Origin of the sequence: Clostridium sp. ZBS2, from assembly GCF_023845855.1 — a bacterium.
In the GTDB taxonomy this organism is placed as follows: domain Bacteria; phylum Bacillota; class Clostridia; order Clostridiales; family Clostridiaceae; genus Clostridium; species Clostridium aquiflavi.
This window is the reverse complement of sequence record NZ_JAMQIF010000004.1, coordinates 106,389-164,059: the sequence shown is the minus strand read 5'-3', so window position 1 is coordinate 164,059 and position 57,671 is coordinate 106,389. Positions and strand designations below refer to the sequence as shown.

The 57,671-nt window shown below is 27.5% G+C and carries 46 protein-coding genes, 7 tRNA genes and 1 other annotated feature (1 of these 54 only partly in view); of the genes, 4 read left to right on the top strand and 49 right to left on the bottom strand.

The features are described from left to right. From NG918_RS02040 to purR, 29 genes are all read right to left on the bottom strand, one after another. A protein-coding gene (locus NG918_RS02040) for a formate--tetrahydrofolate ligase (protein WP_252224260.1) crosses the window boundary here: on the bottom strand, positions 1-1,085 show its 5' portion. Its footprint begins 586 nt before the window's first position; the window shows 1,085 of its 1,671 coding nt (coding positions 1-1,085); its start codon is at positions 1,083-1,085; its stop codon lies beyond the left edge, outside the window. A 220-nt stretch (positions 1,086-1,305) separates the two neighbouring features. Beyond that, on the bottom strand, positions 1,306-3,111 hold the full coding sequence (gene ftsH / locus NG918_RS02035; RefSeq protein WP_252215900.1) for an ATP-dependent zinc metalloprotease FtsH: 1,806 nt from the start codon (positions 3,109-3,111) through the stop codon (positions 1,306-1,308). Positions 3,112-3,184: 73 nt separating this feature from the next. Further along, entirely contained in the window at positions 3,185-3,724 is a 540-nt protein-coding gene (gene hpt, locus NG918_RS02030) for a hypoxanthine phosphoribosyltransferase (protein ID WP_252215903.1), read from the bottom strand. A gap of 5 nt (positions 3,725-3,729) precedes the next feature. Next, positions 3,730-5,136: a tRNA lysidine(34) synthetase TilS gene (gene tilS / locus NG918_RS02025; protein WP_252215907.1), complete on the bottom strand. Its 1,407-nt coding sequence runs from the start codon at positions 5,134-5,136 to the stop codon at positions 3,730-3,732. Positions 5,137-5,274: 138 nt separating this feature from the next. Next, complete coding sequence (spoIIE, locus tag NG918_RS02020) at positions 5,275-7,656, bottom strand: stage II sporulation protein E (RefSeq protein ID WP_252224257.1); 2,382 nt, start codon at positions 7,654-7,656, stop codon at positions 5,275-5,277. Positions 7,657-8,116: 460 nt separating this feature from the next. Continuing rightward, positions 8,117-8,205: transfer RNA gene (locus NG918_RS02015), tRNA-Leu, on the bottom strand. 5 nt (positions 8,206-8,210) lie between these two features. Further along, a tRNA-Met gene (locus NG918_RS02010) sits at positions 8,211-8,287 on the bottom strand. 10 nt (positions 8,288-8,297) lie between these two features. Further along, positions 8,298-8,373 (bottom strand) — tRNA-Met (locus NG918_RS02005). Positions 8,374-8,394: 21 nt separating this feature from the next. After that, a tRNA-Leu gene (locus NG918_RS02000) sits at positions 8,395-8,483 on the bottom strand. Between the two features lie 5 nt (positions 8,484-8,488). Continuing rightward, a tRNA-Met gene (locus tag NG918_RS01995) sits at positions 8,489-8,565 on the bottom strand. 10 nt (positions 8,566-8,575) lie between these two features. Further along, positions 8,576-8,651: transfer RNA gene (locus NG918_RS01990), tRNA-Met, on the bottom strand. Between the two features lie 20 nt (positions 8,652-8,671). Beyond that, positions 8,672-8,760: transfer RNA gene (locus tag NG918_RS01985), tRNA-Leu, on the bottom strand. A gap of 421 nt (positions 8,761-9,181) precedes the next feature. Then, a complete protein-coding gene (locus tag NG918_RS01980; RefSeq protein WP_252215913.1) occupies positions 9,182-9,598 on the bottom strand; it encodes a S1 domain-containing RNA-binding protein in 417 nt (138 codons plus the stop codon). A gap of 56 nt (positions 9,599-9,654) precedes the next feature. Then, positions 9,655-9,948 (bottom strand): FtsB family cell division protein, encoded by a 294-nt coding sequence (locus tag NG918_RS01975; RefSeq protein ID WP_252215916.1) that lies wholly within the window; start codon positions 9,946-9,948, stop codon positions 9,655-9,657. 77 nt (positions 9,949-10,025) lie between these two features. Next, positions 10,026-10,418, bottom strand: coding sequence for a spore cortex biosynthesis protein YabQ (gene yabQ, locus NG918_RS01970; RefSeq protein WP_252215918.1), 393 nt, complete (start codon positions 10,416-10,418; stop codon positions 10,026-10,028). Between the two features lie 17 nt (positions 10,419-10,435). After that, positions 10,436-10,729 (bottom strand): sporulation protein YabP, encoded by a 294-nt coding sequence (yabP, locus tag NG918_RS01965; protein ID WP_252215920.1) that lies wholly within the window; start codon positions 10,727-10,729, stop codon positions 10,436-10,438. Between the two features lie 132 nt (positions 10,730-10,861). Continuing rightward, entirely contained in the window at positions 10,862-11,122 is a 261-nt protein-coding gene (locus tag NG918_RS01960; protein ID WP_252215921.1) for an RNA-binding S4 domain-containing protein, read from the bottom strand. A 50-nt stretch (positions 11,123-11,172) separates the two neighbouring features. Then, on the bottom strand, positions 11,173-11,451 hold the full coding sequence (hbs, locus tag NG918_RS01955) for a non-specific DNA-binding protein Hbs (RefSeq protein ID WP_003374604.1): 279 nt from the start codon (positions 11,449-11,451) through the stop codon (positions 11,173-11,175). Positions 11,452-11,653: 202 nt separating this feature from the next. Then, complete coding sequence (yabN, locus tag NG918_RS01950; protein ID WP_252215924.1) at positions 11,654-13,120, bottom strand: bifunctional methyltransferase/pyrophosphohydrolase YabN; 1,467 nt, start codon at positions 13,118-13,120, stop codon at positions 11,654-11,656. Positions 13,121-13,134: 14 nt separating this feature from the next. Further along, positions 13,135-14,670, bottom strand: a complete 1,536-nt coding sequence (locus NG918_RS01945) for a putative polysaccharide biosynthesis protein (protein WP_252224251.1) — start codon at positions 14,668-14,670, stop codon at positions 13,135-13,137. Between the two features lie 101 nt (positions 14,671-14,771). Next, a complete protein-coding gene (gene spoVT / locus NG918_RS01940; RefSeq protein WP_252224248.1) occupies positions 14,772-15,323 on the bottom strand; it encodes a stage V sporulation protein T in 552 nt (183 codons plus the stop codon). A gap of 290 nt (positions 15,324-15,613) precedes the next feature. Beyond that, on the bottom strand, positions 15,614-16,645 hold the full coding sequence (locus NG918_RS01935) for a peptidylprolyl isomerase (RefSeq protein ID WP_252215932.1): 1,032 nt from the start codon (positions 16,643-16,645) through the stop codon (positions 15,614-15,616). Between the two features lie 135 nt (positions 16,646-16,780). Beyond that, positions 16,781-20,284 carry a transcription-repair coupling factor gene (gene mfd / locus NG918_RS01930; protein ID WP_252224246.1) on the bottom strand — a complete coding sequence of 1,168 codons (3,504 nt, stop codon included), beginning with the start codon at positions 20,282-20,284 and terminating at the stop codon, positions 16,781-16,783. Positions 20,285-20,298: 14 nt separating this feature from the next. After that, positions 20,299-20,874 (bottom strand): aminoacyl-tRNA hydrolase, encoded by a 576-nt coding sequence (gene pth, locus NG918_RS01925; protein WP_252215936.1) that lies wholly within the window; start codon positions 20,872-20,874, stop codon positions 20,299-20,301. An 80-nt stretch (positions 20,875-20,954) separates the two neighbouring features. Continuing rightward, complete coding sequence (locus tag NG918_RS01920; protein ID WP_252215938.1) at positions 20,955-21,641, bottom strand: response regulator transcription factor; 687 nt, start codon at positions 21,639-21,641, stop codon at positions 20,955-20,957. 111 nt (positions 21,642-21,752) lie between these two features. Continuing rightward, on the bottom strand, positions 21,753-22,712 hold the full coding sequence (locus NG918_RS01915) for a ribose-phosphate diphosphokinase (RefSeq protein ID WP_003372561.1): 960 nt from the start codon (positions 22,710-22,712) through the stop codon (positions 21,753-21,755). Between the two features lie 46 nt (positions 22,713-22,758). Beyond that, entirely contained in the window at positions 22,759-24,126 is a 1,368-nt protein-coding gene (gene glmU / locus NG918_RS01910) for a bifunctional UDP-N-acetylglucosamine diphosphorylase/glucosamine-1-phosphate N-acetyltransferase GlmU (RefSeq protein ID WP_252224243.1), read from the bottom strand. A gap of 185 nt (positions 24,127-24,311) precedes the next feature. Continuing rightward, complete coding sequence (gene spoVG / locus NG918_RS01905) at positions 24,312-24,587, bottom strand: septation regulator SpoVG (RefSeq protein WP_252215951.1); 276 nt, start codon at positions 24,585-24,587, stop codon at positions 24,312-24,314. Positions 24,588-24,707: 120 nt separating this feature from the next. Continuing rightward, positions 24,708-25,523 (bottom strand): pur operon repressor, encoded by an 816-nt coding sequence (purR, locus tag NG918_RS01900; RefSeq protein WP_252215953.1) that lies wholly within the window; start codon positions 25,521-25,523, stop codon positions 24,708-24,710. Positions 25,524-25,813: 290 nt separating this feature from the next. On the opposite strand from purR, the gene murC reads away from it, so the two are divergent. Then, the gene (gene murC / locus NG918_RS01895; RefSeq protein WP_252215955.1) at positions 25,814-27,196 is read left to right on the top strand and encodes a UDP-N-acetylmuramate--L-alanine ligase; all 1,383 of its coding nucleotides are present in this window, start codon (positions 25,814-25,816) and stop codon (positions 27,194-27,196) included. Between the two features lie 61 nt (positions 27,197-27,257). On the opposite strand, the gene NG918_RS01890 is transcribed toward murC, so the two are convergent. Continuing rightward, entirely contained in the window at positions 27,258-28,334 is a 1,077-nt protein-coding gene (locus NG918_RS01890; protein ID WP_252224241.1) for a M24 family metallopeptidase, read from the bottom strand. 270 nt (positions 28,335-28,604) lie between these two features. Here NG918_RS01890 and NG918_RS01885 point away from each other — a divergent pair, with 270 nt between their 5' ends. Together NG918_RS01885 and asnS are read left to right on the top strand one after the other, a co-directional pair. Next, positions 28,605-29,303 carry a metallophosphoesterase family protein gene (locus NG918_RS01885; protein WP_252215958.1) on the top strand — a complete coding sequence of 233 codons (699 nt, stop codon included), beginning with the start codon at positions 28,605-28,607 and terminating at the stop codon, positions 29,301-29,303. 52 nt (positions 29,304-29,355) lie between these two features. After that, positions 29,356-29,591, top strand: a binding site (T-box leader). 121 nt (positions 29,592-29,712) lie between these two features. Next, on the top strand, positions 29,713-31,107 hold the full coding sequence (gene asnS, locus NG918_RS01880) for an asparagine--tRNA ligase (RefSeq protein ID WP_252215961.1): 1,395 nt from the start codon (positions 29,713-29,715) through the stop codon (positions 31,105-31,107). 165 nt (positions 31,108-31,272) lie between these two features. Here the strand turns inward: asnS and NG918_RS01875 are convergent, their stop codons facing one another. Both NG918_RS01875 and NG918_RS01870 read right to left on the bottom strand, forming a co-directional pair. Further along, a complete protein-coding gene (locus NG918_RS01875) occupies positions 31,273-33,750 on the bottom strand; it encodes an ABC transporter permease (RefSeq protein ID WP_252215976.1) in 2,478 nt (825 codons plus the stop codon). Next, complete coding sequence (locus tag NG918_RS01870; protein ID WP_252215979.1) at positions 33,743-34,498, bottom strand: ABC transporter ATP-binding protein; 756 nt, start codon at positions 34,496-34,498, stop codon at positions 33,743-33,745. Before NG918_RS01870 ends, NG918_RS01875 begins: the two co-directional genes overlap by 8 nt. Before the next feature lie 856 nt (positions 34,499-35,354). Here NG918_RS01870 and NG918_RS01865 point away from each other — a divergent pair. Next, positions 35,355-35,537 (top strand): hypothetical protein, encoded by a 183-nt coding sequence (locus NG918_RS01865; RefSeq protein ID WP_252215982.1) that lies wholly within the window; start codon positions 35,355-35,357, stop codon positions 35,535-35,537. A gap of 90 nt (positions 35,538-35,627) precedes the next feature. Here the strand turns inward: NG918_RS01865 and NG918_RS01860 are convergent, their stop codons facing one another. The 17 genes from NG918_RS01860 to nifV form a co-directional block, all read right to left on the bottom strand. After that, the gene (locus NG918_RS01860) at positions 35,628-36,497 is read right to left on the bottom strand and encodes a carbohydrate ABC transporter permease (protein ID WP_252215985.1); all 870 of its coding nucleotides are present in this window, start codon (positions 36,495-36,497) and stop codon (positions 35,628-35,630) included. Further along, positions 36,497-37,360 (bottom strand): carbohydrate ABC transporter permease, encoded by an 864-nt coding sequence (locus NG918_RS01855; protein ID WP_252215988.1) that lies wholly within the window; start codon positions 37,358-37,360, stop codon positions 36,497-36,499. The genes NG918_RS01860 and NG918_RS01855 overlap by 1 nt, the downstream gene beginning before the upstream one ends. Positions 37,361-37,384: 24 nt before the next feature. Then, on the bottom strand, positions 37,385-38,665 hold the full coding sequence (locus NG918_RS01850) for an ABC transporter substrate-binding protein (protein ID WP_252215991.1): 1,281 nt from the start codon (positions 38,663-38,665) through the stop codon (positions 37,385-37,387). A 91-nt stretch (positions 38,666-38,756) separates the two neighbouring features. Then, the gene (locus NG918_RS01845; protein ID WP_252224237.1) at positions 38,757-40,418 is read right to left on the bottom strand and encodes a glycoside hydrolase family 13 protein; all 1,662 of its coding nucleotides are present in this window, start codon (positions 40,416-40,418) and stop codon (positions 38,757-38,759) included. Positions 40,419-40,579: 161 nt separating this feature from the next. Further along, positions 40,580-41,584, bottom strand: coding sequence for a LacI family DNA-binding transcriptional regulator (locus NG918_RS01840; protein ID WP_252215996.1), 1,005 nt, complete (start codon positions 41,582-41,584; stop codon positions 40,580-40,582). A gap of 235 nt (positions 41,585-41,819) precedes the next feature. After that, the gene (locus NG918_RS01835) at positions 41,820-42,011 is read right to left on the bottom strand and encodes a hypothetical protein (protein ID WP_252215998.1); all 192 of its coding nucleotides are present in this window, start codon (positions 42,009-42,011) and stop codon (positions 41,820-41,822) included. Between the two features lie 61 nt (positions 42,012-42,072). Continuing rightward, positions 42,073-44,559 carry a GH39 family glycosyl hydrolase gene (locus NG918_RS17070; RefSeq protein WP_252216000.1) on the bottom strand — a complete coding sequence of 829 codons (2,487 nt, stop codon included), beginning with the start codon at positions 44,557-44,559 and terminating at the stop codon, positions 42,073-42,075. 121 nt (positions 44,560-44,680) lie between these two features. Continuing rightward, complete coding sequence (locus tag NG918_RS01825; RefSeq protein WP_252224234.1) at positions 44,681-44,794, bottom strand: TipAS antibiotic-recognition domain-containing protein; 114 nt, start codon at positions 44,792-44,794, stop codon at positions 44,681-44,683. Positions 44,795-44,865: 71 nt separating this feature from the next. Next, a complete protein-coding gene (gene pgmB / locus NG918_RS01820) occupies positions 44,866-45,513 on the bottom strand; it encodes a beta-phosphoglucomutase (RefSeq protein ID WP_252216004.1) in 648 nt (215 codons plus the stop codon). Then, complete coding sequence (locus tag NG918_RS01815; protein WP_252216007.1) at positions 45,507-47,165, bottom strand: glycoside hydrolase family 3 protein; 1,659 nt, start codon at positions 47,163-47,165, stop codon at positions 45,507-45,509. Before NG918_RS01815 ends, pgmB begins: the two co-directional genes overlap by 7 nt. Next, positions 47,159-48,550 carry an MFS transporter gene (locus NG918_RS01810; protein WP_252224230.1) on the bottom strand — a complete coding sequence of 464 codons (1,392 nt, stop codon included), beginning with the start codon at positions 48,548-48,550 and terminating at the stop codon, positions 47,159-47,161. Before NG918_RS01810 ends, NG918_RS01815 begins: the two co-directional genes overlap by 7 nt. A gap of 363 nt (positions 48,551-48,913) precedes the next feature. Further along, the gene (locus tag NG918_RS01805) at positions 48,914-49,198 is read right to left on the bottom strand and encodes a transposase (RefSeq protein ID WP_434062236.1); all 285 of its coding nucleotides are present in this window, start codon (positions 49,196-49,198) and stop codon (positions 48,914-48,916) included. A gap of 759 nt (positions 49,199-49,957) precedes the next feature. Further along, entirely contained in the window at positions 49,958-50,566 is a 609-nt protein-coding gene (locus NG918_RS01800) for a DNA-3-methyladenine glycosylase (RefSeq protein WP_252216019.1), read from the bottom strand. Positions 50,567-50,741: 175 nt separating this feature from the next. Then, positions 50,742-51,251, bottom strand: a complete 510-nt coding sequence (gene nrdG, locus NG918_RS01795) for an anaerobic ribonucleoside-triphosphate reductase activating protein (RefSeq protein ID WP_252216022.1) — start codon at positions 51,249-51,251, stop codon at positions 50,742-50,744. A gap of 265 nt (positions 51,252-51,516) precedes the next feature. Beyond that, entirely contained in the window at positions 51,517-53,769 is a 2,253-nt protein-coding gene (locus tag NG918_RS01790; protein ID WP_252216025.1) for a bifunctional diguanylate cyclase/phosphodiesterase, read from the bottom strand. 224 nt (positions 53,770-53,993) lie between these two features. Continuing rightward, entirely contained in the window at positions 53,994-55,916 is a 1,923-nt protein-coding gene (locus NG918_RS01785; protein ID WP_252224225.1) for an aconitate hydratase, read from the bottom strand. A gap of 62 nt (positions 55,917-55,978) precedes the next feature. After that, on the bottom strand, positions 55,979-57,133 hold the full coding sequence (nifV, locus tag NG918_RS01780; RefSeq protein WP_252216031.1) for a homocitrate synthase: 1,155 nt from the start codon (positions 57,131-57,133) through the stop codon (positions 55,979-55,981). Positions 57,134-57,671 lie beyond the last annotated feature (538 nt).

Below are 57,671 nucleotides of genomic sequence, written 5' to 3'. Positions count from 1 at the left end.
TTTTCTAAGTTAGCTATTCCTACTTTTAGTGCTTCAACACTTGGAATATTCAAATCTGCTTTAGATACTCCACCGTGATGCTTTAATGCTCTAATTGTAGCAACTATAACTACACAACAAGGTTTTAAGTTTCCATATCTACATTTTATATCAAAAAACTTTTCAGCGCCTAAATCTGCACCAAATCCTGCTTCTGTTACTACTATGTCTCCTAATTTAAGTGATAATTTAGTAGCCATTATAGAATTACATCCATGTGCTATATTGGCAAAAGGTCCACCATGTATCAATGCTGGAGTATTTTCTAATGTTTGAACTAAATTAGGTTTAATCGCATCTTTCATTAATAATGCCATAGCACCTTGAATTTCTAACTGTTTTGCATATACAGGATTTCCATCTAAATCATATGCTATTAGTATATCCCCCATTCTATGTTTTAAATCTTCTAAATCACTAGCTAAACAAAGTATAGCCATTATTTCTGAAGCTACAGTAATAGTGAATCCATCTTCTCTTACAAAACCATTGATTTTTCCACCCATACCAACAATGATTTTTCTTAATGCTCTATCATTCATATCCATAACTCTTTTGAATATTATTCTTCTTGAGTCTATCCTTAAATCATTACCTTGGTGTATATGATTATCTATGGCTGCTGATAATAAATTATTAGCAGATGTAATAGCATGCATATCACCTGTAAAATGAAGATTAATATCTTCCATGGGAACTACTTGTGCATATCCACCACCAGCAGCGCCTCCTTTTATTCCAAATACAGGTCCTAATGATGGCTCTCTTAATGCTATAATAGCATTTTTACCCATCTTATTAAGAGCGTCTCCTAAACCTACTGTAACAGTTGATTTTCCTTCTCCTGCCGGAGTTGGATTTATAGCTGTTACTAATACTAATTTTCCATCTCTATTATTTTTAGCTTTCTCATATACATCTAAAGAAACCTTACATTTATATTTACCATAGTACTCAATATCTTCTTCATCTAAGCCTAACTTTTCTGCAACATTTCTAATATGTAACATTTCTGCTTCTTGTGCAATTTCTATATCCGTCTTCATCAAAAACCCTCCAATACTTTATTACATTAATTTTTAGCTTACTATTAATTGTATTATAGCATTTTGTTATAGAAGTCAAAAGATTTTTTCGAATATTTAACATTTTATCAATTTTATCATTCGTATATATTAGAAATTTTATAAAATTATAATTTTGTATCATTTGTATTTATAATAAAAAGAGATTTTTAAAAGAATATCTTTTAAAAATCTCTTTACTTTAGTTATTTGCAAAAATTTCTTCAAACTCTTTACCTTCGATCTTTTCCTTTTCAAGTAAAGCCCCAGCTACTGCATGTAACTTATTTAAATTTTCATTCAATAATTTTTCAGCTTTAGAATATGCTTCATCTATAAAATCTTTTATTTCATGATCTATTTTAGAACTAATATCTTCACTAAAGTTTCTACCTTTTCCTAAGTTTCTTCCTAAAAAAACTTCGCTATCATCAGAACCATAAGATATAGTACCAATTTTATCACTCATACCATATTCCATAACCATGCTTCTTGCAATAGCACTTGCTCTATCTATATCATTCTTTGCGCCAGTACTTATATCTCCAAGTATTAAGTGCTCTGCAACTCTTCCACCAAGTAAACCTACCATATCATTTTTAAGCTTAGATTTTGATGTATAAGCTCTATCCTCATTAGGAAGTTGCATTGTATATCCTCCAGCTCTTCCTCTTGGAATTATACTGATTTCATGTACCTTATCTGAATTAGGAAGTAACTTCATAACAACAGCATGACCGGCTTCATGATAAGCCGTTAATTTTTTATCATGATCTGTTATAACTCTACTCTTCTTTTCAGGACCTGCTATAACTCTTGTTATAGCTTCTTCCATATCTTGCATTGATATTCTCTTCTTATCTCTTCTTACTGCAAGAAGAGCTGCTTCATTAGCTAAGTTTTCTAAATCCGCTCCTGAGAATCCCGGAGTTCTTTTTGCTAATACATTTAATTCAACACTTTCTTCAAGTGGTTTTTTTCTTGTATGAACTTTAAGAATCTCTTCTCTTCCTTTTACATCAGGTATTCCTACAAGAACTTGCCTATCAAATCTACCTGGTCTTAGTAGAGCTGGATCTAAGATATCTGGTCTGTTAGTTGCAGCTATCATTATTATTCCTTCATTAGCTCCAAATCCATCCATTTCAACTAAAAGTTGATTCAAAGTTTGCTCTCTTTCATCATGACCACCGCCTAAACCAGCACCTCTTTGTCTTCCTACAGCATCAATTTCATCTATAAATATTAAACAAGGAGCATTTTTTTTAGCATCCTCAAATAAACTTCTAACTCTTGATGCACCAACACCAACAAACATTTCAACGAAGTCAGATCCTGATATACTAAAGAAAGGTACTCCTGCTTCACCAGATATAGCTTTAGCTAATAAAGTTTTTCCAGTTCCTGGAGGTCCAACTAATAGTACACCTTTAGGTATTCTTGCACCTATCTCAATATATTTTGATGGAGTCTTTAAGAAATCAACAATTTCTTCTAATTCTGCTTTTTCTTCATCAGCTCCAGCAACATCTTTGAAAGTGACTTTTTGAGAATCAGGCATCGCCATTTTAGCTTTACTTTTACCAAAATTCATTACGCCTCTTCCGCCGCCACCACCTTGGGACTGTTGAGTAAATACAAATAAAAATACTAAGAAAATAACAACTAATAAAACGCTTGGTATTAATGTTGTAAGCCACATTCCACTATTAGATGGTTGTTCAAAGCTTATTCTTACATCTGATTTAGGAGTTTCTTTAATTAAAGAAGTTATTAAATCGTCTGGAACTACTGTAACAAAACTTTTATCATCCTTAGTCTTTCCTTCAACGGTCATTTTGTCTTGTTTTATAGTAATACTTTCAATTTGATCTTGATTCCATTTTTGTTGGAACGAACTATATATTATACTATCTGAGCCTTTTCCTGTTTCCCACATAGCAACCGATGCTAAAATAAGCATAATCGAAACTACTGTCCACAAAGCTGCACTTGAATATTTTTTCATTCAAGGCCCCCCTTTCTTATACATGATTTTAATTTTACCATAGCACTATTTCAATTACAATAAATTGTAAATTCTATTTTTCATATACTTCTGGTTTTAATACTCCTATAAATGGTAAATTTCTATATTTTTCTGCATAATCAATACCATACCCAACTATGAATGCATCAGGTACTTCAAAACCTATGTATTTTACATCAACTTTAGCTGTTCTTCTTGCAGATTTGTTTAATAAAGATACTATCTCTATAGTATGAGCTTTTCTTGCTTTTAAATACTTTAATAAATAACTAAGAGTAATTCCACTATCAACAATATCCTCTACTAATAAAATATCCTTACCTTCAATACTATAATCTAAATCTTTTAAAATTCTTACTACTCCTGATGTTTCTGTAGAATTTCCATAGCTTGATACAGCCATAAAATCTATTTCACATGGTATAGATATGTTTTTAATTAACTCTGCTGCAAATAACACAGATCCTTTAAGTATTCCTACTACAACTAATTCTCTTCCTTTATAATCTTCACTTATCTTTGCTGCTATCTCCTTTATTTTTTCATTTAAAGTTTCCTCATCAAATAATATCTCTTGTATATCTTCTTTCATAACTTCTATTCCTTTCTTTTAGCTACTATTTTTAATATATTTTTACTATTATTAGTTACTTTAAAGTTATCTGATATTTTTAATCCTACAATCCACGCTATATTATCATCAAAACAAATTAATGGTATTAAATCTCTATCTTCTTGAGGGATTTTCATATTTATAAATATATCTTTTAATTTCTTTTGACCTTTCATCCCTAAAGGTGTAATTTTATCCCCATTTTTTCTTGTTCTAAATAAAATGTTTTCTTCTATCTTATCCAAATCAAAATATTTCACTAAATTATTTTCTTTTAAATCTAGTAAATTATTAGATTTATTTTTTAAAATACTCATTACAAATTCATAATTATTAAAATATATGGTATCTTCACCTATGTTTTTCTTATCTAAAAAAGTTTCTGTTTTGTTACTTTTAATATTTTCTTTTACTTTGCTGCTTATTTTTATATCGCCATATATATTTTCTACATATATATTCTTAGGCAGATTTATACTTTTTCCTGTTTCTTTTTTAGATAATTCTAAAATATCATATATATGCTTCATTTCAAAATCATAATGAGATTTAGAATATTCAACAAGAGCGCTTCTTATAATTCGTGTTACTATAGCTTCATCTTCTCTAAACAATTTTTTATTTAATATAAAAAAATTATTGTCATTATCCTTTTTACAATATTCATTATAAACTTTAATACACAATCTCTCAATAAAAGCATTGTCTTTTTGTATTAATAATGACATTCTATTTAAAGTTTTAACTATATCTTCATTAAAATTATCCTGAATATATGGAATTATATCCAATCTTATTTTATTTCTATTATAAATTTTTTCAAAGTTAGTCTTGTCTATTCTAGGCTTTAGATTTTTCTTTTCTATATACTCTTCAACTTCTTTTCTAGTTAGACACAATATAGGTCTAATAATCTTATCCTCTCTACAAACTTTTATTCCACCTAACCCTTCAAGTCCAGTGCCTCTCATCATTCTAAAAATTATAGTTTCAGCCTGATCATTAGCATTATGAGCAGTAGCTATTTTATTAAATCCTTCTTTTTTTAATATCTCATCAAAAAAATCATATCTTACATTTCTTCCAGCCAGCTCAGAAGATAATCTATGTTCTTTTGAATACTTATTTATATCAACCCTTTTTACATAATAAGAAATATTCATTTTTTTACATGTATTAATCACAAATTCTTCATCTTTAAAAGCATCTTCGCCCCTTAATAGATGATTTAAGTGAGCTGCTCCAATTTCTATACCAAGTTCTCCTCTCAATTCTTTTAATATATTTAATAGGCATAAGGAGTCGGGTCCTCCTGAAAGAGCTACTAATATTTTATCTCCCGATTTTATAAGATTATTATCAATAATATAAGATAATATTTTTTTCTTCAAAATTAACACTTCCTATTTTTTTATACAACTTCTATTATAATACCTTATATTCATTTTAAATGTAAATATTTATAGTGGCAAAAGAAAGAATCTACCCAATAAAAACTGCTGCATTTTTAATATACAGCAGTTTTACAATTAAACAGCATATACTTTAGAAACTAATACAGTCATGTCATCTTTAAGCATATTATCACTTAATGTCATAGCTTTTTGTAAAATATTCTCTGATAATTCTCTTGGATCTGTACAACAATCTTTCAAATATTCCTTAAGCCAAATAAAGTTTCCACTATTTAATTTATCTATATCTAAAATCCCATCACTAACACTTATTAAAATGTCACCTGGCATTACTTCTTCTTTTATTACATCAAGCTCCATTTCATCAACAAGACCAAAGGGTAAGTTTTTAGAATCTACCACTAATATTTGATCTCCTCTTTTTATAAAGCTTGATGCTGCTCCTATCTTCACAAAATTAACTTCTCCACTATATAAGTCTATCTTACTTAAATCTAAAGTGGCATATTTTTCACTTTCTGAAAATTTCATTCCCATTATAGAGTTCACTGTATTAATTGTTACTTCTTCATCAAATCCAGCCTCCATAAATTTCTCCACTAAATCTACTGTAGATTTGCTTTCCTTTTCTGCATCAGGACCAGATCCCATACCATCACTTAATATTGTCATATATGATCCATCTGTAACTTTTCCAAAACTATAACTATCACCAGTATGTGTTTCTCCTTCCTTAGAAGCCATAGCTCCATAGGAAATAACATTATATTTAGGCATTTCTTCTATTAACAAAGTACATGTATTTGTATCTTTATTTATAAAATAACCATTATCTAAAATGCATAAAGGAATATGCATTATCTCATTAAGCAACGGAATTAATTTATTTTCATAATACTCGCAGTTTTCACACTCCTTCATTATCAATTTTATTTTTACCCTTCCATTTCTATCGGTATAACAGAAAACATCATTATATTCAACTGAATTTTTATTTAACCCCCTTTTTACTATTCTTTCTAAATCGCTACAAATTGTTACCTCCCTTTTAAATTCATCTAATACATTACTTAAACTATAAGATATATTGTTTATATGAGTTGATATAATTTGCCTCCCTTCACTAAATCTATCTTTAATATTTGAATTTACAATATGATTAGTCACTATATCCTGTGCACTTTTTAATAATGTAAAATGTTTTACGCATGAAGATTCTAGTGCCTTTGGCAATATTGGATTTTCTTCTTCAGCACTCTTTATAAGAGTTTGGAAAGAATTATAAGTATTATTAAAATCCCTTCTCCAGCAAGAATTTTTCTTTTCACAATCTATACACACTCTATCAGCTAAACTTTCTACAAATTCACAACTTTTATTTTTAATTAAAAGTCTATCATTATCATCCATGTCTTCTAATGTTTTAGATACCTGATTTAATACACAACTTAGATCCTTTAACTTTAACGTAAATTCCTCCTTTAATTCATTTAAGTGAATTTGGTTTATACTTTCTTGTTTCTTTTCAGTATTTATTTCAAGTTCTATATTGTTATATAAATTTTTAGGTATAAATAAAAATATTGCTAAGCTAGATCCTACTTCTATTATAAATTTAGAATTTATACTTTCCGAATAAAGTCCCAAAGCAAAATAAATTAATATTCCGGATAGAACTGAAAATATTTTACCAGTATCCTTAAATATACCTATAACTAAACCTCCTACACCATAAAACCCTACTGATGCCATCATATTATTAGATGAACATCCCAAAATTATTCCCATAGCAACGCCCATGGTCGCACCATAAGATGCACCACCAATGTATGCAATTGTTACTACCAATAATAAAGCTAGTACATTCCTTAGAGAACAATACTTTATACTTATATCTCCTATACCAGCAACAAATAAACAAAATAATATGGCCATACTTACTATCTCTTCAGATGTAAAAAAGTAATTGCTATTAACTTCATCAAGACAATTAAAAGAATACTTAATGATATAGTAAACAGGCAATACCACAAGTGCATTAATTAATGCCAATGTTATGTTAACGCCTAAATCATAGTTATTGGAAAATATTCCATAACCTATGAAGCTTAAAAAAACTATAAAGAAACTTGCAAACTCTTTTTTTCTTTTTTCAGATTTATTTAATACTTCATAATATAATGTCAATGCAGCTGCTGTAATTAAGTAAACCATTCCACCTGGTAACTTAGAGTTTATAGTTACATAACCTAACAGCACTCCAATTGAAGCCATGGCCGTTTTACTCCTATTACACTTTAATCCTATTACTATTAAATAGGCTATTCCTAATGGTGCTATACCATTACTTTCTGTTTGATTAAATAATAAAGTTACTCTTGATAACAATAATCCAGCTATTAATATAAATATCATTCTTGATAATTCCATTTTTAATAAAAAGCTTTTTTTAGCTTTTTTATTCTTATATGCATTAATATTCAATTCATATTGCATATATAGCCCTCCTCTTTTTCCAAATATTGTAATTTGATTATATCACTTAAGATTTAAGATTAATGTCATAAAATATACATTGGAAAATTTTTCGTTGGACAATATATTCTATATTTCTTTTTAATATTAATTGTAAAATTTTTACATAAAATAATGTGAACAAATTGATATATCTAAAGTAATAGTTATTTTTGTAATGACTAGTTTAATAAAAAGCAAACATGTTATTTTTATATTAATTTGTCGTTAAAATATGCTTTTTAAAAATTTATGAGGATTTATTTTTTCATAATATATTTTTTTGTGAATATATATAACTTTACATTTATTAATTCATAAATACTTTGTGCATATTTATCTTTTTGAATAAAAAAGCGATTACCGCCCTTAAAATAAGATTTTTTATTATATCTTTTATTTTTAAACATAAAAAAAGACTTAAGTTTATAACTTAAGTCTTTGGTGCCGAAGACCGGAATCGAACCGGTACGGTGTTTAACCACCGCAGGATTTTAAGTCCTGTGCGTCTGCCAGTTCCGCCACTTCGGCATATATGGTAGCGGAAATAGGACTTGAACCTACGACCCTTCGGGTATGAACCGAATGCTCTAGCCAGCTGAGCTATTCCGCCTTAGTTTTTATGGTTGCGGGGGCAGGACTTGAACCTACGACCTTCGGGTTATGAGCCCGACGAGCTACCAGCTGCTCCACCCCGCGATATTATATTTAGTTGAATTATGGTGCCGAAGACCGGAATCGAACCGGTACGGTGTTTAACCACCGCAGGATTTTAAGTCCTGTGCGTCTGCCAGTTCCGCCACTTCGGCACATTTGGTAGCGGAAATAGGACTTGAACCTACGACCCTTCGGGTATGAACCGAATGCTCTAGCCAGCTGAGCTATTCCGCCTTAATTCTTATGGTTGCGGGGGCAGGACTTGAACCTACGACCTTCGGGTTATGAGCCCGACGAGCTACCAGCTGCTCCACCCCGCGATATTATATTAATTTGTTTTTGGTGCCGAAGACCGGAATCGAACCGGTACGGTGTTTAACCACCGCAGGATTTTAAGTCCTGTGCGTCTGCCAGTTCCGCCACTTCGGCTTACCAGTTAGGTTATTTCCTAACGACAAAATTTATTATACTGTATAGTTTCTACACTGTCAACATATATTTGATATTTTTTTATCTTTTTTCAAAATTTTATCCTAATAACAGAACAAAATCGCCAAAGAAACTTTAGAGCCGTCGATTTTTTTAGCCCTGTCCCCTTTCCAAATGCAACGCAAGAATAATGGTGCGGCAATGATTATTTTTTATTCTTTAGATGTACTTATCATATCTTTAAAATACAGCATTCTATAAGTTGTCCTCAGATTGTTTAACAATATAAATTCCCAAAGAACAAAAAACGCCTTATAAATAGGCATTAAAACCTGTTTATAAGGACTTTATATAACATAATAAACTTAGATATAATAATTAATTTTGCATTAAATTATTATATATCTTTTAATTTACTTAATTATTTGGCTGGGAATTTCTTACCACCCTTACCTTTAAATTCTTGATGTTTTTTAACATCTTGCATTCTTTCTTCACTATCTTTTAAAAATCTAGACATTATGTCTTCAAAATTTCCTGAACCATTTTTCTTCTTTTCAGTATTTGAGTTCCAATCAATTTCAACTGGTTTTACTGATTTTTTTTGAATATTTGCTTGTTTTATTGAAAGACTAATCTTTCCATTGTCATCTATTGAGATAACTTTAACTTTAACTTTATCTTGTTCCTTAAGATGTTCTCTAATGTCTTTTACATAAGAATCCGCAACTTCTGAAATATGAACTAATCCAGTTTTGCCTTCAACTTCAATAAAAGCACCAAAATTTGTAATGTTTACTACTATACCTTCTAATATGTTTCCTGCCTCTAAGGTCATGTTTAAAAGTTTCCTCCTTAAAAATATAAAAATATATATTATAATATTATTAAAAACTATTTTTCAGAATTTGATGTTTGTTCAGAGCTGTTAACTACTTTTTCGCCTGGTTTTATCATTCCAAGTCTTTCTCTAGCTAGTTTTTCAAGATATTCACCTGAACCAGAGTCAATCTTTTCTACTTCATCTGAAAGCCTATTATTTCTTTTAGTTATTTCATCAAGTTGAAGTTGTTTTTCATTAAGTTGTTTTTCTATTCTATCAATTGCCAATCGTTGTCTAACATAACTAAAAACAAATATACTAAGTAATACCATTATTATTATGTTTCTAAATGTTAACTTTTTCATTTGCAGAACCTCTATTTCAAATTCTCTTATTTATATTGTAAACACTCTAAAGGTATTATTCAAGTAATTTTTTTGTGCTATTTACTTTTATCAATTACTTTGTAAAATACTATTTTTATTGGATATATAAGGTTCTTAAAAATTATTCTAAAAAAAGTATTTACTTTTTTTATTACTAATTGTTCTAATGAATAAAAATAACTACTTATAGCTTTCAAGTATATTAAAAGTGATATAATGATGAATATATAAACATATGGAGTTAAAAATGCATAATTAGTATACAATAAAAAAGTAAATATAATTAGAGCAGTAAGTACCCAAAAAAGAATGTCTTCGACAACTGTAATTATTTTTATTGAGTTTAACCCTCTTATGCCTCTATATATATCAAATAAAAAACCTGTTATAAGTCCTGCTATAACACTATACATAAGAAGATTAAACTGCATTGTCAAAGTTAACGGCATTTAGTATAACTCTCCAATTATTTAAACAACCTAGAAATTATACTTTCCTTGCTCTTCTTTACTTCTTTTCCATTGTAAACCATAGAATCAATGCTACCATTTATTATCACATCACCATTTTTAACATCTAGCTTATTCATCTTTAAATCTGAACCTTTAATACTTAGATTTCCCAAAACAGTTGTTAAATCTATTTTTTGACTATCAAAGCTTATAACCTCTATAACACCACTTAATATTAACTTCTGTCTATTTTCTAAAGATAAATTAGAATTTCTATCATTGAGCTTATTTTCATCTTTATTCTCCATAATAAATTCCCCCATATACTTTGTCTTATACAATATATGAAGATATATTTTAATTTATTCATTAGTAACCTTTTTATTTACCTTATAAGATTATAGATTTAAAGAGTAGCCTTTGATAAACACTTATCTAAGCTACTCTTTATCTTCTTGTCCTTCAATAATAACATACATTTCTTTTGCATCTTCTTTTCTTACATGTTCTTTAATATTAACTATTTTAGCTTTTAATATTCTATTTGCAAAAGTTATTTCTATTATGTCATCTTCTTTTATATCTGTAGATGGCTTTGCAACTTTTCCATTTATTGATACTCTTCCACTTTCACAAGCTTCTTTAGCTACAGTTCTTCTTTTTATTATTCTTGAAACCTTTAGATATTTATCTAATCTCATAATTGCTCCCTTGTTAAAAGAACCCGAGAAAACTCGGGTTCATATTTTTTCTATTTATTATTAACCTTATCTTTGAATTCTTTTCCTGGCTTAAATACTGGTACTGTTGTTGCTGGTATATTGATCACTTCTTTAGTTCTAGGATTTCTTCCTTCTCTAGCTGCTCTTTCTCTTGTTTCAAAAGTACCGAAGCCAACTAGTTGCACTTTTTCACCAGATTCTAATGCTTCTTCTACACTTTCAATAAAAGATTTTAAAGCTAATTCCGCATCTTTTTTAGTTAATTTACTTTTTTCAGCCATACTAGTTATTAATTCTGCTTTATTCACAATTACATCCTCCTCAAAATAAAGTTATAACATTTAATTGTCTAACTATTTCATATATGTACTAAATTACACCTCTTTATTATATAGCCAATGTGCCTAAACGTCTATATAAAAATAACTTATTAACACAGATACTGTTACTATAATAAATATTGTAATATAGTTCTTTTAATAATTATTCTTCAAAAACTAAATAAATCCTTTATTTTATTATACTTTTATTTAGTTTTTTTGCTTCTTCCCATAATATATCCATATCTTCTAAAGACATTTCATTTAGATTTAAATTTTTTTCCAATGCCTTGTTTTCAATATATGAGAATCTTGAAATGAATTTATTAATTGTTGAGTTTAATGCTTCTTCTCCATCTACCCCTAAAAATCTAGCTACATTTACACACGAAAATAATAAATCACCAATTTCATTTTCTATATTTTCCTCATTCTCACTAATATATGCATCTTTTACTTCTTTTAATTCTTCTTTTACTTTTTCAAACGCAAAACTAACATCATCCCAATCAAATCCCACTCTTTTAGCCTTTTTTTGAACCTTATAAGCCCTCAAAAGAGATGGAAGTGATTTTGCTATTCCATTCATTTCTTCTGTTAATGTTTCGTATCCTTTTTCTGATTTCTTAAGTTCATCCCATTTTTCAAGTACATCTTTAGATGAATTAACATTCTTTAAGTTCTTAAATACATGAGGATGTCTATAAATCATTTTATCACAAATAGCCTTAACGACATCATTTATATTAAAATAACCATCTTCTTGGCCTATTGATGAATGAAACACTACTTGAAATAAAACATCACCTAATTCTTCAATTAAAGAATCATCATCTTCATTATTTATTGCATCTACTACTTCATAGCTCTCTTCTATCAATGAATTTTTTATTGATTCATGAGTTTGTTCTTTATCCCAAGGACAACCATTTTCGCCTCTAAGAACTTCTACAGTCTCTAATAAATCATAAAAATCTTTTTTGTTATTTAAATCTTTTGGTATATATACTGAAGTTAAGTAATCTATATCTTCTTGCATATCTAATTCATACAGTGGAATTTTTCTAATACTTTCTTCTCCAATTATCCCTGCTGCTCTTACATATACTATTTCAGTTTCATCATCATATTGTTGCAATAATCTTAGCTTTACTTCAGAAGCTATAAGTGGATTATATACTTGAGTAATTATAGTTCCAATTCTTTTATCTAATATTTGATTGTTTATATCAAAGGCATCTATTACTTTTAAACCTTCTATTGGATCTATTGCTAAACTTTCCATCATAGCATCAATAAAACTAACAGCTGGAATGACTTTATAATCTATATTTTCTTTTTTACATAGCTCCATTAAATTAAACACTGACTTTTCAGCTACTAGTGGATGTCCTGGTACAGCATATACTAATTCACCAGATTGCTTATATTTATTTATAATATCATTTGCTATATTGAAATAAACTTCATCAAAACTTTCTTCAGTATCATAGATATAGTCATAAGTTTTAAATTCAATATTATTTTCTGTTAAATAATCTACTGTTGGATGTTTTTCTGTTCTTAAGAAAATATTTTTACAATTTTTTAATTCTTCTATACATCCTATTGTTAGAGCTTCTTTAGCTCCTGGTCCTAATCCTACTATCTTAATCATTGGGAATCTCCTTTTTAGTTTCTTCTAAATCTACTTTTTATTTCTTCTATTTTAAATACTTTAAGTAACATTATTAATATTATATACACTATAATACCTAAAAATATAGATATTAAGCAAGATATACCATTACTTGTTGTACTTTTATAAATAAAATTATAGCTTATTAATACTAATATCATCATTAAAGTTGATGCATATGCTGGCTTTATTAATATTTCATATACATTAAGTTTAATTTTTAACTTCCACCTCATTGCTATTAAATTTAATATAGAAGATACTAAGTAAGCAGTTACACTAGCAATAACTGCACCATAAATATTAAATGCTTTTATAGGCACTAAAATCCATGTTAAAATTCCCTTTATAAAGCAACCTATAAATAAATTAATTACTGGTAATACATAATTGTCTGTTCCTTGTAAAATAGATGTTGTAGTTTGAGTTAAAATTATAAAAGGAATTGATAAAGATAGATATTTTAATATTTCTGCTCCTGCAAATCTTCCTGGGAATATAAATCTCATAATAGGTTCAGCTAAAAAAAATATTCCAAACATACAGGGTATAGCTATTACAGCAGACATTTTTATAGACATATTTATTTTTCTTTTTACTTCAACATGATTCTTAAGAATAAAATTTTCTGCAATAATAGGTATTAAAGATGTGCATAATGCCATTGATAAAGTTAATGGCACATTAACTATTACAGATGCTTTTCCTGTCAATTGAGCATATAAAACAGTGCTTTGCATATTAGTTAATCCTGCCTCTAATAACTTTTGTGGCACTACAATTGAATCTATAAGTCCCATTATACTTCCAACGGTTGCACCTAATGATATTGGAATTGCTATTCTTAATATATCGCTTAAAACATCTGGATTGGTTTTTATTTTTTTTATTCCATATTCTTTTTTAACTTTTTTGTATTTACTAAATAGATATATTCCAGCCATTATAGCACCTGCTGTTGCTCCAAAAGCAGCTCCACCAGCTGAATACTCTATTCCTCTAGGCAATAATATTACTGCCAAGCCTACGCCAAATATAATTCTCCCAATTTGCTCTATAAGTTGTGATGTAGCTGATGGTGACATATTCTGAAACCCCTGAAAGAAACCCCTAAAAACAGTTATAAATGAAATTATAACAGGTGCAAAAGAGATTCCAATAAGAGAGTAATATGCCTTAGTATCCCATTTTAAAAAACTAATAATAGGTTTTGCAAAGAAAAATAGTGCAAAAGTTGTGCCTGTCCCTAAAATAGCCATTAATATTGCTGATTCTTTCATAACCTCAAAAATTCCATTTATATCATCTATTGCATTATTTTCAGAAATCATTTTTGATATTGCTATAGGAACTCCTGATGCCATTGCTACAAAAAACATATATAAAGGATATGACATTTGATAATAGCCTATTCCTTCATCTCCAATTAACATTATTAAAGGCCATCTAAAGAATAATCCTAAGAATCTTGTTAGGATTCCTGCCATTCCAAGAATTAAACTTCCTTTTATTAAGGATTGTTTTTTCATAAAATACCTCCAAACTTCAAGTTATACTAATAATTTTTATTGTAAATTTGAAGGTATTATGACTTTTATTTTTATCAAATAGAAAATTATTTATGTAATCTCTATTGTTCCATTTGTTTTCCTAAAAATGTTGCAGCTGTTTCTGCCAATTTTAATTCTACTTCTCCTAATGTTTCTCCATCTTCCTTAGATAAAATAATTACTGTACCTATTGCATCTCCTTCTGCTAATATTGGAGAAATAACTTGATTTACATATTTGCTTTCATCATCGTCATTATGTAATGGAATAACAACATTTTGACTTTTATCTAACAATACTGTTTTTCTTCCATCCATAATGTCTTCTAATTCTGAGCTTATTTTTCTTTCTATGTAATCTTTCTTAGGTGCTCCACTAGCTGAAATAAATGCATCTTTATCTGCTATTAACACTATATGACCTATAGCTTGTTGTAAGCTTTCAGCATATTCTCTTGAGAAGTCAGTTAATTCTCCTATTGGAGAATATTTCTTTAATATTACTCCGCCTTCTCTATCTGTGAATATTTCAAGTGGATCCCCTTCTCTTATTCTTAAAGTTCTTCTTATTTCCTTTGGAATTACTACTCTTCCTAAATCATCAATTCTTCTAACAATGCCTGTTGCCTTCATTGGTTATTTAACCTCCTTTAAAACTTCAATAATTCTAATTGCAATATTATTATTTGACTTCTTAGAAATTTTATACACTTATAGTCAATTTTTATATAAGATATTATTTTTAGTATTAATAAGGAACAATGTGGTTATAAAGTACTTTATTGATTGGTTCAATTACTCCGCTTACTTTGCTTATGCATATATCACCATTCTGCTAAAACAAAGTCTTTCTTAAAAATAAAAAAATGCTTTTACAAGCAATTTTATTACTTGTAAAAGCATTTATAACTTAAAGTTTAAGTTTATAATTTTTTATCATTTATCTTTACACCAACATCTTTTTTCCACTCTTCTATCTTTTCATTAAATACATTACTTTGTTTAGTTTGTAATAATTGACCTCTGATATCTTCTTTAACATCTTCTAACGGTGTTGCTGTACCTTCTCCCTTATTAGCTACTAATATGTGAGATACTTCTGCACCAGTATCAGTTACTCCTGTTACCTTAATTATATGGTAACCAAATTGACTCTTTATAGGTTCTGAAATTTCTCCATCTTTTAAGTCTTTAAATCCATCCATAAATTCTTTAACATATTTAGTTGATGAATATTCTATAAATCCTAAAGAACCACCATTGTCCTTAGTGCCAGGGTCTTGTGATTTTTCCTTAGCCACTTCTGCAAAATCCGCTCCACCATTTAATTGACTTTTTATTTCATTAGCTTCTTGTAAAGATTTATCAAAATCAATTTCTCCTGGAGTTGAGAATTGAGTATCTTTGTTCTCATCATAATATTTTTGTATATCATCATCATTAACTTCTACATCCTTAACCATGTCTTGATATACATATCTTACTATTGCTTGATTCTTTTGATATTCTTTAAATTCGTCTTCAGTAAATCCATTTTGTTCTAAGAAAGTATTGTATTGTTCTTCTGTTTGATAAGCAGTTTTATAATAGTTTACTGCCTCATCTACTTGCTTATTTAATTCTTCATCGCTAGGTTTTAAATTTAATTCTGCTGATTTAGTTAATATCAATTTTTCATTAACTATAGCATTTAGATATTGTTTTTTTAATTCTTTTAATTGATCTTTTATGTCAGCATTACTTTCATAGTTTTCTCCATATTTTTGTTTTAGAGATTCCGTAATTGATTTTAAGTCTCTATCTAAATCGCCTTGGGTTATTTTTTCTTTTCCTACTGTTGCAAGAACTGTATTTTTTATAGCTTCTGGTGTCTTTTCAATCATTTTACAACCAACAATTGAAAATGCAAGTGTAGCTACTACTACAGACGCAACAATTTTCTTTATTTTATTCAAAATTTTTCCCTCACTTTTTTGTAAATTTTAGCCTAAAAAAATTCTAATATTAGTATAACAATATTATTTTCACAATTCAAACCGTTTATATTACTTTTTTATTAAAATGTTAATTGATTGTATAAGTCTTTAAATTTAAGATTCTAATTTTTCTAAAATTTCCTTTAAAACTTCTAATTTATCCTCTTTTTTTATATTTTGTGTTTTAAATGAAAAATATGGTTCAGTTCCAAATTTAAGAATTATATTTTCTTTATAATTCTCCATAAGTATTTTAAATAACTTCTTATATTCATCTTCACCACTTGCAAATCTAAATCTTATTTCTTTTGGCATTTCTTTTATCTCTTCAATAAATAACTTTTTAGCTATGCTTTTTATATAAGCTATATCCATTAAATTATGCACTGGCTCAGGTATTTTAGAATATCTATCCTCTAACTCTTCTTTTATATCATTATAGTCTTCTATATCTTCTATAGCAGCTATTTTCTTATATATTTCTATTTTTTGAATTTCATCTTCAATATAATTTTCAGATATAAATGCATCAATTTTTATTTCTACAGTAGTTTCAATAGGTTCTTTAGATATATCACCTTTAATTAGCTTAATAGTATCTTCAAGCATTCTACAATATAAATCGTAACCTACAGATGCCATATGACCATGTTGAGATGATCCCATAATATTTCCAGCGCCTCTTATTTCTAAGTCTCTCATGGCTATTTTAAATCCTGAACCTAATTCAGTAAAATCTTTTAATGCTTTAAGTCTTTTTTCTGCAACTTCAGTTAATACTTTATCCTTAGTATATAATAAATATGCATATGCAATTCTATTTGATCTACCGACTCTTCCTCTTAATTGGTACAGTTGCGATAACCCCATCTTATCAGAGTTATAAACTATTATTGTATTTACATTAGGGATATCTATTCCAGTTTCTATTATTGTAGTACAAACTAAAACATTAGATTCTTGATCCATAAATGAAATCATTTCTTTTTCTAATTGTCTTTCTGTCATTTGTCCATGTGTAACTGAAACCTTGCTCTCTGGAACTAATTCTTGGACATATCTAGCCATTTCATTTATATCTTCTACTCTATTATAAACAAAATAGACTTGACCACTCCTACCAATTTCTCTTAATATTGCATCTCTTATAAGTTGGTCATTTTGCTCCACAACATATGTTTGAACAGGATATCTTTCTTCTGGTGGAGTTTCTATTACAGATATATCTCTGGCACCAGTTAACGACATATGAAGTGTTCTAGGAATAGGTGTTGCACTTAATGTTAAAACATCTACATTTTTCTTTATATTTTTAATTTTTTCCTTTTGAGATACTCCAAATCGTTGTTCTTCATCTACTATGAGCAATCCTAAATCCTTAAATTGTATATCCTTTGATACTAATTTATGAGTACCAACTAAAATATCTACATTTCCCTCTTTTAATCTTTGTATTGTAGCCTTTTGTTCTTTAGCTGTCCTAAACCTACTTACCATATCTATTTTAATTGGGAAATCAGAAAATCTCTTTTTCATATTTTTATAATGTTGTTCAGCCAAGATAGTTGTTGGTACTAATAAAGCAACCTGTTTTCCATCCATAACTGCTTTAAAAGCAGCTCTTAATGCTACTTCCGTTTTTCCATATCCAACATCACCACAAAGCAATCTATCCATAACTTTATCAGATTCCATATCTTTCTTTATTTCTTCTAATGAAGTTAATTGATCTGGTGTTTCTTCAAATGGAAATTCATCTTCAAATTGTCTTTGCCATTGAGTATCTTTACTAAATTTATGACCTTTTATTGTAGATCTAGTGGCATATAACTTCACTAAATCTTCTGCAATATCATTGATTGATTTTCTAACTTTTGCCTTAGCCTTTTGCCATTCAGCTCCACCAAGTTTTGTAATTTTAGGTGATTTACCCTCACTACCAATGTATTTTTGAATTAAATCAAGTTGTTCTACTGGAACATATAATTTATCACCTTTGTCATATACAATATCTAGATAGTCTCTCTTATGACCAGATACATCTATCTGTTTTATTCCTTTATAGACTCCTATTCCATGATTTACATGGACTACATAATCCCCTGGCTTCAATTCATTAAAGCTTTTTATTTTAGATATACCCTTTTTCTTTTTATTCTTTGGTTTTAATTTTCTCTTTGCTTCACCAAATACTTCTTTATCTGATATAATGCATAATTTATATTCTGGATATTCAAATCCCTTTAATTGATTACCACACGTTATTACAACTTCTCCAAATTGTATTTCCTTTATCTTATCTTTATAAGAACTTTCAACACCTCTATCTCTTAAGGTATCTACAAGTCTTTCCCCTCTGACTTTAGTACCAGATAATATTACTGTTTTATATCCCTTTAATTTTTTGTCTAAGATGTCTTCTATTAGTATATCTAATTGACCTTGATAATTGCTTAACGTTGTTTGCTTTAACTCTATACTCGTGAAAGGTCTTAAAAATTTTTCTGTATTATTTAAAGTTTCAAAGAAAAGTATATTTGATTTCTCAAATTTATCTAATGTATCATGTTCATTAATTAATAACTTTTCTTGACCTGGAAGTATATCTCCTCTTTCAAGAAATGAAGTGAAATTTTCAGCAAACTCTAAATAAGATGATTCTAATTTACCTTTACATCGTTTAACATCATTCATTATAAATAAATAATTTTTAAAATAATCAAAAAAGCTTTCTACTTCTTCATAAAAATAAGGTAAATAACTATCTATAGTTTCAAATGTTAAATTTTCTTCAAGTGATTCTATATTAGATTTAACTACCTTTTCTAATTTTTCTATTCTTTCTTTTTCTTTATTATGTGAAGAAATTTTCTTAAATTCATTTAAAATTGATTCTTTTGCTTTATTCATTGACTCTTGAGATACTAATATTTCTTTTGCCGGAAACACTTTAAAAGATTTAACTTTATCTATGCTTCTTTGAGATTCTGAATTAAAAGTTCTAATAGATTCTATTTCATCTCCAAAAAGTTCAACTCTATAAGGATAAGTTGAACATGTTGGGAATATATCTAATATTCCTCCTCTTACAGAAAATTGTCCCTTTGATTCAACTATTTCTACTCTCTCATACCCACTTTCAATTAATTTTGAAGACATTTCATTAAAATTAATCTCAGCACCTTGTTTTATAGTCATACTATATTTAATAAATAGTTTATGCGGAGCATATGTTGCCATAAAAGAATCTATAGATGTTATTACTATTTTTTTATTTTTATTATTTAATATCTCATTTATTACATTTAATCTTGCCCATCTTAAATCACCTGATACAGCATCTATATTATAAAAAACCGTCTCTTTTACAGGAAAATAATATACTTCATTAGTATATAAAATTAAGTCTTCATAAAGATTCTTAGCTTCCATATCATTTTGAGTAACAATAACAATAGATTTTTCAATATTTTCAAATATTCCATCTATCATATAAGATTTTCCTGAATCTGATAACCCATATATACCTACTGGATAAGTTTTTTCATTAATAGATTGCAATATTTTTTTTAACTCAATACCAGTTTCTAAGGGCTCTAATAACCCTTTTAATCTCATCTTATACACCATCCTTAAATACTTTTATCAGCCTTAAATCCATTAAATTTGTTCATAGCTGAATTTACATCTTGTTTTATTATTTCTTCTACCGAATTTGTTGCTGCTTCAATACTTTCTTTTAATACTTCTTTTTCTTCTTTTGAGAATTTTCCTAAAACATAATCAACTAAATTAATGTTAGGTTGTCCAACACCCACTTTAATCCTTGGGAAAACATCCGTTGATAAATTTGCTATTATGCTCTTTATACCATTATGCCCGCCTGCACTGCCTTTTTCTCTTATTCTTAGTCTTCCTATATCTAAACTTATATCATCATATATTACTATAATATTTTCATTACTTATTTTATAAAAATTAGCTACTTCTCTTACGCTGTCCCCACTTAAATTCATATATGTGGTTGGTTTTAATAAAATAACCTTATTATTAGCTATAAATCCTTCACCATATACACCTTTAAATTTTTGCCTATTTATATCAATATTATACTCATTTGAAATGTTATCAATAACTTCAAATCCAATATTATGTCTTGTATTATCATATTTACTTCCTGGGTTTCCAAGTCCAACTATTAAAAACATATTTTTCTCCTTTGCATATCTTTTAATTATACTAATTTATCTTCTATTATACTAAATAATAATATATTTCATATATTTAATTATTTTGTTTGAAATTTATAGCCTTTTCTCCAAAGTGTAACTATTTTATAATTTTCATCTGGTTCAAACTTCTCTCTTAATCTTTTAATATGAACATCTATAGTTCTACAATCACTCTTATAATCATTTCCCCATATTTCATCTAATAATTCTTTTCTTGTAAAAACCTTATTAGGATTATTTATAAGAAAAACTAATAATTCAAATTCCTTTGGTGGTAAATTAATTATATTTCCTTTAAAAATAACTTCATAGGTACTTAAATTTATTGATAAATCAGATATAGATATTATATCTGTTTTATTATTTTCTATGCTACATCTTCTTATAATAGCTTTCATCCTAGCAACTAACTCTTCTACTTTAAATGGCTTTAAAATATAATCATCTGCACCTATATCAAATGCTAAAACCTTATCAAAAAGACAATCATTACTTGTAACTACTATAATAGGAATATTACTTTGTTTTCTTATCCATTTTAAAAAATCCATACCATTAAGATTTTTTGTAAGTAAATCTAACAAAATTATATTAGGGGCATATTTCAAAAATACACTTTTAGCATCATTTCCATCTAGCACTATTTTAGTTTTATAACCTGATAATTTTAAATAATTATCCATTAAATCATTGCTATATATATCGTTATTTATAATTAAAACCTTTCCAAAAGATTTATCCATAAAAAAATTACTCCTTTTTAGATTACTTACAAACAATATGAAATCTTGTTTAACATGTTAATAAACCTCCCATGATATGCTCATAGGAGGTTTTATTATATGTATACAAGATTATACTTCAAATAATTTACTTATTGGTTCATCATCGTATATTCTTTTAATAGCTTCTGCAAATAGTGGAGCAACAGAAAGAGCAGTAATCTTCATATTTTCCATTTCTACATCTACTGGAATAGTATTTAATAATACTAGTTCTTCAATTGCAGATTTATCTAACCTTTCACATGCTGGTCCTGATAAAACTCCATGCGTACAGCATGCATAAACATTTTTAGCACCTAATTCTTTAAGGGCATTAGCTGCATTTGATATAGTTCCTGCTGTATCTATCATATCATCAATTAATATACATCTTTTTCCTTCAACTTCGCCAATAATATTCATAATTTCTGAAACATTCGCTTTAGGTCTTCTTTTATCTATTATAGCTATTGGTGCATGAAGATTATCTGCGAATTTTCTTGCTCTTGTTACACTTCCTAGGTCTGGTGATACTACAACCACATCATCTTGTTCCGCTAATCCCTTTGATATAAAGTGCTTAGCTAATATAGGTGCTCCTAATAAATGATCAACTGGTATATTGAAATATCCTTGAATTTGCGATGCATGTAAATCCATAGTCAAAACTCTATGTGCTCCTGCTGCTGTTACTAAATCAGCAACTAGTTTTGCCGTAATTGGATCTCTAGCCTTCGCTTTTCTGTCTTGTCTTGCATATCCATAGTAAGGAATAACTGCTGTTATTCTACCTGCTGATGCTCTTTTAAAAGCATCTATCATTATTAATAATTCCATTAAATTATCATTAACAGGAGAACATGTTGATTGTACGATGAATACATCAGTACCTCTTACAGTTTCATTAATATCGACAGATATTTCTCCATCACTAAAAGTTGATACCTTTGATTTTCCTACTGGCACACCTAATATATCTGCTATATCTTGTGCTAATTTACAGTTTGAATTTCCAGTAAAAACTTTTATATTTCTTTCATGGCTTATCATAATATAAGAAGACCTCCTTAAAATTTTGGCTGATTTATAATTAAAATTATTTTTTTAATCCTTTTTTAGCTACCCATCCTTTAATATTTCTTTGCTTAGCTCTTGCTACTGCAAGGTCACCTTCTTGTACTTCCGATGTAATAGTTGAGCCAGCTGCTATGTAGGTATTATCCCCTACTTCTACTGGTGAAACTAAGTTTGTATTACATCCTATAAAGCTGTGATCCCCAATAATAGTTTTATATTTTTTCTTACCATCATAATTTACTACTACTGTACCACAACCAAAATTACATTCTTTACCTACTTCAGCATCGCCTATATAAGTTAAATGAGATACCTTTGTTCCATCTCCAATAGTAGATTTCTTTATTTCTACAAAGTCACCTATTCTTGCTTTTTCCCCAATTTTACTTTCAGGTCTTATATATGCAAATGGTCCAACAGTGGTATTATTGCCAATACTGCTGTCTAAAATTACAGAAGATTGAATATCTACTTCATTTTTTATAATACTATCCTTTATCCTTGAGTTTTGATATATTATACATCTTTCCCCTATAATAGTATTACCTTCAAAAATATTATTAGGATATATTATAGTATCCTTTCCTATTTCTACATCAATACCTATATATGTTGTTTTAGGATCTATTAATGTAACTCCATTTTCCATATGTTTTAAGTTTATTCTATCTTTAAGTATTTCTTCAGCTTGAGCTAATTGAGCTCTAGAGTTAACCCCTATAGTTTCCTCAAAATCAGTTACAACTGCTCCTATATTATGTCCTGCAGATTTTAATATTTCTATAACATCTGTAAGATAATATTCACCTTGTTCATTATTATTTCTTAGTTTACTTAATGATTCATATAATAATTCTATATCAAAACAATATATAGCAGAGTTCATTTCATTAACTTTTAGTTCTTCTTCATTACAGTCTTTATGTTCTACAATTTTTAATACTTCATTACCACTTCTTATTATTCTTCCATAGCCTGTTGGATCATCAACAATGGCACTTAATATTGTAGCTGCATTTTTTTCTTCAATATGAGTATTAAATAAATTTTTAATAGTAGATTCCTTAATTAAGGGAGTATCTCCAGCAAAAACTGCAACTGTGCCTTTTTTACCTCTTAAAAATTCTGATGCACATTGTACAGCATGACCTGTTCCTAACTGCTCTAATTGAAGTGAATAAGTCACATCCTTTTCTGCAGTTCTTTCTTTAACAAGTTCTGCTCCTTTTCCTATGATTATATTGGCATCTTGTATTCCAGCTTTTCTTATTGTATCTATAACATGATTAACCATTTCTTTTCCACATACTTTATGTAAAACTTTAGGTAAATCTGATTTTATTCTTTTTCCTTGTCCAGCCGCTAAAACTAAGGCACATTTATACATTGTTATCCCACCTCATTTACAAACATACTCTTAACAAAATATATTAATAATATGCTTTAAATTCATACTAATTAATTATATTTGAAACGAATTTTTATTTCAAGTTTTATATAATGCATCTTAAATTTGTACAAAAAATAAAAGGAAGCATTTATCTTCCTCTCATTTTTCCCAATTATTAAACTTTATTCTTCCACTTCTTGTTCTTCAATAGCTTTTTCGTAAGCGCTTAGAATTTCGTTTTGTATCTTTTCCCTTGAATCCATAACTATTGGATGAGCGATGTCTTTAAATTCTCCAGTTGGAGTTTTTCTACTAGGCATAGCTATAAATAACCCATTTTGGCCTTCAATAACTTTAATATCATGTACTACGAATTCGTTATCAAAAGTTACAGAAACTATTGCCTTCATTTTTCCTTCTGAAGAAATTTTTCTAATTCTCACATCTGTGATTTGCATTTTCGTACACCTCCAAGTTGCATTTAAAAATACTTATACTTAACTAAGTTCTCCGAAAATGTTTAAATCCCTTCTAAAATCATCTAAATATTAAGAAATTTGTTTTATTTATACGAATTGTTACAAAAATCTTTTTGAAGGTTGAATTTCCAAAATGGCTTCTTTATCAACAGCTTTTAATTCTACTATGGAAACATATTCATCAACTAACTTTTTATTGATCTCTTTATTATCAACTAATACACCTATTCCTACTAGTTCACTCTCAAATTCTGTTAATAAATCTTTAATTCCAAGAGCTGTTCCTCCAGCCTTCATAAAGTCATCGATAAATATACACCTGCTCTTGGGTTTCATAGATTTTTTTGAAAGAGACATCTGTTGTAATCTTCCACTGCTTCCAGATACATAATTTATACTGACAGTAGTTCCTTCTGTAAATTGACTGTCTCTTCTTGCTATTACTAATTGTACTCCTAAATTTCTAGCTACTTCATAAGCTAAAGGAATTCCTTTTGTTTCAACAGTTATAACATAATCTACATTTTTTTCTTGAAAGCACGATGATAACATAACACCTGCAGTACTAATAATTTCTGGATTATACATCACATCAGTCATATATATTATGTTACCAGGTATTACTCTTCCATCATCCTTTAATTGATCACATAGCTTTAATGCAAAGTCTCTAGCTACATCATCTCCAATCATTGGAATATATTTAATTCCACCTGCAACTCCAGCAATTGTTTCTATTCTTCCCATTTTAAGTTTTTCTAAAAGTTCTCTCACTATAACTATATCTTCACTTATAGTGGATTTTGCTGCATTTAACAATTCTGAAAACTTATTTAAACCTATTATTTTATTTGAATTTTCTATTAAAATTTTTGTTATAGCAACCACTCGGTTGTTTCTGCTTAATTTTTCCATAAAAATCACCCACATCAATTATTCACGAATTATTTTTTGATTAATTATACTTAACATTCATATTTTATTCTAAATTTTACTCAATATCAATGGTTTTTAAATACAAAAGTTCTTAATTACAAAAATTCTTCACATATTTGAAAAAATAGCATAAAATATTTGAGTAATTGTTTTTTTTGTATTTCATTTATGGAAAAATGTATATAATTATAAATAAGTATCCAAATATCATTATAAAGTAATTTACGAGTATTGTTTAGGATATAATTAAATATAGAGGAGTTGATATTTTGTCTTTCGATTTTATAAAAGATAGAGATAAGAAAGTTCACTTTATTGGTATCGGTGGAATCAGTATGAGTGGTCTTGCTGCTGTTTTACTAAATAGTGGATATACAGTTTCAGGTTCAGATTTTAAGGAATCAGAAATACTAAAAAAATTAAGACTTTCTGGAGCTGATATTTACATAGGCCACAGTGAAAAAAACATAAAAGATGTTGATTTAGTAGTTTATACAGCTGCTATACCTGAAAATAATCCTGAACTTATTTATGCTAAAGAAAATAATATAGACTTAATGAATAGAGCAGAATTTTTAGGAAATATCATGAAGGGACATAAATATAATGTTGCTATTTCTGGTGCACATGGAAAAACAACTTGTACTTCTATGCTCTCTAATATAACTTTAAAAGCTAATTTAGATCCAACTATACTTGTTGGTGGAGAATTAGATGTTATTGGTGGTAATTTCAGAATAGGTAGTAGTGATTACTTTATAACAGAAGCTTGTGAATATAAACGTTCATTTTTAAGTTTTTTCCCTTATGTTGGAGTAATTTTAAATATAGATGCTGATCACTTAGACTACTATAAAGATATAGATGAAATCACTGAAACATTTGGACAATTTGCAGATTTAATTCCTAATGATGGTTATTTAATAGGCTATGTTGGTGACTCTAGGGTAAAAGAAATTTTATCTAAAGCTAAATGTAATACTTTAAGTTATGGATTTGAAAACGCTGATATAACTGCTAGAAATATAACTTTCAATGAAAAGGGTTGTGCTTCTTTTGATGTTTATAAACACAATGATAAATTATTTGATTTAACTTTAAGCAATCCTGGAGAACACAATATATTAAATGCACTTTCTTCAATTTGTGTATCACTTGTATTTAATCTTAATTATGATGATATAATATGTGGATTATCAGAATGTAAGGGTGCGCATAAGAGATTTGAATATAAGGGAGAAGTAAATGGTGTTACTGTTATAGATGATTATGCTCATCATCCAGTAGAAATAAAGGCAACTTTAAATACATCAAAGAAAATTCTTCATAACAAAACTTTCTGTGTATTCCAACCACATACTTATACAAGAACTAAAACATTGTTTGATGAATTCACAGATGCATTTTTTGATGCTGATGAAGTTGTTTTAATGGATATTTACGCTGCTCGTGAAAAAGATACTGGATTAGTTTCTTCAAATGATTTAGGAGAAGCTTTAAGAGCTAAAGGCGTTAAATGTACAAATGTCCATTCTCATGATGAAGCATTAAAGTATGTAAATGAAAATGCTAAACCTAATGATTTACTTCTTACAGTTGGTGCTGGTGATGTTGTCATCGTTGGTGAAAAATACCTTAATCAAGGGAAATAATAATATTCTAAAAAAATGATTGAAGTATAGTGAATACCTCAATCATTTTTTAATTAGTACTTTAAATTACTGTAAGTTCTTTTGTTACTGAATTTAGTATTTCTGCACCATCTTTTGTTACTAATACTAAATCCTCTATTCTAACTCCTATGTCATTTTTTAAATATATTCCAGGTTCAATAGAGAATATCATTCCAGCTTTAACCTCTTCATGATTTATTGAGCTTACATCTCCCTTATCATGAGTTTCTAAACCTATACTATGACCTGTTCTATGAGTAAAGAATTCACCATATCCTTTATCATCTATATAGCTTCTTGCAGCAGAATCTATTTCTGAAAATTTCACACCATCTTTTACTTTTTTAATAGCATTTAAGTTTGCTTCTTTAACTATTTCATATATTTCTTTTTTATGGTCATTAGGTTCTTCTCCAAAGAATACAGTCCTAGTCATGTCAGAGCAATAATAATTATATATTCCTCCTATATCTAAAACTATAGTGTCACCTTTCTTTAGCTTTGTACTTCCACATTCACTATGAGGATCTGCTCCATTAGTATCAAATGCTACTATTGGTGTAAATGAAAATCCACTTGCACCCTCTTCTTCATATATTTCAGCAAGTAATCTTTGATAATATTTTTCTGTCATGCCTTCCTTAAGCTCTGATTGAAGTTTTAACATAACTCTATCATTTATTTGTGATGATTTTTTCATAAGTTCAATCTCTTCTGAGTCTTTAATCATTCTTAAGCTATCAATTATTGGAGATGAATTTACAAAGCCTTTTACTACGTTAAGCTCCATTAATCTTATCAAAAATTTAGCACTCCAATCTTTATCTATACCTAAAACTTTATCCTTTTCTAAAACTTTGCTTAATACTTCAACTGAATCATCACTATCTGTATACCAAATAATATCTACACCTAAGTCTTCTTCTATTGGAAAAAGCTTATTAACTATAAATTTATGATTTCCAGAAGAATTTATGTAAAGTGCAATCATTCTTTCTCCTGGCGAAATTCTTTTACCTACAAGATAATAAATTGATGCTGGTGATGTAACTATTATTTGTGAAAGTCCTTGTGACTCCATTTCTTTTATTACTTTTAAAACTCTATGATTTTTCATAAAATCAACCCCTTAACTTAGTAATTATTTTAATAAATTTTGTTTCTGCTTTTAATCTATGTTTTAGTAAAATTTATATATAATTAATCAAAATTGTACATAATTCAATATATAATCAAATATTTAAAACATAGCTTTTCTATATATTATTTGTATATAATAAATTAAAATATTCTATAAAATTTATTATATAACTTTGCATCTAAAAATAATATTATAATGATATAATATATTTAACAATTTTATATTTAAACATAAGGGGAGTTAGTTATGAAAATAGCAATAATTTCAGATATACACGGAAATATTTATTCACTTATTAGAGCATTACAAGATATAGACAATGAAAAAGTGGATTCAATTGTTTGTTTAGGCGATTTAGTTGGATATGGACCACATCCTAATGAAGTTATAGCAATGATTAAAAGAAGAAATATTCTTTGCATTCAAGGAAATTATGATAAATCTGTTATAGATAATGATTATACTTTTATAAGAGAAACTGCAATAAATAGTTTTTCTCTTCCTTGGACATACAATGAGCTTAGAGCACAAAATAGATATTTTTTAAGTAATTTACCATCATCTATTAGTATTAATATTCAAGGCAAAAAAATAATATTTGTTCATGGTAGTCCAAGCATACTTAATCAATATTTATTTGAAGACGCTGAAGATACTAAAAATATAATAGAAACTATGGAAGAAGATATTTTGGTTTGTGCACATACCCATATTCCTTCTATTAAAAGTTTTGGAGAAAAAATGTATATAAATTGTGGTAGTATTGGAAAACCTAAAATAGGTAGACCTAATCTTACTTATTGTTTGTTAGATATAAATGAGATTAGCGGGATTAAAGCGCAGATAAAAGAATTAGAATATGAGTACCCAAGAATCGTAAAAGATATGACTTTATTAAACTTTCCTTCAAAATTAATTAAAAGTTTTGAAAAAGGTTTAGAATAACTCTGTTGCATTTGTAAAAGAAATACTGTAAAATTATACACAATGTAATATTGTAATTACTTTGATGAGAAGAGTACGTTTAGAATATAGTCTTAGCGAGTAAGGGATGGTGTGAGCCTTATACGAAGTCTATTCCGAAGAACATCTCTGAGTTTCTAACCGAAAGTTTTTAATAATTAGTAGGCTTAGACGGGGTCAACCTCGTTAATAATCTAAGAGAAGTCATATAATTTTATATGTTATATGGCAAATTGGGTGGTACCACGAAATAATACTTTCGTCCCATACGGGGACGGGAGTTTTTTTTATACTTTTTTATATTTTATAAAATAAATATTAACTCATTATTATATGTTAATCATATAGATAAATTAAATATTTAATGAATTAAATTATGGAGGTCATGTAAATGAAAAATACAGTTTTAATTAAAAAAATTTATAGAGAAACTGATCAATTTCTTTCAAAGGAAGTAATGATATCAGGTTGGATAAGAACTTTAAGAGCATCTAATGCTTTTGGTTTCATTGAAATAAATGATGGTTCTTTCTTTAAAAATATCCAAGTAGTTTTTGATGACAAATTAGGTAACTTTAAAGAAATTTCAAAATTACCAATAAGCTCTTCAATCTCAGTTGTTGGTACATTAGTTGCTACACCAGATGCTAAGCAACCATTTGAAATTCAAGCTAAAGAAATAGTTATTGAAGGAATGTCAAATTCTGATTACCCACTTCAAAAGAAAAGACATACTTTTGAATACTTAAGATCAATTGCACATTTAAGACCAAGAAGTAACGCATTCTCAGCAACATTTAGAGTACGTTCAGTTGCTGCCTTTGCAATACATAAATTCTTCCAAGAACAAGGTTTTGTATATACTCATACTCCAATAATTACAGGTAGTGACTGTGAAGGTGCTGGAGAAATGTTTAGAGTAACTACTCTTGACCCTAAAGCCCCTGAATTAACTAAAGAAGGAGATATTGATTATACTAAAGACTTCTTTGGTAAAGAAACTAACCTTACTGTTTCTGGTCAATTAAATGCTGAATGTTTTGCATTAGCATTCAGAAATATATATACATTTGGACCTACATTCAGAGCTGAAAATTCTAATACTACAAGACATGCAGCTGAATTCTGGATGATAGAACCTGAAATAGCATTTGCTGATTTACAAGATGATATGGAGCTTGCAGAAGCAATGCTTAAATACGTTATAAAATATGTTATGGATGAATGTCCAGAAGAATTACAATTCTTCAATTCATTTGTTGATAAAGGATTATTAGAAAGATTAAATCATGTTGTTTCATCAGATTTTGCTAAAGTTACATACACAGAAGCTGTTGAAATCTTAGAAAAATGTGATAAAGAATTCGATTATGACGTATCTTGGGGTATCGATTTACAAACTGAACATGAAAGATATCTTACAGAAGAACACTTTAAAAAGCCACTATTTGTAACAGATTATCCTAAAGAAATTAAAGCATTCTACATGAGAATGAATGAAGATAACAAAACTGTTGCTGCAACTGATCTTTTAGTACCAGGCATCGGAGAAATCATTGGTGGTAGCCAAAGAGAAGAAAGACTTGATAAATTAGAAGCTAGAATGGCTGAATTAGGTCTTAAGAAAGAAGATTACTGGTGGTACTTAGAATTAAGAAAATATGGAGAAACTAAACATGCTGGATTTGGTTTAGGATTTGAAAGATTAATCATGTACATCACTGGTATGACAAATATCAGAGACGTAATACCATTCCCTAGAACTCCTGGAACTTCTGAATTCTAGAATTTTAATAAGAAAAGCATTTGAAGTTAAATCTTCAAATGCTTTTTTTATTATTACACATATTAATTTTAAATTTTTCTAATCAAATAATTTTTTTAATTATTTCAATGCCTATTTATATCTCATACATTCATATTGAAACAATTTATATTTCCACAATTGAAATTATAGTTCCTCTTGATTTAACTCTACAATTAACTTTTCCTTTCCAATTTTACATACATCCGGAATAATACAAAACACTGTTAATATAATTGAGCCTATACAAATTAATATCAATGTAGTATAGTCTGGAACTATAAATGTAGTTCCTCCCTCAAATATTGATACTATAAACGATCCAATGGTTCCAATTGTTAATCCTAATATATCGCCAAGTAACAAGAAAACTATTGATTGAGTTATTATCATTTTGCTTAAGTCCTTTTGTTTAAATTTCATACATCTTAAAAGAGCATATTCTTTTCTATTAGAATTTATATTATTTTTAATTGAAGTAATTATTCCAAATATCATTGAGCAATAGAGAATTACTAAACTTAATTTAAAATATTTCCATCGTTCTTCTATAGCTTTATTAGTTTCTGTTAATACATTTTCTAAGGTAGCCCACTTTATTCCTTGATATTCTTGCCTTTTTTCATTTAATAATGTATCTATATTTTTATTAGTTGTATCTATATACATTTTATTTAGACTACCTGAAATATCATTAACTAACTTTGTATTTGACATGTCAATTAATACAGACTGGCGATTCATTAAATTATCATCTTCTATACTACTCACTTCTAAGTTATATTCATACACTTGATCTTTAGTACCTTCCTTAATAGTAATCATATTTTCATATTCATTTTTAAACGTAGGGTTAATAAATTTAAGTTTTTCGCCCACCACAATATTATTTTCTTTAGCATATTCTTCACTTACAACAACCTTATTTTTCCCATCACCATCAAATTTTTTTATTAACCCTTGTTTTTCCATTTCTTCTAAATTACCTAAAGAAAATGTAATGTTTCCTTTACTATCATTTCTTACAATAGCTGTTGTCCCGCCTTCTGTCATAACAGATGCCACTGTATCATCAATTTCATTTACATCATTTAGAAGCTTAAGAGTTGTCTCATAGTTAAGATTATCATCACATGTTAGTACAATATCAGTTAAATACTCTTTTCTATAATACTGTTCACTGTTCAATGTAATTAATTTTACAAAACTTCCTCCAATACTTGTTATGACTATCATTGTGGTTATAGCCAAGATTAATATAGAATTCTTCTTAACTTGAGGTATTAGCATCTTCATTGAAACTTCTCCACTTCTTCCAATGATCAACTTTAGTGGTTTAATTAATAAACTGAAAATTTTATTTATATATAACATTACAAATAAGAAAGAGCTTAAGTATATACATAAAAATCCTCCTATTGCATCTAATAAAGCTTTTGTGTCTGGTGTGATTATACACAATAAAATTATTAAGATTCCAGTAATCAAACTTCCTATCATGGTATATTTCATTAATTTTTTATGCTTAAATTCCACATTGTCATTTTTAGACATCGCTTTTAATGGTAATATTCTAGTAGTTTTAAATACAGGAATTAGTAAAACAATTTGAATTATTAAAAATCCAATTAAAGCAATCTTTAGTATTGGCAAAAAATAATATTCAAAGGTAGTTAAAAATAATTTACATGTTAAAAATGATAATATTGTTCCACTAAGGACTCCTGTAATATTAATCATCATTGTCTGCATTAATACTGTAATAAAAACTTGAAATGACGAACCTCCTATTGCCTTTATTACTGAAAAATCTTTAGTATATTTATATATATATCCTTGAAGATTAGATACTATAAATATTCCACACATGATAAATACTAAACTCCCTAAAAATCCAATGAAATATCGCATAGTATTAATATTCTCATTTAAGTTCTTATCTTCTTGAAATACTTCAACTCTCAAATCTTTATCTAAATTTATTAATTCCTTAGATACTTTAGATATATCATCATTATTTTGTACCTTAACCATCATATAATTAGCTTCTTCCAAAAAGCCTAATATTTCCTTCAATGATTTTCTATTCATGATTGCCATGTTTATAGAATTAGAACTATATGTTTTATCATTGAAAATTTCTATAACCTTATTTTCATTACCATTAACTAATACATTATCTCCCTCATTAACCTTTAAGCTATCAGCTAACTGTTTATTAATAATTATTGTATTTTCTTCAACATCACTATTATATTTATATTTACTTTTACTTAACTCATCATTTTCTACACCTACTGTGTAAGTATCAATTCCATTAATCTTAATCTTTACACCATCTACAATAACTGGTGATATTTTATCTATTCCTTCTAAAGAAGAAGTTTCCTCTAAAAAGTCTTTGGTAATTCTTTTTGAACTATCAATCTCATAACCGCATTGTATTTCAAAAGCTCCAAATTTTTCAAGAGTTTCTTTCTTTAAGTTATTTTCTGAATTTATTGAGAAATTCATAAGTGATGTTATTAATAGAATTGATAAAGCTATTGCAATTATAGATGAAATTGTAATAGCTTTATTAGATATAAAGAATCTTTTTGATAAATCTCTTAAATTCTTAATCATGCTTACTAATAACTCCTTTAAATTTCTCTAATATGATATCAATACTTTCCTTATTATTTTCTTTATTTTCATATTCATCTACAATTTGTCCATCATTAAAAAATAATACTATATCTGCATAACTTGCTACCATAGGATCATGGGTTACAATTATAATACTTTGATTTAACTTTTCTCTCATCATCTTAAATATATTAAGCACTTCTAACGAAGTATTATAATCAAGATTACCTGTAGGTTCATCTGCAAGTAATAGATTAGGTTCTGTAATCGTAGCCCTTGCCACGGCCACCCTTTGTTGCTGTCCTCCTGAAAGTGCTGAAGGTCTATGTTTTTTCCATCTGGTTAGACCAACTAAATCTAATTCTTGCTCAACTTTCTTTTTTATTTCTTTAGACTCTACGCCCTGTAAAATTAATGGCAGAGCTACATTTTCTTCAACACTTAAATCCCTCAATAAATTAAATGACTGAAAAATAAATCCTATATTTTCACTTCTATATTCAGTTGCAAAAGGTTCTATGTGATAGTCTTGTTGCAATTTTCCATTGATATACACCTTACCTGAATCTGGTGAATCTAGTGCTCCAAGTATATTTAGAAGTGTGCTTTTTCCTGATCCACTGCTCCCCATAATTGCAAGTAATTCCCCTTTATTTAGAGAAAAACTAACATCTTTTAAAGCCCATATTTTATTTATCTTTATCCCATACGATTTTGAAATCTTTTCAACTCTTAATACTTCCATACCATATCCCCTATCTATAATAACTCGCTTGAGCTTCATACATATTTTTATATTCACCATTATTATTTATTAATTCTTTATGTGAACCTTTTTCAATAATTTTCCCATCTTTCATTACTATAATTATATAAGTAGTAAACCAATAAAAAATTTAAAATAAGTCCTGACTTCATAAACTTAAATGTAAAATCATCAAGATAAATTATGTAATTATATCCATAATAACATATAATTGTTTTTTGATTTATGATACCATTTAATATTAAATAATACAATTATATGAAATAGTTAATATGCTAAAATTTATAATTATACATTTTTAGGGATCATATAATTTATTTTTCAATTGCAATTACAAATTTAAAATATAGAATTTAATTAGAGTTTGTATTAATCAGATAAAGAGAACAACAACAATGGATTTCAACCTATGATTAAGATTAAATTATTTACAATTCGAAGCCAATGCATTGGATGAAAATAAAGAAATGATTACTCGATTTGAAGAGCAACAAAATAAACATTTTAATTCTTATATAGATAAATTCTACAATGAAATTAAATCTATAAATAAAAAAGTAAATATTACAGTATTCTCATCTACAAAGTGCCAAGAGGCTACAACTAATACTCTTTTTTTATACTGTTTCTATATCAAATAATAAATATGTTACAAAAATCATCTAATACAATTATTAATTATAGTTAATACATAATTAACTTTATAAATACAAATTATATTAAATAATACAAAATATATAAAATAATCTAAAATATTATTTAATAAGTATTGTCAATTAATAATATTTGTTTTATAATAAAAATATGAAATACAGAGAGATAGGAGCGAAGTAATATGAGTAATAAAGAAAATTTAAACAAAAAAAATGAATGTAATTGTACAGATAAATATGAAGTAACTTTTGAAGAAGAAAAGGTTAAAGTAGATCCATCAAAGCCATGTGATTCAAGTAATCCAGATTATCCATGGGTTTCATGTGGTATAGATAAAAAAACTAAAGATAGTGAAGAAAAATAACTACTTTTTTTAAAATTTTTTATTTAAGAAAATAAAGATAAAAATGAACCTATATTAAACTATAGGTTCATTTTTTATATGTTTTAATAATTATTTTATAGCCCCTTTAGTAACTCCATCGATAATACCTTTTTGTGCTACTAAGTAGAATAATAATATAGGTATTAACGCTAATAAGTATGATGCAAATGCTAAATTATAGTCTGTTCCAAATTGTGATTGGAATATAAATTGAACTAAAGGAATAGTTGCAAAGTCCGGGTTACTTAATATTACAAGTGGTAACATAACATCATTCCAACACCATAATGCTGTTAAAATTGCTACTGTTGCATGTATTGGTTTTAACATTGGAAATATTATTTTAAAAAATACTTGCCAAGTACTTGCTCCATCTATCAATGCTGCTTCTTCTAATTCTATTGGTATAGATTTTAGAAAACCTACATATAAAAATACATTAGAAGATAGTCCATACACTGTATATAAAAGAAGTAATCCAATTATATTATCCATATTCCAAACACTAACTTGCTTTACAAGTGGAAGCATTATAATTGGAAATGGTACAAACATAGCACTTAAAAAATAATAGTACATCGCTTTATATGTTTTTTTATGCATATTTCTTGCTATTGCATAACCAACCATTGAATTAGTGATAAGTGTTAATATAACAGTTGTTATTGTAATAGTTAAACTGTTTTTTAATGCATTAAAGAAATTAGTCATTTCTATAGCTTTAGTAAAGTTTTCAAAATGAAACACTTTTGGTAATGAAAAGATTCCGTTCATCATATCTTGTGGTGATTTCAATGCTATAAGTACTGTTATTAATAATGGAAAAAGTACAGTTATAGTTCCTAAAATCATTAGTATTGTTACAAACCAATTTGTTTTCTCATCTTTATTTACTTTAGATTCTTTATTTTTTCTTGATTTATTAGCTACTGCGAACATTATAATTGCATCTCCCTTCTTTCAAGGATTCTTAGTTGTAATAATGATATTGCTACTACTACTATGAAATAAATAACTGAGTTTGCTGATTGGTATCCAAATTGACTACCATCAAAACCAGCTTTGTATATTAATACAGCTATAGATTCTGTTGATCCTGAAGGACCACCACCAGTAAGTGATATAATTTGATCGAATACATTTAAGAAATTTTTCATTGCAAGCACCATATTTATAGTGAAAAATGGAGCTAGTAAAGGAAACGTTATCTTTTTGAATTGTATCCATTTATTCGCACCATCAATTGCACTTGCTTCATATACATCTTCTGAAATAGTTTGAAGTCCAGAAATATATATTATTGTGTTAAATGCAATAGCTTGCCAAGATGCTACTATAACAACCCCAAGCCATGCCAAATTAGGATTTCCAAGTATGCTTTTACTTAAAACTTCGCTTCCTATCGCTTGCCCTGCACTTGTTAGTATAAATGTAAATATATAATTGAATATATATCCAACTATTAATCCACCTAAAATATTAGGAATAAAATAAATACCTCTTAAAGTACTTTTGAATTTTATTTTAGAATTTAATCCTACTGCTAAAATTAAGCTTATTACATTTACTATAATTGTTGAAAGTAAAGCAAATTTAAATGTAAACATATATGAATTAATTATTCTTTCATCTGAGAATATACTTATATAATTCTTTATACCTACAAATCTAAAAGTTCCAAATCCTCTCCAGTTTGTAAAACTATAAGATATACCCTTTAGTAAAGGTAATGTATGAAAAATAAAAAATAGAATTACTGCTGGTATTGACATTAATAAGAACACTCTTCTTTTCTCTTTCATGCTCGTTCACCCCTATAACTTATTTTATTGCTGTGATCTATTCCATCTGTCATCTAAACTATTTAAAAGCTTTTCTATATCCTTATCAAATAAATAAGCTTGAGCTAAATCTCCAACTTGCATTGATGCTGGATAATGGTGATCAGGAAAATCTAAAACCATTCCATTTTTAAAATATGGATTCAAATCTTCTACAGTTTTATCTTGTTGATATATATTATTAATTGCTGGAATTGCAAACTGCTCTTTTGCATATAGTTCTACATTCTCATTCTTAGTCATAAAATCTAAAAATTTAATTGCCGCTTCTTTATGCTTAGAATCCTTAGGTACTGCAAATAGTAAATCGATACCTGAAACAACATTGTTCTTGCTTGCATCATTATTTGTTGGCAATACAAACATTCCTAAATTCATATCTGGATTTATCTTTAATATTTCTGGAATAACCCAATTTCCTTGTATCATCATTGCTGCATTTCCTTGAGCAAAAGATACATTTCCATCATTGTATCCGATTCCAAAATTATCATTGTGACCATATTCCATTAACTTTTCCATCTTTTCAGCTATTGGTTTATATTCATCTCTAAATGTAACTTCATTTTTTCTACGTTCAATAAAAAAGTCTTCAGATTGAGTATTAGCTGTTATAGCATTCCAAGCTGGCATGGCAGTCCATGCATCCTTTAATGTAAAGTAAAATGGTGTAGTTCCTGCTTCTTTTATCTTTTCAGCAGTATCTATAAATTCATCCCATGTAGTTGGAACTTTTAATTTTAATTTTTCAAAAATATCTTTATTGTAAACTACTCCTCCAGCATTACATGCATAAGGTATTCCACATAAAGTGTCACTAGGTTCAAACTCTAAGCTTTTTAAAACATTAACGTAAGCAGGTTGTATTCTATCTATAATATTTTTTTGACTAGATAAATCTTCTAAAATGCCTGCATCTACAAAGTCTCCATAATTCATCTCCCCAGCTATTGTTAATATATCTGGAACATCATTCTTTACTAATCTTGTTTTTAATACTGTCATAGCTTGAGCTGGTGAACTAATAATTACATCTATATCAGGATTTTCTTTTTCAAATTTTTCTTCAAAATTTTTAAATGTATTTATTGCTTCTGCTTTACTTAAAAAAACTTCTACTTGTTCTTTTCCATCTGCATTTTTAATATCATTGCTTTTACAACCAGTTAAAAGTGATGTAGAAAAAATACAAATTGTTAAGCAACTAATAAGAATTTTTGTAATCTTCATTATGCCAACTACTTTTCTATAGTACTTAATACTCATAGAAAAATAGTATTCACCTCCTATTTTTTATAATCTTTGTTGACTATATATCTTGTTTCAGGAATCGTTCCCAAAACAAGATATATCATTATTAAATAAGATATGCTCTACATTCGTAAGGTCTTAAGCTTATATTCTCTAATGTTTCTTCTTTACATTCATCATAGTTTGCTATAAGAAGTTTTTTGTATTTTGATTTTATATTATTAGGTAATTTAAATTCTGAAGTATTGCTAGAGAAATTACATATTACTAATAATTGTTCTTCATTTAATGTTCTTACATATGCATATATCTCTTCACTATCATCTAAAATTAAATCGTAATTTCCATAAACAATAATTTCATTATCTTTTCTTATTTTTATAAGCTCTTTATAATAATTAAAAATAGAATCTTTATTATCTACCTGACTTTCAGCATTTATTTTATTGTAGTTAGAGTTAACCTTAATCCAAGGAATACCTGTTGTAAATCCTGCATTTATACTGCTATCCCATTGCATAGGTGTACGTGCATTATCTCTGCCTCTATCATGAATTCCTTCCATCATTTCATCATGCGATCTTCCTTTTTTAACAACTAGATCATTGTATGCATTTATAATTTCTATATCTTTATAATCATTTAAATCATCAAATGCAACATTAGTCATACCAATTTCTTCACCTTGATAAATATAAGGAGTTCCTTTCATCATATGAAGACATGTAGCTAACATCTTAGCTGATTCTTTCCAATATTTCTTATCATCCCCAAATCTTGAAACTACCCTTGGTTGATCGTGATTATTCCAATATAAGCTGTTCCAGCCTGAATCTTCTAACCCTTTTTGCCATTTAGTCATTATTTTCTTTAAATCTGTTAACTTAAATGAATTCTTATGCCATTTTCCATACTTTCCATTACCTAAGTCTGTATGTTCAAATTGAAATACCATATTAAGTTCGTTTCTGTCTTCCCCAGTATATAACTTAGCTTCTTCAATACTTACACCTGGCATTTCTCCAACTGTTATTAAATTTTTACCTCTTAAAACCTTTTCATTCATTTCTTCTAAAAACTCATGTATTCTTGGTCCATTCATTGAATACTTACTAAAATCTCCATTTACACCATCAGGGAACTCTTGATTTTTAGAAATAAAATTAATAACATCCATTCTAAATCCATCTATTCCCTTATCTAACCACCATTGCATCATAGAATAAACATCATTTCTTAATTCACTATTTTCCCAGTTTAAATCTGGTTGTTTTTTAGAGAATAAATGCAAGTAATACATATCTGTTTCTTCATCATATTGCCATGCTGGACCGCTAAAACAAGATGTCCAATTATTTGGTGGTTGACCATCTTTACCTTTTTTCCATACATAATAATCTCTATACTTGCTAGTTTCTGATTTTCTGCTTTCTACAAACCATTGATGTTCATCTGATGTATGATTTACAACTAAATCCATCATTATTTTAATTCCTTTTTCATGAGCTGATTTAAGTAACTCATCAAAGTCATTCATAGTACCAAATTCAGTCATTATATCTTTATAATCACTTATATCATATCCATTGTCATCATTAGGTGATTTATATACAGGTGAAAGCCAAATTACATCTATACCTAATTCTTTTAAGTAATCTAACTTTTCTATAATTCCTCTTATATCCCCAATTCCATCTCCATTACTATCCTTAAAACTTCTTGGATAAATTTGATATACTACACTTTCTCTCCACCAATTCTTTTTCATAAAAACTCCTCCTTTTTATTTTATAAATAAATACTATGTTTTAAATATATGTTTATATCTGTATTAGATAAAGTGACATATATAAACATTCTACTAAAACATGATCTAAATAAATTATGTATTAGGTTAACCGATTACGTAACCTTGAAAAATAAAATGGTTTATTTAAACCATTTTACAGTTTCCCTTTCGACAATATTATGATCCATAATTATTTGATTTTTAGAACCGTTTCCATTTAACATATTTAAAATTTCATTAAATGCCTTACAGCCCATTTCATATAATGGTTGTGATAATGTTGTTAATGGTGGTATTGACATTATAGCCACCTTGGTATTATCATATCCTACAATTGATAAATCATCTGGTACTCTGATATTTTTTCTATAGGCAACATTTAAAACGCCCACTGCCATATCATCACTAGCTACAAATATAGCTGTAAATTCTTTTTTTCTTTCTAATAAAGTATTCATACATTCAATTCCACTTTTATAAGAGAAATCTCCATATGTAACTAAGTCATTATCTATATTTATTCCATAATCTGAAAGTGCCTTCATATATCCTTGTACTCTAGGTAATCCTGCTATTGTATCTTCTTTAGTTCCACTTATCATAGCAATTTTCCTATGACCTCTATCTAATAGATACTTAGTTGCAGTATAAGCAGCTGATAAATCATCTACTTTTATATGAGGCATATCATATTTAGGTGATGTTGTAGATATAAGTATATATGGAATATTAATTTTTTTTAAAGCCTTGTAATATTCATCTTCTATTTTTATACTTACAATGATGACAGCATCTAATTGTCTTTCCTCTAAAATTCTTAAATACTCTAAAGTTCTAATTCCTTCTGAACCAGCATTACAAAGTATAACACTATAGTTATTATCATGTGCTGTATCCTCTATTCCTCCAATGATTTCACCATCAAAGCTTGTAGATACATCTGGTATAATTACGCCTATAGTTCTTGTTGTATTCGTTGATAATGATCTTGCAATGGCATTTCTTTTATAGCCAATTTCATCAACTACTTTAAGAACTCTAATTTTGGTCTCTTCAGAATATCCTCCTAGATTATTTAAAACTCTTGATACTGTAGCTACGGATACTTTAGATAAATTTGCTACATCTTTTATTGTTGATGCCATCTTAATCCCCTTTTTTTCCTTAAGTTAATCGATTACTCAAATATACAATACCATATTTTTATACATATATCAATAAAGTAAAATACAAAAAAAAATTTCTTTTTTATCTCCAGTCAGCAACTTTATTTTTTCCTTAATTTGTTCCTTTGTTAAGTGAGTAGTAGCTCTTTCCTTAAGCTTTGCAAGTTACATAGCTTGAACTTGTTGTTTTTTTAGTTCTTGTTCTTGTTGCTTTTCAATTTTTTTCTTGTTTCTTTAATTCTTTTACTTCTTGTTTTTTGGCTTTTTCTTGTTGTTTTATTACTTTTGCTTCTTGCTTTACTATCTTCTTTGGAGAATTTTTAACACCTTTTTCAGCAGCAAAAGCTGGAACAGAACTTACCATAGTCATTATAGCTAAAATAGCAATTATCTTTTTAGTTATCATAAGTAAAAAAATCTGTAACTAATTAGTTACAGATTTTTAATATGTACTTAATAAAAACTATTTATAAAATAGGAGTTAGTTTTAATATTGTAATTTCATGTACTTCTAAATCAACAGTAAGCGTCAATTCACCTTGGATAGTTCTTTCCCCAAAATCCATTTTAGGAATAGATATATTTTTTAAATATTTTTCATATTCTAATGTTAAATTTTCTCCCCCTGAATTAATCCAATTATCAAAAGCAGAGCCGAAGTTTCTATTAACTCTTTCTCTTACTATAGAGTATTTTCCAAAGATATTGTTAAGGACTATTTTAAAAAATTTACTTTTTTCATTTGTAAATACACTATATCTATTTTTTAAATTTATATGAGATGTATTAAAACTTTTATATAATTGATCGTATTCTTGAAAATTATGAATTAAAATTTGAAAATTTTCATGATTATCTTTTGTAATAATCATATTCTCATCTTTATAAAGAATAATAGACTCTAAATCATTTAAAAACTTAAAAGCATAGTAAGCTGGCTTTTTTATTCCTTCCACTGTTATCAATCCGAATCCACCATGAAAAGTATCAGAAGATAAGATATGTTCATCAAATATATCTGATAGTGTCCAATAACTCATAACATCTACGTATCCAATACAGTCAATTACATTTTTAACAATAAAAGATCCCATAAAAGCTGTATCATGCAATAAATCTCTTGGATCTGAAGACGAATTCCATTCAGTTATTATACAGTTACTCTTTTTAATGCATTTAGAATTTCTAACTGTTTCATGAATTTTCTCTACACTTTTTAAAATATAGCTAGATTCTGCATAACAATACCTTCCTTTTCTATCAGCATTCCAATGTTCAAAATAAGTTTCATCTATATTCCATTGAATAGGATATAGATGATATGTAAAATTATCAAGAATAATATTATTTTTTTCTAAGAAATCAAAGGCATTTTTTGTCCAATTAGTATCTAAAACGGACCAACTAGTGCCACTAAATCCACTAACCTTAAGATTTAAATTTACATTTTTTATAGAAATATATGTTGCTTTAAAAAATTCAAGATATTCTTCTTGTGATTTGTGCCAATAGTATCCATCTAAATGTGGTTCATTCCAGATTTCAAAATCCCAAGTTTCTACTTTCTTTTTACCATAACGATTAACAAGATGTTTAACAAATGATTCTACTAAATATGTCCAATGTTCTAAATTTTTAGGAGCAGATGTGTTTGCATTCCAATGATATATACTTTCACTACCAGAGGCTAAATCTTTAGGCATAAAACCAATTTCAATAAAAGGTATAATATCATTGGAAACAAAAAAATCAAAAATAAGATTAATATAACGGAAATTTAGCTGAGGATTTCCATCCTTTAATGAAAAAACCATTAGATTATCTGAAAATATTCCATGAAATCTTACACGATTAAATCCCACTTCACTTTTTGCAGCAATAAGTTGGTCCTGTATATTTACATTTAGAAAATCGCTAGCACGTCCAATTCCTATCATTTTTGTTAAATTTGATGGATATTGTCCATTTTCTTCGTCTGTATTTACTGTAATCATTTTACAATCTGAAGCTGGTATATTTTGAGGTATTTCTATTATATTTTCTTTATCATATTCAAAAAGTTGATTAAAAGGATTTGTTGAAATTAAGTTAATATAGTTAAATAAAGCAGATGAAACAACATTCTTTTCTAATAATACATCCTGCTTATTATTTTTACGAAAATCTTTAGGAGAAATTTCAAAGTATTTTTTAAAACGTTCATTAAATGTGCTAATAGAATTAAATCCTCTTTCAAAAGCTATATCACTAATTTTTTTATTAGTAAGAACAAGATCAGAACAGGCAAGTTGCAATCTATAAATAGTTACATATGTCATAATATTGATACCTGTTTCTTTCTTGAAAAGCTTAGATAAATATGCTGGACTCATATTAAACTCTTTTGCAATATCATTCAAAGAAAAACACTTAGAAATATTATCATTAATATATAGTATAAAATCTAAAGTTTTCCCTTGAGATGATAATACTTTCTTATCTTTATTATTTATAGAAAAACGTTGCTTTAATATATTTAATATTTCTAAAATTGTTATCTTTCTCAAAAGATCAATATTATCATTCTTTTTAATATCTAATAAAGCTAGCTTAGAAAGATACTTTTTAAGCAAAAACAGATCATTTGAATTAGTATTTTCTAAGACACTAAAAACCATCGTATCTAAATCTTTAATTTCACTTTTTAGCAAAGTTTCTTTTATTTGAAGAGTATAAACAATATTTTTTTCAGATATAGCCTTAGCAGAATGCCTATAAAAACTGTTTACAATGTAAATTTCATCTTTATGAAGTTCCACAATTTCATTTTCTACATTTAATTCAATAGATCCATCAAGAACTAAAATAATCTCTAAAAAATCATGCCAATGATAAGGGACTATTTTTAAATTGTGAATAAAAACTTTATATGGAATTTTGTGGTGTGTTGGTATGTCAATATTTTCATAAAACACTTAAAATCCCTCCTAAACAAATAAGTTTTTCAATATAACATAATATATATAAACCAATAATAGTGCAAAATATAAACTATCGCAACTTTAAGATAAATAAGAATACTTAACAAAGATATGATCATTTTGTGCAATAAATTGTACTTGCTTTTGAAATGAATTTTGCTGTTCCTTCTTCATTATAATCAATGTTTTCCTTAAAACGTTCATCTCCGATATGAATCAAATTTAGCATTGTACAATCTTATTTGTACAGTTATAAAACCTTTCATTTTTAAATTATATATATAACAAAATTTAAAAATGTTAAAGTATATTTTTTAAGTCAATTTCAATCAATGAATTTACATTGCAATTGGCCTCTTTTAAATAGTCAAAGTTTCCAACCCCTATAGAATACATGCCTGCATCATTAATAGCTTTAATTCCAGCTGATGAGTCTTCAATTCCAACACAATTTTTTGTCTGTAAATTTAGTTCTTTTGCTGCTAAAAGAAATATTCCAGGATCAGGCTTTCCTTTTGATACTAGTTCAGGATTTGCAATAATGTCAAAGAGAGATGTTAAATCTAATTTTTCTAATATAAGTGGTGCATTTTTACTTGCAGATGCTAATCCTATTTTTATATCTGCATTTTTAAGTTTTTTTAGAAGAACTACAACTCCAGGTAATATGTCCTCTTTAGATAAATTAGAAATCCAATTCAAATAATATTTATTTTTCTTATCTAGCAAATTAATTTTTTCATCGTTTGTATAATTAGAACTTTTATTATTTTGTTTTAAAATTAATTCTAAAGAATCTTCTCTCGATAAACCTTTAAGTCCTTCATTAAATTCTCTAGATATAGAAACACCTATTTCATCAGCAAGCTTTTTCCAAGCTTTATAATGACCTTCAGCTGTATCTGTAATTACTCCATCTAAATCAAAAATAACTCCTTTAATTAACATCTAGTATCAAACCTCCCACAAAATGGATCTATAGGACTGATTCCTTTAAATTCACTTTTACCTATAAGCTTTTTTACTACCAATTCAATATTTGCTTTTTGATTACTATACGCATTTATATAAGTTGGTATACGTGGCGCGTCACACAAGTGGAATGGATTACCTAGCGATATTATAACTACAGGAATTTCTTTAACAAACCATGGCATAAATTGAGCAAAAGGCATTCCCCATTCAATTCTATTTGAAGTTTGATTACTTTTAGTCTGATAATCGACTCCATATATTACAATATCATATTTATTTTTAAACTTTTCAATAGAACCAATGATTAACTCTAAGTCAAGTTTATTATTATCTAATACAGTAACTTTAAAACCTGATTTTTCAAGTTCTTCTGAAAAGATTGCTTTACTTTTGGTTTCGTTTCCTAAATGAATAAATAAAACTTTTTCATATTTTTCAGGAAGGATTGGTAAAATATTTTCATTATTCTTTACAAGAGTAATTGATTTATCAAAAATTTCTGTTGATAAATCTTTATAATCTTTAATTTCACCATTAGAAATTTTTTTTAAATTGTTGTAATATTCCTTAATTCCTAAAATACGAAGAACTGCTTCATTTAGTCTTTCTTCTGAAATTGCACCACTTAAAACACCTTCAAGGATAGCTGAAAAGTCTTCTTTCAAATCTTTAGTAAATAATATCATATCACAACCTGCATTAACACATTGGATTAAAGTTTCTTTTCTTGTAGCAAATGAATTAAAACCACCCATAAGTGTTGCATCAGTAATAATTAATCCATTAAATTTTAACTCTTTTCTTAATAAATCTTTAAGTAGATGTTTAGATAATGTAGCAGGTCTTAAGTCTTTATCTTCTATAGATTTATCTATACTTCTTTCAAAACAAGGAAGAAGTATATGACCTGCCATTATACAAAGAACACCAGAATCAATCAATTCTTTATAAATACTTCCATAAGTTTCATTCCATTTTTCTAAAGTCATATCATTTACTGAAGGTAACACATGATGATCTCTATCATCTTTACCATCTCCAGGAAAGTGTTTAATTACTGGAATAACCCCACCATCTTCTAATCCTTTGCAAAACTGCTTTGAAAAAGACTTAACACGAGAAGTATTATCACCAAAAGCTCTAGTCCCAGTAATAGGATTTAAATAATTAACATTTAAATCAACAACAGGCGAAAAAGTCATGTTTAAACCTAATTTAAAACTTTCTAATCCTATATAGTGTGACGCTTCATAACTAAGATTTAAATCATTAGTAGCTGAAATTTGCATAGCACTTCCAAAACTTTCACCTTCACTTAAAATACCATTAACACCATTTTCTAAATTAGCAGAAATAAAAGGCTTTATTTTGCTATTACTATTAATTATTTCTATAACTTCTTTTGCTAAATTTTTAGTTACAGGCCTTAACATGATTCCACCAGGTTGAATTTTTTGAATAGTTTCAATAAGTTGTTCTTCTGTAATTTCAATGTTATGCATTAGAAAAAACAATTGTCCTACTTTTTCTTTTAATGACATTTTATTTAATTTATCCTTAATACCTTCAATTTGATTTTTATCCAAATTAAATGGTTGTTTTTTTAATAATTCTAAATCTAACACGCTTGTTTACTCTCCTTATTTCTGATTTCTAAGTCTTTAACTATATTGTTATACATTTCTGAAGTAAGCTTGTATCTTGATAAAATAATAATTGCTATTCCATAACCTACAACAGGTATCCATACAATTGCATTATGAAGATTAGATAATGTTTCTACACTTTGAACCTTACCAGGTATATATCCTATTCCATTTAAAATCCATCCACTAATAGCAGCTGACATACCTGAGGTTAATTTAGAGCTAATAGTATTAGTAGAAAGAATTACGCTTTCAAGTCTTGTGTTTGTTTTCCATTCACCATACTCCACCGTAGAAACTACCATATTAGTAATAACTAATGAATACATACCTACAATAGCACTTGATAATCCATCAATTATGATATAGAAATAAGACACTTTAAAATTAATTATGTATATAAATGAAATTATTACACTAATACCTAAAAAATATGACATAACCTTTTTATTACCATATTTCTTTAATAGTTTAGGAGATATAGCTATTAAAATTAATGTGACAGGTAAAGCAATTAAATTTGAAAAAGAGCCAAGTTTATCATTTCCAAGAGAAAATTTATAAAAATAAATTAATAGATTTGTTTTTATGTATAATGCTGTGTATATGAATAATTTAGCTGAAATTACATTAATCAATGGAGAATTAGCTAAAAGAGCTTTTATCATATCTGATAGTTTAAGTTTATTATTTTTCTTGACTTTTTTATCTTTAATTTCAGAAGTTTTACTTAAACCCAAGTCCTTAAGAGATTCATTTGAAAATAATTCTTTAGATAACACAAGACCAAAAATTAAAAATAAACTTCCTAAAATTATACTTAAAAGAAAAAATCCTTTTAAATAACTTCCGTTACCTAATATATCAACTAATGGCATCTGAGCTATTCCAAATCCAAATATTGCAAAAACCGAAGCTATTTTGATGCTTTGTAGAAGTTTAAAGCGGAAATTTTCATTCTTAGTAATAGCTGGAATAATTGACCAAAAAGCAATATCAAAGAATGCGTAAGCAGTCCAAAAAAGTATCGTTACAACGTATACATAAATAATATGAGTTCCTGGACTTAAATTTGGTTTAAAAAATAGTGCAATAAGTAAAATACTTATAATAGGAGGCATAGAAATAATATATGGCTTATATTTCCCCCATTTAGTGTTTGTTTTTTCTATTATTACAGCTATAATTGGATCAACAATCAATCCATAAATACGAACTACAAATAAAAGTGTACCAATAGTAGCTGCTGATAAACCAACTCCTTCAGTAAAGAAAAATAAAAATGCCGACATTAGAGCATAAACTAAATTTTGCCCGAGACCTCCCATTGCAAAACAACGGTTAATTTTTTTAGAATTTAACATAAATACAACTCCTCTCATTAATACAAGACAATTATAAGTTTTTTTTTTGCGAAAATCTCTCAAGTTATCTACTTCTTAGCTATAGCTTTTTATCTATTTAAAAGTTTTCATTTTAAAAAAGTTTAATCTGTAGCTATTTTGTTACAGATTTTTGTTATTTCTTTAATTTGTAAAAATATTTATAAAATCTAAGTTAATTTTAAGATTGTAATTTATGTACTTATAAATCAACAGCGAGTGTTAATTTATCTTGGTTATTTTTATAAAGTTATAATTCTTAGCAATTTGTCTAACATAATTTTTTGGCTCTTCTAATTTCATAGTGGAAACAAATATTACCAATAGTATAAATGAAGGACTACATTAAAGTAGTCCTTCATTTATTGCTTGTGTTAGGTCTTTAAAATCAACACCATAATCTCTATCTTTTATAGTATATAATTCTTTAAGTTCCTCCTCGATAAATGATTGTGAGTAGAGCACAGCATCTGTTTTGAAACTTGTCTTAATTATCTTATGATTAATAAAGAATATGGTCTTTGCCCTTAGTATATCAAAGTCATATCCACGACCTTGTTTTTCAATTGCCCTAATAGTATTGTTAATACCTTCAATAAAAGCATTAGTAATGCCTACCATATGAAAAATAATTAAATATTTCTCTACCCCAGTTCTTAACTGTCATTGCAGTATCATTATAGATTGTTAAATCATCTGAGATAGCCACTAAAGAAATCTATTATAGTAGCCTTATTTCTATCTCTAAGCATATCTATAACAGTATGGTGTTCTATTACATATCAAAGTCCATGCCTGTTTACGGCTCTTACCTTCTCTCTGTATATGTATTTCATCTATACCAAGAATATTAAGAGTTTCAATTTCAAATAATTTAGGTATTTTCTTAGCTTCATCTAAAAATACATTTCCCTTCGGTTTTATTCCGTACAAATAAAGAGGGATATTTTTAAAAATAAAAAAGTTTTTTAATTTTTCTCTATTAATGTATAAAATTTTTTCGCTTGTCCATAATATAAATGTATCCACAAAATCATAATAATCATTAGTCCCCTTAAACTAGTATAATGTTTATTGTTATACTAATATGAATTATTTATTTACGAAGAAAACTCTCCATTATATAATAATGAAGAGTTTTCTTATTTATGGTTTACTTTTCAATTATATTTTAAATAATTATTTATGTTGTAGTATAATGGCGCAGTGGCATTGGAATTTACTTTTTAGAACTTCTTAATGTATATTTGTTGAATTAATTGCTTGTCACAATGTTCCATTGGGAACACGCATTAATTAGACTAATCTACATTTTTAGAATTCTTAAAGTAAATTCATCAGTCCACGAGCTTTATACTACAACATAAATTTACTTTTTAAAACATGTCATTATTTTTTAGATACATATTTATTATCTTTTATATAAAATCTCCATGGAAAATCTATTGCTTCCTCAGCATAATCTATTCCTATCCTAGTTGTCTGAACAATTTCATAATGATCATAACTATCTTCTATATATAAATCACCTTTTTCATAAAGCACTTTATAATTATCTTTTTTACCTATACCAAAAGCCATGCATAACTTTGAAGGTCCATTAGTTAATTCTTTCTTCTTAACGGTAGATAATTCTTCATACTTCTTATTAAACCTCTTTAAAGAAATATAATCAAAATTATCTAATGGTTCTAATGCTCTAATTAAAACTCCCTGCCCATCATCATCTTCTCCACTTATTACATTAAAGCAATGATAAAGTCCATATATAAAATATACATAAGTTATTCCGCCTTCTTTAAATAGCGGCTCTGTTCTTTCTGTTCTTCTTCCATTATAAGCATGTGATGCTTTATCAATTGACCCTATGTATGCTTCAGTTTCTACTATTTTTCCCCTTAAAATAACACCATCTATCTCTCTTACTAAAATTTTACCCAATAAATCTTTAGCTACTTCCAAAGCATCTCTTTTATAAAATTCCCTATTTAAAATCAATCACTCATCACATCCCCTATTTAAAATCTCATTCTAAAGTTTTATTATAACTAATTTTTGATATTTTATTATAAATCTACATTAAAAATGAATGTTTATATTTTGGTGTTCTTAAAGTAAATTACTCAATCTATGTGCTTTATACTACAATATAAACAAATTCTTAAAGCATACGCTAAATATCAAAAATAACTACTTTATTCGATTTTAAACTTTCCTTTACATCTATTATTCTTTGATTAGATGATCCTCTGAATTTTAATCCATCTTCTTTTTTATTTTCTTCAAATTTTCCATCCACTAATACATCTATGTTATTTATTAAGTCTTTCCAACCTTTATTGCCTTCTAAATTATCATTTATATATTCAAATGTATATCCTGTATAGCACCAAATATTTTTATTATTTTCTTTAAAAATTTTTGCCATATAAGAAAATTGATCTGCTCTTTCAAATGGATCTCCTCCACTAAAAGTAATTCCTTTAATCATTGGATTACATAAAACATCTTCTATTAATTCATCTATATTTTTTTCTTCTCCACCATTAAAATCATGAGTGTCTGGATTAAAGCATCCCTTGCAATTATGATTACAACCTTGTGAGAAAAATACTCTTCTAATTCCTGGACCATTTACTAAACTTTCATACGCTATACCTGATAATCTTATTTTTTTATCCAAAATAATACACTTCCTTTAAAATTCTTATATCTATATTTAAGATTCATTATATATCTATCCCTTAAATATAGGAAATATAATATTAGCTTTAAAACAAAAAAAATAGAAAAGCTACTAATATATATAATAAATTATATATATTTAGTAAGCTTTTCAAAAACACTTCATTTATTACTTGTAATTAAAGAAACTATTTTAAATATGTGTTAATATATGAAATATGCAAAATGGAATTTTATTCTGTCCAATTTCCCTTATACATATATTAAGGCCTTGTTAAAATAACATCTTGAATTAACCCTAATGTTAGTTCCTTCTCTTCAAAATCTTTTACTGGCATAGGTCTTGCATATAAATATCCTTGAGCATTATTGCATCCTACTTCACTTAAAAATTCTGCTTGTTCATGAGTTTCTACCCCTTCACAGATTACATTTAAATCTAATTCTTTAACCATTCTCACAATATTTGCTATTACTATCTCACCTTTTTTAGAACTATCCTTACTATTTAAGAATTCTCTATCAAGTTTTATTGTATCAATAGGTAAATCTTTCAATATATTAAGTGAAGAAAGACCTGTCCCAAAATCGTCTAATGATATACTAAATCCCATTGCTTTTAATCTAAGCAATGCTTGCAACATATTATCATAATGATTAAATATTGCACTCTCTGTAATTTCAATCTCTATTAAATTTGGATTTATATCATATTTATTAAATATTCTGCTTACATTCTTTATAAAATAATCTACATTTTTCAAATTAATTCTTGATATATTTACTGAAATAGGAATTAATTTAATATTATTTTGCTTCCATTCATTTATTTTTGAACATACCTCTTCAAAAATAAACATATCTAAATTAACTATAAATCCATTTTTTTCAAACAAAGGTATGAAATCTATAGGATTTATTAATCCTTTTTCAGGATTGTTCCATCTTACAAGTGCCTCTGCTCCAATACAACTTTCTAATTTTATATCATACTTAGGTTGAAGATATAATTCAAATTGTCTATTGGTTAATGCACTATACATAACATCTTCTATTTGCTTTTGCTTTATTAACTTACTTTGAAGCTCTATATCATAAAAACCTATAAACTCATTACAATCACTTTTTGATGTTTCCCTAGCAAAAGCTACATTATCAATCATTTTATTTATATCTTCTTCTGTTCCATCTACAACATATACCCCATATGAAAGAGAGAAGTTTGGAATTTCCTTAGTTCCATTATCAAAAAACCTCATACTATTATCTAATGCATTAATTCTATCTATAATATCATTTTCATCTTTATATTTTAATAGCAATATAAATAAATCATCCCTTACTCTACAAAACATTTCTTTATACAATAATTTATTTTTCAAAATATCAGATATATATTTTAATAATAAATTCCCGGTTTTATATCCCCATATATCATTTATAATTTTAAATCTAACTATGTCAAATTCCACCAGTGCATATGACGAATTCATATTCTCTTCCAAGACTTCTTTTATGTCCATTTTAAATTTAGTTAGAGTTTTTCCTCCAGTAATATCATCAACAAATGCTATGTCTTTAATTAACTTTTCTTTTCTATTTCTATAAAAATTTATATAAATTAAAAGTATTAAAAATATTAGTATAACAAAACTCGCTAGCATAGTCATTAAGGATGTTAGATATTGTTTTTCATTTATATTGGATGCCTCTATTAAAGATAAGACATAATAATCCTTTAAGTCATTTATTTTAGAGTATGACAAAATATACTTATTTTTATTTAATGTAATAAATACAGCACCATCTCTATTATTAGTTAAATCATCTTTTAATATTTCTATATCATCTAAATCATGATATGAAAATATATTACTATCGTTTAACATATTAAATAGATCACCTGATCCTATTAATATATCCCCATTTTTATCTAGTATGTATGTCTCAACCTGTTGATAAAATTTAGAATTTGATATAAATAATTTTTCTATATCCTTAAATGATATGGTTCCATATAAAGCCCCTTTAATTTTATCATTATGGAGTAATGATGTTACATATATGAATACTTTTTCGCCAGTTTTTAAATCAGTATCTATTGTCAAAACATCTTCATTAGTTTTTTCCCATTTTTTAAAATAATCCTTGTTACTAATATCATTAATTGAACCATCAATACAATTTAAAATTCCATCCGAAGTTATAATTCCTGTTGTTAAAAAATCTTTTCTTTCTTCCAAATTTAAAATGTCCATAACATTTTCTTCTTTGAAATCGTTTAATTCATTAAAAATACCCGACACGTGCTTCATATATTGTATATTATCATTTAACGTATAATTTATGAACATAGAATTATTTTCTGATGCTTTTACAATAACAGATTTATTGCCTTTATTTATTACTTCTTTAACTTCTATTATACATACAGAAAATCCAATGGCTATTAACATAACAATAACAGTAATTGGTATAATATAGGCAAAAATATTACTTTTAAACTTATTGTTCATATATTTACCCCCTAACTCTTAATATCACTACTTCAAAGGTTCTACAAAGAAAAATTCAAGTAATTTAAATTATTGTAATTTATTGTATATCCATATTTTATCATATTTTCATATAAACTTGTATTAAAATAAAAAAAGACTTTCTTAAATTTTTCTTTTTATTTAAGAAAGTCGTTTTTTATATAGGTTATATTTCAGCAAAGTGTTGATATAAATTAATTTTTCTATGAATTAAGCTTTACATAATTTAATCTTCCACCAGCTTTTATAACATCTATTTCTTTTGATGTTAATTTAACTAAAACTTGAAATTCACTATTTTTAGTTAAGTTTTTAATTTTTAATACTCCATTATTTAAATTATCACTTATATTTTCTATTAATAAATCATCAACTAAATTTATTTTTTCATAATCTGAAGAATCCTTAAATTCAATTGGTACTATTCCATTGTTTATTAAATTTGCTTTATGTATTCTAGCAAATGATTTAGCAATAACTGCTTTTACTCCTAAATATAAAGGTGCTAATGCAGCATGTTCTCTACTTGAACCTTGTCCATAGTTTTCTCCAGCTATTATAAACCCTCCATTAAATTCTTTAGCTCTCTTAGGGAATTCTGTATCTACTGTATTAAAGCAGAATTCTGAAAGATAAGGAATATTAGATCTAAATGGTAATAATTTTGAGTTAGAAGGCATTATATGATCTGTTGTGATGTTGTCTTCTACTTTTATTAACACTTTACCATCTATTTTGTCTCCAAGTGCCTTATTTATTGGGAATGGTTTTATATTCGGACCTCTGACTACTTCAACTTCTTCATTAGTTTTAGCAGGTTCTAAAATCATAGAATCGTCTATGATAAACTTTTCAGGCATATCAACCTTTATATCTACATCCATTTGTCTTGGGTCAGTTAAACACCCTTTAATGGCTGAAACTGCTGCTGTTTCTGGACTTACAATATATATTTGTCCTGATAGTGTTCCACTTCTACCATAGAAATTTCTATTTACAGTTCTTAATGATATCCCATTAGTTCCTGGTGCTTGACCCATTCCAATACATGGTCCACAAGAGTTTTCAAGTATTCTTGCTCCTGAACTAATTATATCTGCTAAAGCTCCATTTCTAGCAATCATCTCCATAACTTGTCTAGATCCTGGTCCAATAACTAAACTTACATTTTCATGTACTTTATTTCCTTTTAATATTTTTGAAACCTTCATTAAATCTTCATAAGAAGAATTAGTACAACTTCCTATAAACACTTGGTCGACTTTAATCTTTCCGGCTTCCTCAACAGTTACAACATTATCTGGACTGTGAGGTTTTGCAGTTAATGGTTTTAAATCATTTAAATTTATAACTATTTCTTCATCATATATAGCATCTTCATCAGCTTTTAATTCCAGCCAATCGTCTTCTCTATCTTGTGCTTTAAAGAATTCTAAAGTTCTTTCATCACTAGGGAATATTGATGTTGTAGCACCAAGTTCAGCTCCCATATTAGTTATTGTACCTCTTTCTGGCACTGATAAACTTTTAATTCCTTCTCCACAATATTCAAATACTTTTCCAACGCCACCTTTTACAGTACATATTCTAAGTACTTCTAAAATCACATCTTTTGCAGCCACCATTTTATTTAGCTTCCCTTTAAGTTCAACTTTTACAACTTTAGGTGTATTTATATTATATGCACCACCACCCATTGCAAGAGCAACATCTAATCCACCAGCTCCCATTGCAAGCATTCCAACTCCACCAGCTGTTGGTGTATGACTATCTGAACCTGTTAATGTATCTCCAGGTGTTGCAAATCTTTCTAAAAATATTTGATGACATATTCCATTTCCAGGCTTTGAAAAATACACTCCATATTTTGATGCTACTGTTTGAATGAACTTATGATCATCTGCATTTTCAAATCCTTGTTGAAGCATATTATGATCAATAAATGCCACTGATTTCTTAGTTTTTACTCTATCTATTCCCATAGCTTCTAATTGAAGATATGCCATTGTTCCAGTTGAATCTTGAGTTAATGTTTTATCAATTTTAATAGAAATTGGTTCTCCTGTTTTTAAATTTCCTTCAACGATATGATTTTTTAAAATTTTATAAACTAAATTATCTCCCATGTTTGTTCCCCCTATTATTGCTTATGGTTTAATTCTATTACTTTTAGGTAGATGTTGATATTTTATAATTTATTAATTCTTTTATATTCTTTATATAATTGAACAACCTCTTTATCAAAAAGACATCTTTTTAATCTAACAGATGTTGATCTAACTAATTCTAATATTCCTGTGGCTTCATCTTTAGTAAGTTCTATTGCATATTCCCTAAATTTATTTTCAACTGCAGCACGTCCTGAATGTTTTCCAATAACTATTTGTCTTTCTAATCCTACAATTGCTGGATCAAATGCTTCATAATTAGTTGGATCTTTAAGAGCTCCATCAGCATGAATTCCAGATTCATGTGCAAACATATTACTTCCAACTATGGCTTTCCACTTTGGTAGTTCTCTACCTGATGCCCTAGATACATATTGAGAAAGATCTTTAAGCATTGTTGTATCAATGTCTCCCTTATATCCATATACAATCATTAATGCCATAATTACCTCTTCTAATGCAGCATTTCCTGCTCTTTCTCCAAGGCCATTAACAGTTACTCCAACATGTGTAGCTCCACCTTCAAGTCCTGCTATAGCATTTGCAGTAGCCATACCAAAATCATTATGTGTATGCATTTCTATATTAAAATTAGTAGTCTCATAAAGCTCCTTAATTCTTTTTTGAATTTTAAAAGGCTCCATAATTCCTACAGTATCACAATATCTAAATCTATCTGCTCCAGCTTGTTTAGCTGCTTGAATGAATTCTATTAAAAAATCTTGATCAGCTCTTGACGCATCTTCTCCATTAACTGATACATAAAGTCCATTCTTTTTAGCAAACTCAACTGATTTAACCATATTTTCTAATACCCATTCTCTTGATGTTTTTAGTTTATGTTGAATGTGTATATCTGATACTGATATAGATACTGCTACTGCATCAACGCCACAGTCTATTGATTGTTCTATATCACCAATAACAGCTCTATTCCATGCCATTATGCTTGGCTTTAAATTTCTTTTAACAATTTCTTTTATTGCAGCCTTTTCATCTCCACCCATAGTAGGTATACCAACTTCTAATTGATCTACTCCAAGTTCACTTAACATTTCTGCAATTGCTATCTTTTCAGCATTAGCAAAAACTACGCCTGCTGTTTGCTCCCCATCTCTAAGAGTAGTATCAACTATATTAATTTCTTTATTGGTATTTATATTTTTAACTGACATTTTAACTCCCCCTTAATATTTGTTTATTACCTATTGCTTTTACTACTTAATTTTTATTTATTTATCATTATACACCATGTATACATATAATGGAATGATAATTTTCTTATTTTTGCAGCAAAGAGACCATTCTCCTTCAATATTTCTTGTCATATAAGGTAATTTATATGAAAAATTATAATTTATTGCAAGATTTTTTTGAAATTATTCATTTAATGAAATTACATAACAATGAGATTCATCGTGATTAAACTTAAAAATGTATGTACTATACTTTATTAAATTACTATGTTCATTTTACACGTATGCATATATCAACACTCTACTAAAATATATTTATTTATATAAAAAAAGCACTAAATGTAATGAAGATACTTTTTAGTATATTCATTCACATTTAATGCTTTTTTATTTAATTAGTTTTTAATTTTTGGCTCTGTTTTAAATGTGTGTTGATATATGCAATAGGTAAAGTGGCATTGTAATTGGACTTTGAGAATACTTAATGAGTCTTGTCTCATTTACTGCTTGTCTCAAT

What these genes read in the sequence shown, in the direction of transcription:
- spoVT (WP_252224248.1), bottom strand. Translation starts at nt 15,323, where the DNA reads ATGAAGGCAACAGGCATTGTTAGAAGAATTGATGATTTAGGAAGAGTA.
- NG918_RS01960 (WP_252215921.1), bottom strand. Translation starts at nt 11,122, where the DNA reads ATGAGATTAGATAAATATCTAAAGGTTTCAAGAATAATAAAAAGAAGA.
- NG918_RS01860 (WP_252215985.1), bottom strand. Translation starts at nt 36,497, where the DNA reads ATGTTCGCAGTAGCTAATAAATCAAGAAAAAATAAAGAATCTAAAGTA.
- NG918_RS01855 (WP_252215988.1), bottom strand. Translation starts at nt 37,360, where the DNA reads ATGAAAGAGAAAAGAAGAGTGTTCTTATTAATGTCAATACCAGCAGTA.
- NG918_RS01845 (WP_252224237.1), bottom strand. Translation starts at nt 40,418, where the DNA reads ATGAAAAAGAATTGGTGGAGAGAAAGTGTAGTATATCAAATTTATCCA.
- hpt (WP_252215903.1), bottom strand. Translation starts at nt 3,724, where the DNA reads ATGAAAGAAGATATACAAGAGATATTATTTGATGAGGAAACTTTAAAT.
- NG918_RS01785 (WP_252224225.1), bottom strand. Translation starts at nt 55,916, where the DNA reads ATGGGAGATAATTTAGTTTATAAAATTTTAAAAAATCATATCGTTGAA.
- pth (WP_252215936.1), bottom strand. Translation starts at nt 20,874, where the DNA reads ATGTTTTTAATAGTTGGACTTGGAAACCCAGGAAGTAAATATGATAAT.
- NG918_RS01810 (WP_252224230.1), bottom strand. Translation starts at nt 48,550, where the DNA reads ATGTTAAATTCTAAAAAAATTAACCGTTGTTTTGCAATGGGAGGTCTC.
- pgmB (WP_252216004.1), bottom strand. Translation starts at nt 45,513, where the DNA reads ATGTTAATTAAAGGAGTTATTTTTGATTTAGATGGAGTAATTACAGAT.
- NG918_RS01975 (WP_252215916.1), bottom strand. Translation starts at nt 9,948, where the DNA reads ATGAAAAAGTTAACATTTAGAAACATAATAATAATGGTATTACTTAGT.
- NG918_RS01825 (WP_252224234.1), bottom strand. Translation starts at nt 44,794, where the DNA reads ATGCTAAATTTGATTCATATCGGAGATGAACGTTTTAAGGAAAACATT.
- purR (WP_252215953.1), bottom strand. Translation starts at nt 25,523, where the DNA reads ATGGAAAAATTAAGCAGAAACAACCGAGTGGTTGCTATAACAAAAATT.
- yabP (WP_252215920.1), bottom strand. Translation starts at nt 10,729, where the DNA reads ATGGAGAATAAAGATGAAAATAAGCTCAATGATAGAAATTCTAATTTA.
- NG918_RS01850 (WP_252215991.1), bottom strand. Translation starts at nt 38,665, where the DNA reads ATGAGTATTAAGTACTATAGAAAAGTAGTTGGCATAATGAAGATTACA.
- yabN (WP_252215924.1), bottom strand. Translation starts at nt 13,120, where the DNA reads ATGATTAAGATAGTAGGATTAGGACCAGGAGCTAAAGAAGCTCTAACA.
- NG918_RS01875 (WP_252215976.1), bottom strand. Translation starts at nt 33,750, where the DNA reads ATGATTAAGAATTTAAGAGATTTATCAAAAAGATTCTTTATATCTAAT.
- NG918_RS01945 (WP_252224251.1), bottom strand. Translation starts at nt 14,670, where the DNA reads ATGAAAAAACAATCCTTAATAAAAGGAAGTTTAATTCTTGGAATGGCA.
- NG918_RS01980 (WP_252215913.1), bottom strand. Translation starts at nt 9,598, where the DNA reads ATGACCTTAGAGGCAGGAAACATATTAGAAGGTATAGTAGTAAACATT.
- yabQ (WP_252215918.1), bottom strand. Translation starts at nt 10,418, where the DNA reads ATGCCGTTAACTTTGACAATGCAGTTTAATCTTCTTATGTATAGTGTT.
- NG918_RS01885 (WP_252215958.1), top strand. Translation starts at nt 28,605, where the DNA reads ATGAAAATAGCAATAATTTCAGATATACACGGAAATATTTATTCACTT.
- NG918_RS01840 (WP_252215996.1), bottom strand. Translation starts at nt 41,584, where the DNA reads ATGGCATCAACAATAAAAGATGTAGCAAATTTATCTAAAGTATCCGTA.
- spoIIE (WP_252224257.1), bottom strand. Translation starts at nt 7,656, where the DNA reads ATGCAATATGAATTGAATATTAATGCATATAAGAATAAAAAAGCTAAA.
- NG918_RS01835 (WP_252215998.1), bottom strand. Translation starts at nt 42,011, where the DNA reads ATGATAACTAAAAAGATAATTGCTATTTTAGCTATAATGACTATGGTA.
- mfd (WP_252224246.1), bottom strand. Translation starts at nt 20,284, where the DNA reads ATGAGATTAAAAGGGTTATTAGAGCCCTTAGAAACTGGTATTGAGTTA.
- glmU (WP_252224243.1), bottom strand. Translation starts at nt 24,126, where the DNA reads ATGTATAAATGTGCCTTAGTTTTAGCGGCTGGACAAGGAAAAAGAATA.
- NG918_RS01870 (WP_252215979.1), bottom strand. Translation starts at nt 34,498, where the DNA reads ATGGAAGTATTAAGAGTTGAAAAGATTTCAAAATCGTATGGGATAAAG.
- nifV (WP_252216031.1), bottom strand. Translation starts at nt 57,133, where the DNA reads ATGTCAGTTAAAAATATAAATACCAATAAAGAAATTAATATAGTTGAT.
- NG918_RS01865 (WP_252215982.1), top strand. Translation starts at nt 35,355, where the DNA reads ATGAGTAATAAAGAAAATTTAAACAAAAAAAATGAATGTAATTGTACA.
- NG918_RS01915 (WP_003372561.1), bottom strand. Translation starts at nt 22,712, where the DNA reads ATGATAAGCCATGAAAGAAATATAAAAGTTTTTACTGGAAATTCAAAC.
- NG918_RS01920 (WP_252215938.1), bottom strand. Translation starts at nt 21,641, where the DNA reads ATGGATAAATCTTTTGGAAAGGTTTTAATTATAAATAACGATATATAT.
- NG918_RS01790 (WP_252216025.1), bottom strand. Translation starts at nt 53,769, where the DNA reads ATGAACAATAAGTTTAAAAGTAATATTTTTGCCTATATTATACCAATT.
- spoVG (WP_252215951.1), bottom strand. Translation starts at nt 24,587, where the DNA reads ATGCAAATCACAGATGTGAGAATTAGAAAAATTTCTTCAGAAGGAAAA.
- NG918_RS01890 (WP_252224241.1), bottom strand. Translation starts at nt 28,334, where the DNA reads ATGAAAAATCATAGAGTTTTAAAAGTAATAAAAGAAATGGAGTCACAA.
- asnS (WP_252215961.1), top strand. Translation starts at nt 29,713, where the DNA reads ATGAAAAATACAGTTTTAATTAAAAAAATTTATAGAGAAACTGATCAA.
- ftsH (WP_252215900.1), bottom strand. Translation starts at nt 3,111, where the DNA reads ATGAAAAAATATTCAAGTGCAGCTTTGTGGACAGTAGTTTCGATTATG.